50 protein-coding genes, 1 tRNA gene and 4 pseudogenes (1 of these 55 running past the window's edge) are annotated in these 57,527 nt (G+C 55.8%); 32 read left to right on the plus strand and 23 right to left on the minus strand.

What is annotated here, in order from left to right:
• The 13 genes and pseudogenes from HP15_RS05515 to HP15_RS05575 all read left to right on the plus strand — a co-directional run.
• On the plus strand, positions 1–329 hold the 3' portion of the coding sequence (locus HP15_RS05515; RefSeq protein WP_014576572.1) for a Rieske 2Fe-2S domain-containing protein. The gene continues 916 nt to the left of window position 1, outside the view; the window shows 329 of its 1,245 coding nt (coding positions 917–1,245); its start codon lies off the left edge, out of view; the stop codon is at positions 327–329.
• An 18-nt stretch (positions 330–347) separates the two neighbouring features.
• Positions 348–841, plus strand: a pseudogene (locus HP15_RS05520) (aromatic-ring-hydroxylating dioxygenase subunit beta).
• An 82-nt stretch (positions 842–923) separates the two neighbouring features.
• On the plus strand, positions 924–1,940 hold the full coding sequence (benC, locus tag HP15_RS05525) for a benzoate 1,2-dioxygenase electron transfer component BenC (RefSeq protein ID WP_014576573.1): 1,017 nt from the start codon (positions 924–926) through the stop codon (positions 1,938–1,940).
• A gap of 10 nt (positions 1,941–1,950) precedes the next feature.
• On the plus strand, positions 1,951–2,736 hold the full coding sequence (locus HP15_RS05530) for a 1,6-dihydroxycyclohexa-2,4-diene-1-carboxylate dehydrogenase (RefSeq protein ID WP_014576574.1): 786 nt from the start codon (positions 1,951–1,953) through the stop codon (positions 2,734–2,736).
• A 301-nt stretch (positions 2,737–3,037) separates the two neighbouring features.
• Positions 3,038–3,355: a 2Fe-2S iron-sulfur cluster-binding protein gene (locus HP15_RS05535; RefSeq protein WP_227499709.1), complete on the plus strand. Its 318-nt coding sequence runs from the start codon at positions 3,038–3,040 to the stop codon at positions 3,353–3,355.
• A 5-nt stretch (positions 3,356–3,360) separates the two neighbouring features.
• The gene (locus HP15_RS05540; protein ID WP_041645116.1) at positions 3,361–4,284 is read left to right on the plus strand and encodes a catechol 2,3-dioxygenase; all 924 of its coding nucleotides are present in this window, start codon (positions 3,361–3,363) and stop codon (positions 4,282–4,284) included.
• A 32-nt stretch (positions 4,285–4,316) separates the two neighbouring features.
• Positions 4,317–5,777, plus strand: coding sequence for a 2-hydroxymuconic semialdehyde dehydrogenase (locus HP15_RS05545; protein ID WP_041646153.1), 1,461 nt, complete (start codon positions 4,317–4,319; stop codon positions 5,775–5,777).
• Positions 5,778–5,784: 7 nt separating this feature from the next.
• Positions 5,785–6,645, plus strand: coding sequence for an alpha/beta fold hydrolase (locus tag HP15_RS05550; RefSeq protein ID WP_014576578.1), 861 nt, complete (start codon positions 5,785–5,787; stop codon positions 6,643–6,645).
• On the plus strand, positions 6,645–7,430 hold the full coding sequence (gene dmpE, locus HP15_RS05555; protein ID WP_014576579.1) for a 2-oxopent-4-enoate hydratase: 786 nt from the start codon (positions 6,645–6,647) through the stop codon (positions 7,428–7,430). The genes HP15_RS05550 and dmpE overlap by 1 nt, the downstream gene beginning before the upstream one ends.
• A gap of 26 nt (positions 7,431–7,456) precedes the next feature.
• Positions 7,457–8,392: an acetaldehyde dehydrogenase (acetylating) gene (locus tag HP15_RS05560; protein WP_014576580.1), complete on the plus strand. Its 936-nt coding sequence runs from the start codon at positions 7,457–7,459 to the stop codon at positions 8,390–8,392.
• A 13-nt stretch (positions 8,393–8,405) separates the two neighbouring features.
• The gene (gene dmpG, locus HP15_RS05565; protein WP_014576581.1) at positions 8,406–9,443 is read left to right on the plus strand and encodes a 4-hydroxy-2-oxovalerate aldolase; all 1,038 of its coding nucleotides are present in this window, start codon (positions 8,406–8,408) and stop codon (positions 9,441–9,443) included.
• Complete coding sequence (gene dmpH / locus HP15_RS05570) at positions 9,440–10,234, plus strand: 2-oxo-3-hexenedioate decarboxylase (protein WP_014576582.1); 795 nt, start codon at positions 9,440–9,442, stop codon at positions 10,232–10,234. Before dmpG ends, dmpH begins: the two co-directional genes overlap by 4 nt.
• Before the next feature lie 9 nt (positions 10,235–10,243).
• Complete coding sequence (locus HP15_RS05575) at positions 10,244–10,435, plus strand: 2-hydroxymuconate tautomerase (RefSeq protein ID WP_014576583.1); 192 nt, start codon at positions 10,244–10,246, stop codon at positions 10,433–10,435.
• Positions 10,436–10,943: 508 nt separating this feature from the next.
• Here the strand turns inward: HP15_RS05575 and HP15_RS05580 are convergent.
• From HP15_RS05580 to HP15_RS05600, 5 genes are read right to left on the minus strand one after another with little or no spacing between them, the layout of a single operon-like run.
• Positions 10,944–13,982 carry an efflux RND transporter permease subunit gene (locus HP15_RS05580; protein WP_014576584.1) on the minus strand — a complete coding sequence of 1,013 codons (3,039 nt, stop codon included), beginning with the start codon at positions 13,980–13,982 and terminating at the stop codon, positions 10,944–10,946.
• Positions 13,979–15,031 (minus strand): efflux RND transporter periplasmic adaptor subunit, encoded by a 1,053-nt coding sequence (locus HP15_RS05585; RefSeq protein ID WP_041645117.1) that lies wholly within the window; start codon positions 15,029–15,031, stop codon positions 13,979–13,981. Before HP15_RS05585 ends, HP15_RS05580 begins: the two co-directional genes overlap by 4 nt.
• Before the next feature lie 37 nt (positions 15,032–15,068).
• A complete protein-coding gene (locus tag HP15_RS05590; RefSeq protein WP_041645118.1) occupies positions 15,069–15,971 on the minus strand; it encodes an alpha/beta fold hydrolase in 903 nt (300 codons plus the stop codon).
• A complete protein-coding gene (locus tag HP15_RS05595; RefSeq protein WP_014576587.1) occupies positions 15,946–16,452 on the minus strand; it encodes a PaaI family thioesterase in 507 nt (168 codons plus the stop codon). Before HP15_RS05595 ends, HP15_RS05590 begins: the two co-directional genes overlap by 26 nt.
• Positions 16,449–16,934: a PaaI family thioesterase gene (locus HP15_RS05600; protein WP_041645119.1), complete on the minus strand. Its 486-nt coding sequence runs from the start codon at positions 16,932–16,934 to the stop codon at positions 16,449–16,451. Before HP15_RS05600 ends, HP15_RS05595 begins: the two co-directional genes overlap by 4 nt.
• A 257-nt stretch (positions 16,935–17,191) precedes the next feature.
• On the opposite strand from HP15_RS05600, the gene HP15_RS05605 reads away from it, so the two are divergent.
• On the plus strand, positions 17,192–17,806 hold the full coding sequence (locus tag HP15_RS05605; RefSeq protein ID WP_014576589.1) for a TetR/AcrR family transcriptional regulator: 615 nt from the start codon (positions 17,192–17,194) through the stop codon (positions 17,804–17,806).
• Positions 17,807–17,821: 15 nt separating this feature from the next.
• Here the strand turns inward: HP15_RS05605 and HP15_RS05610 are convergent, their stop codons facing one another.
• The 3 genes and pseudogenes from HP15_RS05610 to yghU all read right to left on the minus strand — a co-directional run.
• Entirely contained in the window at positions 17,822–18,820 is a 999-nt protein-coding gene (locus HP15_RS05610) for a lipid A deacylase LpxR family protein (RefSeq protein WP_227499710.1), read from the minus strand.
• Positions 18,821–19,083: 263 nt separating this feature from the next.
• Positions 19,084–19,182, minus strand: a pseudogene (locus HP15_RS22570) (IS5/IS1182 family transposase); the annotation flags it as partial.
• 28 nt (positions 19,183–19,210) lie between these two features.
• Positions 19,211–20,001 (minus strand): annotated as a pseudogene (gene yghU, locus HP15_RS05615) (glutathione-dependent disulfide-bond oxidoreductase); the annotation flags it as partial.
• Between the two features lie 381 nt (positions 20,002–20,382).
• On the opposite strand from yghU, the pseudogene HP15_RS22220 reads away from it, so the two are divergent.
• Positions 20,383–20,484 (plus strand): annotated as a pseudogene (locus HP15_RS22220) (IS1595 family transposase); the annotation flags it as partial.
• 78 nt (positions 20,485–20,562) lie between these two features.
• Here the strand turns inward: HP15_RS22220 and HP15_RS05620 are convergent.
• Positions 20,563–21,291: a histidine phosphatase family protein gene (locus HP15_RS05620; RefSeq protein WP_041645120.1), complete on the minus strand. Its 729-nt coding sequence runs from the start codon at positions 21,289–21,291 to the stop codon at positions 20,563–20,565.
• A 292-nt stretch (positions 21,292–21,583) separates the two neighbouring features.
• Positions 21,584–21,796, minus strand: a complete 213-nt coding sequence (locus tag HP15_RS05625; protein WP_041645121.1) for an AlpA family transcriptional regulator — start codon at positions 21,794–21,796, stop codon at positions 21,584–21,586.
• 165 nt (positions 21,797–21,961) lie between these two features.
• On the opposite strand from HP15_RS05625, the gene HP15_RS05630 reads away from it, so the two are divergent.
• The gene (locus tag HP15_RS05630) at positions 21,962–22,426 is read left to right on the plus strand and encodes a hypothetical protein (protein WP_041645122.1); all 465 of its coding nucleotides are present in this window, start codon (positions 21,962–21,964) and stop codon (positions 22,424–22,426) included.
• Between the two features lie 122 nt (positions 22,427–22,548).
• On the opposite strand, the gene HP15_RS05635 is transcribed toward HP15_RS05630, so the two are convergent.
• A tRNA-Pro gene (locus HP15_RS05635) sits at positions 22,549–22,625 on the minus strand.
• 114 nt (positions 22,626–22,739) lie between these two features.
• A complete protein-coding gene (locus HP15_RS05640) occupies positions 22,740–24,383 on the minus strand; it encodes an FMN-binding glutamate synthase family protein (RefSeq protein WP_041645123.1) in 1,644 nt (547 codons plus the stop codon).
• Between the two features lie 260 nt (positions 24,384–24,643).
• Between HP15_RS05640 and HP15_RS05645 the strand changes: the two genes are divergently transcribed.
• Positions 24,644–26,236 carry a BCCT family transporter gene (locus HP15_RS05645; protein WP_014576596.1) on the plus strand — a complete coding sequence of 531 codons (1,593 nt, stop codon included), beginning with the start codon at positions 24,644–24,646 and terminating at the stop codon, positions 26,234–26,236.
• A 60-nt stretch (positions 26,237–26,296) separates the two neighbouring features.
• Here HP15_RS05645 and HP15_RS05650 read toward each other — a convergent pair whose 3' ends face one another.
• From HP15_RS05650 to HP15_RS05665, 4 genes are all read right to left on the minus strand, one after another.
• The gene (locus HP15_RS05650; RefSeq protein WP_041645124.1) at positions 26,297–27,244 is read right to left on the minus strand and encodes an alpha-L-glutamate ligase-like protein; all 948 of its coding nucleotides are present in this window, start codon (positions 27,242–27,244) and stop codon (positions 26,297–26,299) included.
• A gap of 1 nt (position 27,245) precedes the next feature.
• A complete protein-coding gene (locus HP15_RS05655) occupies positions 27,246–28,763 on the minus strand; it encodes an inactive transglutaminase family protein (RefSeq protein ID WP_014576598.1) in 1,518 nt (505 codons plus the stop codon).
• Positions 28,760–29,458 (minus strand): ATP-dependent zinc protease family protein, encoded by a 699-nt coding sequence (locus tag HP15_RS05660; protein WP_014576599.1) that lies wholly within the window; start codon positions 29,456–29,458, stop codon positions 28,760–28,762. The genes HP15_RS05655 and HP15_RS05660 overlap by 4 nt, the downstream gene beginning before the upstream one ends.
• Before the next feature lie 245 nt (positions 29,459–29,703).
• On the minus strand, positions 29,704–30,093 hold the full coding sequence (locus tag HP15_RS05665) for a hypothetical protein (protein WP_014576600.1): 390 nt from the start codon (positions 30,091–30,093) through the stop codon (positions 29,704–29,706).
• 286 nt (positions 30,094–30,379) lie between these two features.
• Between HP15_RS05665 and rmuC the strand changes: the two genes are divergently transcribed.
• The gene (gene rmuC / locus HP15_RS05670; RefSeq protein WP_014576601.1) at positions 30,380–31,855 is read left to right on the plus strand and encodes a DNA recombination protein RmuC; all 1,476 of its coding nucleotides are present in this window, start codon (positions 30,380–30,382) and stop codon (positions 31,853–31,855) included.
• Positions 31,856–31,860: 5 nt separating this feature from the next.
• The gene (locus HP15_RS05675) at positions 31,861–32,715 is read left to right on the plus strand and encodes a hypothetical protein (protein WP_014576602.1); all 855 of its coding nucleotides are present in this window, start codon (positions 31,861–31,863) and stop codon (positions 32,713–32,715) included.
• Between the two features lies 1 nt (position 32,716).
• Here the strand turns inward: HP15_RS05675 and HP15_RS05680 are convergent, their stop codons facing one another.
• Positions 32,717–33,736 (minus strand): AraC family transcriptional regulator, encoded by a 1,020-nt coding sequence (locus HP15_RS05680; protein WP_041645126.1) that lies wholly within the window; start codon positions 33,734–33,736, stop codon positions 32,717–32,719.
• Positions 33,737–33,931: 195 nt separating this feature from the next.
• On the opposite strand from HP15_RS05680, the gene HP15_RS05685 reads away from it, so the two are divergent.
• Together HP15_RS05685 and HP15_RS05690 are read left to right on the plus strand one after the other, a co-directional pair.
• The gene (locus tag HP15_RS05685; protein WP_041646155.1) at positions 33,932–35,053 is read left to right on the plus strand and encodes a CaiB/BaiF CoA transferase family protein; all 1,122 of its coding nucleotides are present in this window, start codon (positions 33,932–33,934) and stop codon (positions 35,051–35,053) included.
• A 117-nt stretch (positions 35,054–35,170) separates the two neighbouring features.
• Positions 35,171–37,843, plus strand: a complete 2,673-nt coding sequence (locus HP15_RS05690; RefSeq protein WP_041645127.1) for a penicillin acylase family protein — start codon at positions 35,171–35,173, stop codon at positions 37,841–37,843.
• Between the two features lie 351 nt (positions 37,844–38,194).
• Here HP15_RS05690 and HP15_RS05695 read toward each other — a convergent pair whose 3' ends face one another.
• Together HP15_RS05695 and HP15_RS05700 are read right to left on the minus strand one after the other, a co-directional pair.
• A complete protein-coding gene (locus HP15_RS05695) occupies positions 38,195–41,059 on the minus strand; it encodes an MECDP-synthase (RefSeq protein WP_014576606.1) in 2,865 nt (954 codons plus the stop codon).
• 306 nt (positions 41,060–41,365) lie between these two features.
• Positions 41,366–42,139 carry an enoyl-CoA hydratase gene (locus tag HP15_RS05700; RefSeq protein WP_014576607.1) on the minus strand — a complete coding sequence of 258 codons (774 nt, stop codon included), beginning with the start codon at positions 42,137–42,139 and terminating at the stop codon, positions 41,366–41,368.
• A 183-nt stretch (positions 42,140–42,322) separates the two neighbouring features.
• Here HP15_RS05700 and HP15_RS05705 point away from each other — a divergent pair, with 183 nt between their 5' ends.
• On the plus strand, positions 42,323–43,837 hold the full coding sequence (locus HP15_RS05705; protein WP_014576609.1) for a fumarate hydratase: 1,515 nt from the start codon (positions 42,323–42,325) through the stop codon (positions 43,835–43,837).
• Positions 43,838–43,916: 79 nt separating this feature from the next.
• On the opposite strand, the gene HP15_RS05710 is transcribed toward HP15_RS05705, so the two are convergent.
• A complete protein-coding gene (locus HP15_RS05710) occupies positions 43,917–45,371 on the minus strand; it encodes a protein adenylyltransferase SelO (protein WP_014576610.1) in 1,455 nt (484 codons plus the stop codon).
• A 75-nt stretch (positions 45,372–45,446) separates the two neighbouring features.
• Here HP15_RS05710 and HP15_RS05715 point away from each other — a divergent pair, with 75 nt between their 5' ends.
• The 5 genes from HP15_RS05715 (at position 45,447) to HP15_RS05735 (ending at position 51,259) form a co-directional block, all read left to right on the plus strand.
• Positions 45,447–46,385, plus strand: a complete 939-nt coding sequence (locus tag HP15_RS05715) for a hypothetical protein (RefSeq protein WP_041645128.1) — start codon at positions 45,447–45,449, stop codon at positions 46,383–46,385.
• A 12-nt stretch (positions 46,386–46,397) separates the two neighbouring features.
• Positions 46,398–47,213, plus strand: coding sequence for an HAD-IIB family hydrolase (locus HP15_RS05720; RefSeq protein ID WP_041645129.1), 816 nt, complete (start codon positions 46,398–46,400; stop codon positions 47,211–47,213).
• Between the two features lie 36 nt (positions 47,214–47,249).
• Entirely contained in the window at positions 47,250–48,473 is a 1,224-nt protein-coding gene (locus tag HP15_RS05725) for a glycosyltransferase family protein (RefSeq protein ID WP_014576613.1), read from the plus strand.
• Complete coding sequence (locus HP15_RS05730; RefSeq protein WP_014576614.1) at positions 48,470–50,209, plus strand: sugar phosphorylase; 1,740 nt, start codon at positions 48,470–48,472, stop codon at positions 50,207–50,209. Before HP15_RS05725 ends, HP15_RS05730 begins: the two co-directional genes overlap by 4 nt.
• Before the next feature lie 84 nt (positions 50,210–50,293).
• Positions 50,294–51,259, plus strand: a complete 966-nt coding sequence (locus HP15_RS05735) for an NAD(P)H-quinone oxidoreductase (RefSeq protein ID WP_373274853.1) — start codon at positions 50,294–50,296, stop codon at positions 51,257–51,259.
• A gap of 34 nt (positions 51,260–51,293) precedes the next feature.
• Here HP15_RS05735 and HP15_RS05740 read toward each other — a convergent pair whose 3' ends face one another.
• Positions 51,294–52,319: an NADP-dependent oxidoreductase gene (locus HP15_RS05740; RefSeq protein ID WP_014576616.1), complete on the minus strand. Its 1,026-nt coding sequence runs from the start codon at positions 52,317–52,319 to the stop codon at positions 51,294–51,296.
• Between the two features lie 169 nt (positions 52,320–52,488).
• Here HP15_RS05740 and HP15_RS05745 point away from each other — a divergent pair, with 169 nt between their 5' ends.
• Both HP15_RS05745 and HP15_RS05750 read left to right on the plus strand, forming a co-directional pair.
• A complete protein-coding gene (locus tag HP15_RS05745) occupies positions 52,489–52,902 on the plus strand; it encodes a TA system antitoxin ParD family protein (protein WP_014576617.1) in 414 nt (137 codons plus the stop codon).
• Positions 52,886–53,464, plus strand: coding sequence for an AAA family ATPase (locus HP15_RS05750; protein ID WP_041645130.1), 579 nt, complete (start codon positions 52,886–52,888; stop codon positions 53,462–53,464). The genes HP15_RS05745 and HP15_RS05750 overlap by 17 nt, the downstream gene beginning before the upstream one ends.
• A 7-nt stretch (positions 53,465–53,471) precedes the next feature.
• On the opposite strand, the gene HP15_RS05755 is transcribed toward HP15_RS05750, so the two are convergent.
• The gene (locus HP15_RS05755) at positions 53,472–54,368 is read right to left on the minus strand and encodes a DUF1853 family protein (protein WP_014576619.1); all 897 of its coding nucleotides are present in this window, start codon (positions 54,366–54,368) and stop codon (positions 53,472–53,474) included.
• Positions 54,369–54,432: 64 nt separating this feature from the next.
• Between HP15_RS05755 and HP15_RS05760 the strand changes: the two genes are divergently transcribed.
• From HP15_RS05760 to HP15_RS05770, 3 genes are all read left to right on the plus strand, one after another.
• Positions 54,433–54,873 carry a VOC family protein gene (locus HP15_RS05760; protein ID WP_041645131.1) on the plus strand — a complete coding sequence of 147 codons (441 nt, stop codon included), beginning with the start codon at positions 54,433–54,435 and terminating at the stop codon, positions 54,871–54,873.
• A 101-nt stretch (positions 54,874–54,974) separates the two neighbouring features.
• Positions 54,975–56,399 carry a hypothetical protein gene (locus tag HP15_RS05765; protein ID WP_014576621.1) on the plus strand — a complete coding sequence of 475 codons (1,425 nt, stop codon included), beginning with the start codon at positions 54,975–54,977 and terminating at the stop codon, positions 56,397–56,399.
• Positions 56,371–56,745, plus strand: a complete 375-nt coding sequence (locus tag HP15_RS05770; protein ID WP_014576622.1) for a hypothetical protein — start codon at positions 56,371–56,373, stop codon at positions 56,743–56,745. The genes HP15_RS05765 and HP15_RS05770 overlap by 29 nt, the downstream gene beginning before the upstream one ends.
• Before the next feature lie 43 nt (positions 56,746–56,788).
• Here the strand turns inward: HP15_RS05770 and HP15_RS22990 are convergent, their stop codons facing one another.
• The gene (locus tag HP15_RS22990; protein WP_041645132.1) at positions 56,789–57,322 is read right to left on the minus strand and encodes a cold-shock protein; all 534 of its coding nucleotides are present in this window, start codon (positions 57,320–57,322) and stop codon (positions 56,789–56,791) included.
• Positions 57,323–57,527 lie beyond the last annotated feature (205 nt).

Here is a 57,527-nt window from a genome sequence, read left to right on the forward strand (position 1 = left end):
AAAGTGGGGAAGCGCGTAATCGTCGTATTCGGCAATATGAAGACTTCTTTAATGCGACGGGCATGGCAACTCCTGACGATTTAGAGCAATTTAATTCTTCTCAGATTAGTTTTCATGCCTCAAAAGCTCCTTGGAACGATCTTAGTAGAGGAGCTAAGCATTGGATTGATGGGCAAGATAAAGAAGCGGAAAGTATTGATATATTTCCGCTTCTAAGCGGAGTGAAAAGTGAAGATGAAGGACTGTTCGTGATGCAGCATGAATGTTGGGCTAATGCTTTATTGAGGGGTATGTCAGACGAGGAAGATAAGGTTATATGCAAAGAATAATTTTTTTGGAGATTTTATATGTGCTTTGACTATGGAAAAATTTGTAAGTTTTTATATTCTGAGGCCCGATGCTTAGATGATAAGGATTTTGAGAGCTGGCTTCAATTTTATGATAAAAATGTCGAGTTCTGGATGCCTGCTTGGGATGATGACGGAGATATTACAAAAATCCTAGAAACGAAATATCGCTAATCTATTACGATAACCGTTCTGGTCTTGAAGATCGAATCTTTAGGGTTCAAACAGAACGTTCCGGCGCAAGCAGTGTGCCGGATCCAAGGACCCTGCATTCGATTAGCAATATCGAAATAATTGATGGCAATTCTGAAGTATGTAGTATTCGCTATAACTGGATTACTAAAAGCTTTAGATATAATAAAGTAAACACGTTTTTCGGAGTTACTTTTGTTGATTTAGTAAGTGCGGGAAACGAAGGATTTTTGATTACTAGAAAAAAAGTAATATTGAAAAACGACTACATTGATCAAGTATTAGATGTTTATCATATTTGAGTGATGAGGCAACTCTGCCCCCCCCCGGAGTTTCTCGAAGCAATCTACTGCTGTTGATTATTTTATGTGAAGGTAGCGCAGAATGTATAAGGTAGCTCTCAATTTTGAGGATGGAATCACTCGTTTTATTACAACTTCACCAATGGAGACGGTGGCAAACGCTGCTTATCGTTCGGGAATTAATATCCCGCTTGATTGCCGTGATGGTGCTTGCGGAACCTGTAAGTGCCACTGTGAGTCAGGCACCTATGAAATGGAGGGCTTCATTGAAGATGCGCTCTCTGATGAGGAGGTCAGACTGGGGTATGTGTTGACATGTCAGATGATTCCGGAATCGGATTGCGTTGTTACTGTACCAGCGTCGAGTGAGGTGTGCTTGAAAGGGGGGGCGTCAGACATTTTTGCTGAACTGAGTGAAGTCAAACAGCTGTCACGCACAGCGTTGTCGTTTGTCGTTTCTGGAGAAGGAGTTCGTGCAATGCAGTTCTTGCCGGGCCAGTACGCCAAGATACAGGTGCCTGGAACTGATGAGTTCCGAGCATACTCCTTCAGTTCGATGGTCAACCACGCTAACGGGTTAGTGTCGTTCCTAATGCGCGTTGTGCCCGAAGGGTTGATGAGTGGCTACATGACACATAAAAGCAGCGTGGGCGATTCTATTGCTCTGAGAGGCCCTTTTGGTAGTTTTTACCTGCGTGAGGTAAAACGACCGGTGTTGATGCTAGCCGGGGGGACGGGGCTGGCGCCCTTTTTGGCGATGCTGGAAAAAATTCAGCTAGAAGGTAGCGACTATCCTATCCATATGGTTTACGGCGTTACACACGAAGTCGATCTTGTTGCGCTGGATCAGCTTGAAGCTTTCGCTGAAGCAATCGGCAACTTCACGTTTAGTGCTTGTGTGGCCTCCTCAGAGTGCGGTAGCTGGCCCCAGAAAGGTTACGTTACGCACCATATCGAACCCGAACATCTTAATGATGGAAACGTAGATATCTATTTGTGTGGCCCGCCGCCAATGGTCGACGCGGTAAGCAGTTTTATACAGGAAAAGGGTATTCAACCAGTGAGTTTCTACTATGAAAAATTTACAGCCAATAAGTAAGGAAAGTTAAATGAGATTTGATCGTTTTGAGAACTGTGTTGCTGTCGTTACTGGCGCTGCCCAGGGTATCGGTCGCTCAGTTGCTTTGCAGATGGCTGCGGAAAAAGCCAGCCTGCTGCTAGTGGATCGCTCTGAGATCGTCAAAGAAGTCGCCGAGGAGGCATTGGTAGCCGGTGCGGCAACTGTGCAGACCATTGTTGTGGATCTGGAGCAGTACGCAGGAGCCTGTCAAGCAGTCGATGCGGCGGTCAGTCATTTTGGCCGTATCGACATTTTGGTCAATAACGTCGGCGGTACGATATGGGTTCAACCTTACGAGGTCTACAACGAAGAACAGATTGAGGCAGAAATTCGTCGTTCCTTGTTTCCGACCCTCTGGTGTTCACACGCAGTTTTGACGCAGATGCAGAAACAGGAAAGCGGAGTGATTGTAAATGTGTCCTCCCTTGCAACCCGAAGCACTAACCGTGTGCCCTATGCTGCCGCCAAAGGGGGCGTAAATGCTATGACTGTGTGTATGGCGTTTGAAAATGCTAAATATGGCATCCGTATCAATGCAGTTGCACCGGGGGGGACTGATATTGGAGAGCGGAGGATTCCGCGTAATAGTAAGCCCATGAGCCAATTGGAGAAAGAGTGGTATCAGTCCATCGTTGATGAGGCTACGGAACTGAGCTTTATGAAGCGATACAGCGCGCCGGAAGAGCAGGCTAATGCGATACTTTTTCTCGCTTCTGATGAGGCTTCTTATATTACTGGTACGGTTTTGTCGGTTGGTGGCGGATACCAAGGGTAATTTTTTTACACTGGAACATGCACCTTCAATATTCGATCGCCGTGATTTGGGATTTAGTGGTCATGAGCGATTCGGAGCTCTATTTCACGAACACGATAACGGTAACGGTAACTTTCAATATTTTGCGACCCGTACCCAGCTGGGCAATGATTGCGATGCTGCGGCCCTGCAACAAGGGCTAGCGCTAAAACGTAACATCTGTATAGATAATTTTCTGAGAGCGACAGACTGCGGAAAACATCCGGCGTTCAGCTTTGTCTAAGACAGATTGATTGGGAGAGTGGGCATGGTCAGAGTCCAAGTGTCTAATCGTACAACAGGAGACCACTTCAAATGCCAGGCTGGCCAGAGCGTACTTAAGGCCATGGAGCAGCAGGGCGTAAAGTGTGTTCCCGTGGGTTGCCGGGGCGGTGGTTGCGGATTCTGCAAGATCCGGGTGGTCGAGGGTGAATACGAGTGCGGAAAGATGAGCCGCGCACACGCACCGCCCGAAGCCATTGAACAGGGGGAGGTCCTGGCCTGCCGGATCTATCCGGTCACCGATCTGACTATTGAGTGCCTGGAGCCATCCGCGCCGGGCGAAACGAGCGAGCAAACAACAACAAGAGCGTTGAGGTAACTGTTATGAAAAAAGGTGTAATACGTCCCGGTCACGTCCAGCTCCGAGTTCTCGATATGGACGAAGCCCTTCAACACTACACCGACCTTCTGGGTCTGATCGAAACCGATCGCGATGATCAGGGCAGGGTCTATCTGAAGGCTTGGTCCGAAGTAGACAAATTCTCCGTGGTACTGCGCGAAGCTGACGAGCCAGGCTGTGATTTTATGGCCTTCAAGGTGCTGGACGAAGATACCCTGAACCAGCTGGAGAAGGACCTGGTAACCTTTGGCGTTGAAGTAGAACAGGTGCCGGCGGAAGAGCTTAAGGATTGTGGCCGCCGAGTTCGCTTCACCGTTCCCTCCGGGCATGCTTTCGAGCTTTTTGCCGACAAGAAGTACACCGGCAAGTGGGGCCTGTCCAGTGTCAACCCGGAAGCTTGGCCTCGTGGTCTGCGAGGTATGAAAGCCGTTCGCTTTGACCACTGCCTGTTTTACGGTCCTGAGCTGGCAGCGGTCTACGACATCTTTGTCAATGTCCTCGGTTTCGACCTGGCCGAGCAAGTGTTGGATCCGCAAGGCACCAGAGTGTCGCAGTTCCTGACGGTCTCCATGAAGGAGCACGATATTGCCTTCATTCACCATGAAGAGCCAGGGAAATTTCACCACGCGTCTTTCCACCTGGAAACCTGGGAAGACGTGCTGCGGGCCGCGGACCTGATCACCATGACCGATACCTCCATTGATATCGGCCCGACCCGTCATGGCCTCACCCACGGCAAAACCATCTATTTCTTCGATCCGTCCGGTAACCGCAACGAAGTGTTTTGTGGAGGGGATTACTTCTATCCGGATCACAAACCGGTTACCTGGACGACGGACGAGCTCGGCAAAGCGATCTTCTACCACGACCGTACGCTGAACGAGCGCTTCATGGCGGTTCTGACGTAATCATCGAATTGATGAAACCGGGCAAAGCAGCAATGAAAGAAATCAAGCACCACATTAACGGGCAGTACGTGAGCTCTTGCAGTAGTCGGCTGTTCGACAACGTCAATCCCGCAAACGGCAAAATAATCAGCAAGGTGCACGAAGCCGGTCGGGAAGAGGTGGACGCCGCAGTGAAGGCCGCAAGAGCCGCACTGCGGGGCCCCTGGGGCAAGATGACCTTGGACGAACGCACCAGCATCCTGCACAAGGTGGCCGATGGCATCAATGCCCGGTTTGACGAGTTCCTGGAGGGGGAATGCCTCGATACTGGCAAGCCGAAGTCCATGGCGAGCCATATCGACATTCCCCGGGGGGCCGCCAACTTCAAAGTGTTCGCGGACATGATCAAGAACGTGCCCACCGAATCCTTTGAAATGCCGACCCCGGATGGTACCGGTGCCCTGAACTATGCCGTCCGTCGCCCCAAAGGCGTGATTGGTGTTATCAGTCCATGGAATCTGCCACTGCTGCTGATGACCTGGAAAGTTGGCCCCGCCCTGGCGTGTGGTAACACCGTGGTGGTCAAGCCTTCCGAAGAAACGCCCACTACCACCACCCTGTTAGGCGAGGTGATGAAAGAAGCGGGTGTACCGGACGGCGTGTTCAATGTGGTTCACGGTTTCGGCGGAGATTCGGCCGGTGCCTTCCTGACCGAGCATCCCCAGGTGGATGGCATTACCTTTACCGGCGAAATCGGCACCGGCGAAGTCATCATGAAAGCCGCTGCAAAGGGCATCCGGGATATCTCCCTGGAGTTGGGTGGCAAGAACGCCGGCGTAGTGTTCGCCGACTGCGACATAGATAAGGCCATTGAGGGCACCATGCGCTCAGCCTTCGCCAATTGTGGTCAGGTTTGTCTGGGCACTGAGCGGGTTTACGTTGAACGTTCCATCTTCGATGAGTTCGTAGGCCGACTGAAAGAGGCTGCGGAGGGCATGAAGATTGGCCCTCCGGATGACGCCGAGGCGGATATGGGCCCGCTGGTCAGCCTTAATCACCGGGAGAAAGTCTTGTCTTATTATCAGAAAGCTGTGGATGACGGCGCTACGGTGGTTACCGGTGGTGGTGTACCGGAGATGCCGGAAGCTCTGGCTGGTGGTGCCTGGGTTCAGCCCACCATCTGGACCGGTTTGCCGGAAGATTCGGCGGTGATTACCGATGAAATCTTCGGCCCCTGTTGCCATATCCGTCCCTTCGATACCGAAGAGGAAGCTATCGAACTGGCCAACAGCCTGCCTTACGGGCTGGCCTCCGCGATCTGGAGTGAAAACATCACTCGCGCACATCGGGTCGCGGGTCAGATTGAAGCTGGAATTATCTGGGTCAATAGCTGGTTCCTGCGGGATCTTAGGACCCCCTTTGGTGGCAGTAAGCAGTCCGGTATTGGCCGCGAGGGCGGTGTGCACTCCCTAGAGTTCTACACCGAGATGAAAAACATTTGCGTGAAATTGTGAGCTGACCATGACTGTACCTGAAAAGAGCCCGGAAATCGGGCGTGAGATAACCGCCGCCGGCTACCGCACCAACGTCCATGATCATGGCGAGGGAGGTGTTCCGGTCATGATGATTCATGGCTCCGGCCCCGGCGTGACCGCTTGGGCGAACTGGCGCCTGGTGATTCCGGAGCTTGCCAAAAACCGTCGAGTGGTAGCCCCGGATATGCTGGGCTTCGGCTACAGCGAGCGTCCGGAGGACCAGATCTACAACCGTGAGAGATGGGTGAAGCACGCGATTGGCGTGATGGATGAACTTGGGTTGGAACAGGTGGATCTGGTTGGCAATTCCTTTGGGGGTGGGCTGGCGCTGGCGCTGGCGATTGAGCATCCAAAGCGTATTCGTCGTCTGGTGCTGATGGGTTCAGCGGGAGTCCGTTTTCCTATCACCGAAGGGCTGGATGAAGTCTGGGGTTACGAGCCTTCGCTCGACAACATGCGACGCCTGATGGATGTGTTTGCTTTTAACAAAGGCTTGCTTACCGACGAACTGGCGGAAATGCGCTATGAAGCCAGTATTCGTCCGGGGTTCCAGGAATCCTTTGCGGCCATGTTTCCGGCCCCGCGCCAGCGCTGGGTCGATAATCTGGCCAGTAACGAAGACGACATCCGGGCGCTGACCCACGAGACCCTGATCATACACGGCCGTGAAGACGAAGTGATTCCACTGGAAGCGTCCTTGAGGCTGGCAGAACTCATTGACCGGGCTCAGCTTCATGTGTTCGGCCGTTGTGGCCACTGGACGCAGATCGAACATGCCGATCGGTTCGCGCGGCTAGTGAACGACTTCCTGACCGAAGCCGATCAGGCCGCTGTCGGAGGTAATTAATGGAACAGTCAAAAATTCAGGCGCTTGGCGACGAGCTGTACCAGGCCATGTTGAGCCGGGAGGCGGTCGAACCGCTGACCGGCCGTGGTGAGGACATCAGCATTGACGATGCCTACCACATTTCCCTGCGCATGCTCGAACGCCGTCTCGCGGACGGTGCATCGATCATCGGCAAGAAGATCGGTGTGACCAGCAAGGCCGTCCAGAACATGCTGAATGTACATCAACCGGACTTCGGGTACCTGACCGACGACATGGTGTTCAACAGCGGCGAAACCGTGCGGATCAGCGACAGATTGATTGCGCCGCGAGCCGAAGGCGAAATTGCCTTTATTCTGAAGAAAGATCTGAGCGGGCCGGGCGTCACTAATGCCGATGTACTGGCAGCGACAGAATGCGTGATGCCGTGTTTCGAGATTGTCGACTCCCGCATCCAGGACTGGAAGATCGCGATTCAGGACACCATTGCAGACAACGCCTCTTGCGGCCTGTTCGTACTGGGTGACCAAGCGGTGTCTCCGCGCAAGGTGGACCTGGTGACCTGCGGCATGGTGGTGGAGAAGAACGGCAGCGTGCTGAGCGCTGGCGCCGGCGCTGCTGCACTGGGCTCCCCGGTGAACTGCGTGACCTGGCTGGCCAATACCCTGGGCGAATTCGGCATCACCCTGAAGGCCGGCGAAGTCATCCTGTCCGGCTCCCTGGTACCACTGGAGCCGGTCAAGGCCGGCGACTACATGCGGGTGGATATCGGCGGCATCGGCAGCGCCTCGGTGCGCTTTGCCTGATTGATAAGAACAATGAGGAAAAGGCTATGAGCAAGAAAATCAAGGCAGCGATCATCGGCTCGGGCAACATCGGCACCGACCTGATGATCAAGATCCTGCGCAACGGCAAGAACATTGAAATGGGAGCCATGGTCGGTATCGATCCGGAGTCGGACGGCCTTGCCCGTGCCGCCCGGATGGGCGTGGCCACGACCCATGAAGGCGTGGACGGCCTGGTGAAGATGCCGGAGTTTGCCGACATCGACATTGTGTTCGATGCCACCTCTGCGAGGGCTCATAGGCACAACGAAGTGTTCCTGCGGGGCCATAAAGAGACCATCAAGATCATCGACATGACCCCGGCGGCCATCGGTCCCTACTGCGTGCCGGTGGTCAATCTGGAGCGGAACCTGGCCGAAGGTAACGTCAACATGGTCACCTGCGGCGGTCAGGCCACCATTCCCATGGTGGCGGCGGTGTCCCGGGTAGCCAAGGCTCACTACGCCGAGATTGTGGCCTCCATCTCCAGCAAGTCGGCCGGCCCCGGCACCCGTGCCAACATCGACGAATTTACCGAAACAACCTCCCGGGCTATCGAAGTAGTCGGCGGCGCGCAGAAGGGTAAGGCCATCATCATTCTGAATCCGGCCGAGCCACCGCTACTGATGCGGGATACCGTCTACGTACTTTCGGATGCCGCCGACAAGGCCGAAGTGGAAGCCTCCGTGGAAGAGATGGTCAAGGCCGTCAACAGCTACGTGCCGGGCTACCGCCTCAAGCAGAAAGTGCAGTTCGACGACATCCCCGAAGACCAGCCCATGAACGTCCCGGGCCTGGGTCGCTTCAGCGGCCTGAAGACTTCCATCTTCCTGGAGGTCGAGGGCGCCGCCCATTACCTGCCGGCCTACGCCGGAAACCTGGACATCATGACCTCCGCGGCACTCGGCACCGCCGAGCGCATCGCCGAATCGCTGGTCAACTGAGGAGGAACGAACCATGACTTTTAATCCCGGCAAGAAACTCTACATCTCCGACGTGACGCTGCGGGATGGCAGCCACGCGATCCGACATCAGTACTCCATCAAGAACGTGCAGGACATTGCCCGTGCATTGGACAAGGCCAAGGTCGACTCCATTGAAGTGGCCCACGGCGACGGACTGCAGGGCTCCAGCTTCAATTACGGATTCGGCGCCCACACCGACCTGGAGTGGATCGAAGCGGTGTCCGAAGTCATTGAACACGCCAAAATCGCCACCCTGCTGTTGCCCGGCATCGGCACCGTCCACGACCTGGACAACGCGTACAACGCCGGCGCCCGGATTGTTCGGGTGGCCACCCACTGCACCGAAGCGGATGTGTCCAGGCAGCACATCGAACACGCCCGCAAACTGGGCATGGACACCGTGGGCTTCCTGATGATGAGCCACATGCAGACCCCACAGGGCCTGGCAGAGCAGGCCAAGCTGATGGAAGACTACGGCGCTACGTGCCTCTACGTGGTCGACTCCGGCGGCGCCATGAACATGAACGACATTCGCGACCGCTTCCGGGCGCTCAAGGATGTGCTCAAGCCGGAGACCCAAACGGGAATGCACGCTCACCACAACCTCGCCCTGGGCGTGGCCAATTCCATTGTTGCCGTCGAGGAAGGCTGCGACCGGATTGATGCCTCATTGGCCGGCATGGGGGCTGGTGCCGGCAACGCGCCGCTGGAAGTGTGTATTGCGGCCTTTGACAAGATGGGCTGGGAGCATGGCACGGACGTGTACGCCCTGATGGATGCGGCCGATGACATTGTGCGCCCTCTGCAGGACCGCCCGGTGCGGGTGGACCGGGAAACCCTGGCCCTGGGTTATGCCGGGGTTTACTCCAGCTTCCTGCGCCATTCGGAAGTGGCGGCGCAGAAGTACGGTCTGAAGGCTGTGGATATTTTGGTTGAGTTGGGCAAGCGCCGCATGGTTGGCGGCCAGGAAGACATGATCGTGGATGTGGCGCTGGATCTGCTGGCGGCACAGAAGGAGCAAAACGCATGAGCAAGACATTGAGCCAAGAGCAGGTTCTGGCCCTGGCCGAGCACGTGGAAAATGCCGAACTTCAGGCCCACGATATCACCAAGGTCACCAACGACTTCCCTGACATGACCTTTGAGGATGCCTACGACGTACAGTGGGAAATCCGCCGCCGTAAGGAAGCCCGGGGCAACAAGATCGTGGGCATGAAAATGGGCCTGACCTCCTGGGCCAAGATGGCCCAGATGGGCGTTGAAACGCCCATCTATGGCTTCTTGGCTGATTATTTCAGCGTACCCGATGGCGGGGTGGTCAACACCAAAGAACTGATCCATCCGAAAATCGAAGCCGAGATTGCCTTTGTCACCAAGGCTCCACTCAAAGGCCCCGGCTGTCACATCGGCCAGGTTCTGGCTGCAACGGATTTCGTCATCCCCGCCGTGGAAGTCATCGACTCGCGCTATGAGAACTTCAAATTTGATCTGGTAAGTGTGGTAGCGGACAACGCCTCGTCCACCCGCTTCATCACCGGTGGTCAGATGGCCGACGTTGCCGATGTCGACCTGAAAACTCTAGGTGTGGTCGTCGAGAAGAACGGCGAAGTCGTTGATGTCGGAGCCGGCGCTGCTGTTCTCGGCCACCCGGCCTCTAGCGTGGCGATGTTGGCCAACCTGCTGGCAGAGCGTGGCGAACACATTCCGGCCGGAACTTTCATCATGACCGGCGGCATTACCGCGGCGATTACCGTTGAGCCCGGTGACAACATCACGGTTCGTTACCAGGGCCTGGGTACCGTGTCCGCCCGGTTCGAATAAGGGGGTTCCATGCCAGTTGCGCAAATCAATATCCTTGAGGGTCGCTCGGATGAGCAGAAGGAAATGCTGATCCGGGAGGTAACCGATGCGATTTCACGGTCGTTGGGAGCGCCGGTGGAAAGTATCCGGATCATTATTACCGAAATGCCCAAGCAGCATTTTGGAATTGGCGGCCAGTCGGCGAAGATGCTTGGGCGCTGAGCTGCAGTTTCTGAATAGGCCTACTTCGGAGGAAGTGTTTGGGAGACTCTGAGTAAGTTGCCCAACGTCAACAATAATAGGGATGGCGCCACCCTCATAGGACTCGCCGCGTTCAGAGATTGATGCTTCAGATATTGCCACTGATTCAGAGCGACGAGTCAAACTTCGCGCAAGAATTCTGAGTTGTAAATGTGCGTCTCCGCACACCCTTTGCCCCGCTCTGCGGGGTTTTTTTGGCTCGCCCGGCACGGCGCACCGCTGGAGCTAAAAGTAGCTCCCGCGAGTTCGCAAGAGCGGAGGAAGTGAGGCGCAACTGAGAAAGTACGACTGACGTGGGGAGGAAGCGCGTGGAGCAGAAACCGTGAGTCGATGAACAAGAATCGGATGCGAGGCACTGCCAAGAAGGGCGGGTGAGCAAGAGTTTACCGGCAACAGGTTATGTGCGGTACTGTGCTGCGCTGCGCCGACCTTTTTGACCTTGCGAAAATTGACACTATTCCGACTTTCCTCAGTTTTCTTTCTTTAAGCGAAACCAAAGGGCATAAAGCGCCGGGACAAACAGCAGCGTAATCAGAGTGCCGACTGCTATGCCTCCTATGAGCACATAGGCCAACGGCCCCCAGAACAGGTCAAAAGTCAGAGGTACAAACGCCAGAACCGCCGCCAGGGCAGTGAGGATTACGGGTCGGGCACGCTGAACTGCCGCTTCGACAACGGCTTCCCGGGCAGCCATCCCTGTTTTGAAGTTGTCCTGCACCTGCTGCGCCAGGATCATGGTATTTCTCATCAGGATTCCGCCCAGGCCAATCAGCCCCAGCAGTGCAGTAAAGCCAAAGGGTTGGTTAAACAACAGCAAAGCCAACACGGCGCCGATCAGACCCAGAGGCGCAGTGGCCAGAACGGTCAATGTCCCGATAAATGAACGCATCTGAAGCATGATGAAGATCAACATCAAAGCCAACATCACCGGCTGTAATGTCTGGATGGACGCGTTGGCTTTGGCTGATTGCTCCACTGTACCGCCGATTTCAATACGATAACCCTGCGGTAACTGCTCACGCAGTTCTGTCATGGCACTCCAGATCTCCTTGGTGACATCCGGTGGCTGGGCATCTTCTACATCAGCCTGGACGGCCAGGAAGGGGTCACGGTTGTGACGCTTTATAACGGGGTCCTCATAACGAACCTGCCACTTGCCGAGTTGCTGAACGGAAAGTTTGCGGCCCTCGCGGGTTTTGATTTCAAGATCTCCAGGCATGATCATTTCCCTGCGGCCATTACGCGCTATCAGTTGAACGCTCCTTATGCCCTGGCGTAGCTCGGTGACGGCCACTCCGCGAAGTTGGAACTGGAGTTGCCGGGCAACCTCTGCCGGGGTCAGGCCCATCCAACCCAGATTTTCCGGATCCATATCAAGGTAGAGAGTAGGCACACGCTCATCCCATTCGAGATGCGGCATGACGATATTCGGATGCCCGGTCATTAGAGTCCGGATCTGGTGCGCGATCTCTCGGAGTTGATCGGATTCCGGACCCAACACACGAAAACTGACAGGCCAGACCACCGGGGGACCATACAGCAAACGTGTTACACGCACTCGTGCCTCCGGAAATTCACCTGCCGCGATTCTGGCTTCCAGCGCCGAGATGATGCGATCGCGTCCTTCAACGTCCTGCCCAATGGCAATCAACTTGGCAAATGCCGGATCCGGCTGCTCGGGGTTTGCCGATACGAAGAATCGGGGTGCACCGGCACCGATGTATGCAGAAAGGCTTTTCACCTCTGGCATGTCCATCAGGATTGCTTCGAGGCGTCTGACACTTTGATCCGTGGTGGCGATAGCGCTCCCCTGCGGAGCAAAAACGCTGATCAAAACTTCGGGGCGATCAGAGCTGGGAAAAAATTGCTTCTGCACCTGAGTTGCCATACCGAAAGCACTGATCGCCAGCAAACCCAGTGTGATAAAAACGACGGTTCTCCGGTACTGTACACACGCTGTAATCACTCCCCGCAAGCGCTGGTAAAAAGAGCTTTGGTAAAGGTCCTGACCAGCGTGTCCGGTGTAATCGGGCAAGAGCTTTACCCCCAGATAAGGTGTAAAGGTCACCGCCACCAACCACGAAATTAACAACGAAAAAGCCAGTACCCAAAAGATGTTGCCGGTATATTCCCCCACACCCGACTGGGCAAATCCGATGGGGACAAATCCGGCCACCGTTACCAGTGTTCCGAACAGCATGGGTGCTGCTGTTACGCTCCAGGCATGACTGGCTGCCTGTACCCGGTCCCAACCCCTCTCCATTTTCACAATCATCATTTCAATGGCGATGATCGCATCGTCCACTAACAGGCCCAGTGCGATAATCAACGCACCCAGGGTGATTCGGTCCAGGTTCATGCCCGCCATTTTCATCAATAAAAAGGTCAGGCCCAGAGTAATGGGAATCGCAATGCCCACCACCAAACCTGCACGCAGGCCGATCGCGAGTATGCTGACTCCCATCACAACGGCCAGCGCTACCACAAACTTGACTTGAAAAAGATCAACCGCCTGAGTGATGGCTTCAGCCTGATCGGTCAGGGTCCGTATTGACATTCCCAGGGGGAGTCTGCCCTGTTCAGCTCTTACAAACTCGCGCAGCCGCTCACCAAACTCCAGGCCATTTTCGCCAGCACGCATGACGACGCCCAGGAGGATCGCATCCTCACCGTTAGAGCGGACGATGTAGCTCAAAGGATCTTCATAACCCAAACTCACCTCGGCCAGATCGGACACGGTGATAAGCTGGTCGCCGATACGCAAAGGTACTGAGGTGAGGCGCTCAATGTCAGATAGATCAATGTTGCTGCGAACATAAACCCGCGGGCCGGCAAGATCAACAAAGCCAAGAGGCTGAAGACGATTGTTGGCCTCTATCGCCTGAAAAACTGCTTCTGCCGACAAACCGAGGTTGTTGAGCCGGTCCTGATCAAATTCGAGATAAACCTGCTCAGGCCGCTCCGCCAAGAGCTGTGCTTTTTGCAAGCCGGGCAGCCGTTGCAAGCGATTCCGTATCGATTCTGCCTCGCGGGTCAGTTCACGCATTGGCATTCCGGGTGCCGTCAGCGCCAGCAGGGAGAAATACACATCCGAGAAATTATCGTTAACGATGGGGCCGATCACACCCCGGGGCAGGTTGGGTCTCTCATCGGACATGCGTTTGCGGACTTGATAGAAGAGGTCCGGCACTTTTTCACTCGGGGTAGAATCCTGGAATCGGATAAGCATGGTGGCTTGGCCGGGCCGAATGGTTGTTTCAATGGTATCGGTATACGCCACCTCCTGGATTCGCTTTTCAAGACGATCTACGACCTGACGCTGCAGCACCTCGGGGGTTGCTCCTGGCCAGATTACAGAGACCACCATCGCCCGGACGGTGAACGCAGGGTCCTCCGCCCGACCAAGGGACGAGAACGCATAGAATCCGGCAATAACGGACACCAAAAGAAAAAAGAGAGTGACCGAACGCTCGCGCACTGCCAGCGCGGAAAGATTCGGTAAGCTCATTGAGTCAGCTCCCGCACCGCCATGCCACGCGTCAGCAGGTGTGTCCCCAATGCGACGATGGACGTTCCCGCATTGATCTCGACCTTGATCTCCGCATACTCCTTACCCAAATCAATAACCTCGACCGCAAGGGGATTCACCGTGCCGTCGGAGACCAACCAGACCTGCGGCGTTTGACCTCTCTCATCCAAGGCACCCAGCGGTACGCGATGGCTGGACTCGGTTTGCTTCTGTGCTAACCGGACACTCACCACCGAACCCAAGGTTAAAGACGAGGGGTAGGGCCCCTCCAGGCTGTACCGAGCTCGCCAGCTTCTGCTTCTGGGGTCGGCCGCCCCGGCAATCTCCCTCAGATTCATAGCGATCTGTTTGCCATTGGCTAACGGTAGATAACCGCGCCTAGGCGGGTTAATGCCCTCTGGCAAGAAAACCTCTACTTCCAGCAATTGATCTGCGGCCAGAACGGCAAGGGTTTGTCCGATACCCACAACCTGGCCGGGTTCGACGCTGACCTCAGTAATCACGCCTGCATTGGAGGCTTTTAGTTCCGCATACCCCAGAGCATTCTGAGCCTGCTTGTTGCGTGAAGAGGCCGTTTCCAACTGACTGCGCGCCTCACGCTCTGCTAATTCAAGGCGTTGCAGGGTTTGTTCGCTGACAAACTGACGCTCCACGAGCTGCTGCTGGCGCTGGAGCTCATTGGTGGCAATTGCCAGGGCCGCTTCAGCACGCTTCAGATCCGCGGCGGCTCCCACCGCCGTTGCTGCAAGGTCTCGTGTATCGAGCTTGAACAATAAGTCGCCTTTTTCCACGCGCTGACCGGGATCGATGAAGCGCTGTTGAACCCGACCGGCGATCTGAAAGGCCTGAGGAACTTCGTGGCGGCCTCGCAAGGTTCCTGAAAATCTCTGCGCTGTTGGGCCAGCCTCCTTTAGTTCCACTGTTTTCACCCAAGGGATATGGGCGGGGGCCTCTGGGGGCGGTTCCGAAGACTGCTGACAACCAGACAAAATAAGGAGCGAGATCAACAGTGTCAGAATACAGCGCATGGCAGGTGTCCCAATTGGCAAAATCCAGGTGTGGGTATCAGTTCTCGCGGTAGCCGGACCAAGCAAGTTGCAGGATGGCATCGCGAACGATTTTTGTTTGCTCCATGGGCAGAAAATGAGTCGTACCTTCAAGAACCCTCACGTCAGCCGAAGGCAGCAGGGTCTGCAGGCGTTTTCGCGCCGCCGGCGAGAAGGTTGACCCGCGTTCCGCAGCTAGCGCGATAACCGGGCACTGCAACTGACGAATACCAGGCCAGGGGTTGTGTTCGGTATGGGCAAAGGTGGTGCTTTCCCACTCCGGCGCACACGCCAGCCGAACTTGATTGCCCTGTGGCAGAAAGGCGTGTTGGACGTAAGCTTCCAGCCACGCTTCGGGCCAGGCTTTGAAGCCACCGCGGCCACGATAGTTGTCCAGCGCAGCAGCGTGCGAGTCGAATACCCTGCGCCGACGTGCCGCTCCGGCAGCCAGTGACAAACGATGTGACTGGCGTAACAGCTTGGCCAGCCAAAGCTTCAGGCCCTGTCCCGGATCCATGATCACGGGCTCAGCCAGAATCAGACCCAGCACTTTGTCTGGCCGTCGGGCAGCGGCCATTATGCTGGTGGTCGCACCGATGGAATGTCCGGCAAGCCAGACCGGCTCGTCCAGGCTTTCCAGCAGAGCGGCCATGTCGCGATAGTAGGTTTCCCAGCCCCGGAATGTCGAAACGTTTGCCGCACCGGCGCTGGCCCCATGCCCGCGCATGTCCCAGGCCAGGACATTGAAATTCGTGGCAAGTTCGTCAAGGAGGGGGTGATACAAGCGGCCATGGTAACCCGTTGCATGCGCCCAGTGCAGCGTGGGGCGCGCTTGAGATTGCGGCCAGCGCCACAGTGCGATCTCCGCGCCATCCGGCGACTGGAACTCGTCGCGTTCAGGTTTGTTGTGCTGGTTGTTCATGAAGATCTTCTTGTTTGACGGCGATTGTCGGGAGCAACAACTGGACCTGACCGCTGGCGATCGGTTTGCTCTTATCGCTCTGCCAGCAGATCACCCGGACCAGGCTGGTCCGCCTGCCTTGCCGAACAATGTCGGCGCTGGCGAAAGTCGATCGGGCCTTCGCGGAGCGAAGGTAGTTAACGTGGCTATCCAGAATGCGTGGGCAACGTTTGCCTGTATCCTGGCTTTGCGCAGCAACCCGCGCGGTGAGTTCGATCAGGGCGCCGAGCACGCCGCCGTGGAGGGCGGGTAGCATAAAGTTGCCAATCAGCGCCTCACGACAGGGCATATGAACCAATAGACCTGCATCGCCGCGTTGAACCTCAAGCCCAAGATGCCGTGCGTAGGGAGTGCGCTCCAGCAGGGCCTGCCAGTCGGCATATTCTTTCCCGCTTTCGGTAGGGCCTGAGATGGGTTGTGCCGAATCGCTGATCGTGCTCATGCACCCTCCCTTCCTCGTCCACCTGCATGGAATTTCTGGCCCTGGGTGTTACGCATGAAGGTGGCGTTTGCCGTCGCTAACAGCTCACGATTGCCCTCACTGAAGATGTCGCAATGGATGAACGCGACCTCGTCCGTTAAATGACGACAGGTGGCCACCGCTAACAGGGCACTTTCGCCGCTGGCAGGGCGCAAGTAATCCATGCGTAAATCCAGCGTGGCGATGGGTGACAACTCCCGGGCCTCTGCAAATACCGCCAGTCCGCTTGCCGAGTCTGCCAGCGAGTAGAGCACGCTGGTGCAGATTTCTTCCGTATTATCTTCGGCGAACATCCACGGCTGTGTGGTCACGCTCATGCAGACCTGGTTTCCGTTCACAGACACAACCTGCATACCCAGATCCCTGCCGTGGGGAACTTGTTCGGTGAACTGCCACGCCGTCGTCACAGCGTCCCTGTGCTGAACTCTGTTCGACTCCGTCATCAGATCTGCGCACCCCGGTTAGCATTTAGCATAGAGGCGGTAATGCTGGGAAACAGCTGATTTTTATAGGTCATTGTCATGTCATTTTTTCCGAATAACATTGTTTTTGGATTTTGGTTGGTTAACCAACCAAAAGTCAAGAATCTGCTAATGCAAATGGCACGCTACCTGTGAAATGGCGTACGATCAGTGCAACGAGTCAGATGGTGGCCGCTCTGATGAATAACAAACTGGCTTGCTGAGGAGATGTTTAAGCCATGGTTGACAGACAGGTTACTCCTGCAAGCAAACTAGGCGATCACGCCGATGTATTGTCTAACGCAGCCCGGCTTTTTCGTGAGAAAGGGTTCGAGAAGACCTCGCTCAAGGAGATTGCCGAGGCCTGCAATATGCTACCCGGGAGTCTGTATTATCGTTACAGCGCCAAGGAAACGCTGCTTGTCGAGCTGATGCGCCGGGGAGTCGACCTGGTTACCGCAGAGGTCGGGTCGGCTTACGCCAGCTCGGATGACCCGGTGGAGCGATTGCGCCTTTGTATCAACGCGCATCTGCGGGCGCTGTTGGTTGATTCGGACGCGGTTTACGTGCTGTTGTTTGAATGGCGAGCGCTTGGCCCGGAGGCTCGCGAGGACATCATCGAACTGCGTGATCAGTACGAGTCCCTGTGGGCCGGTATCCTTGAAACAATGATTGAACAGGGCGTGATCCGGAAGAACGTTGACGGCCGTTTGCTCCGCCTGATCGGCCTTGGGGCGCTCAACTGGGTTGCAACCTGGTTCGACCCGAACGGGACCCAATCCCTTGATGCCATCGGTGACCTAATCTGGCAGATCGCCATAGACGGTGTGATCAGTAAAGATGTTCAAGTTTAGCGGTTAGATCAGGGACTACAAAGCCCAACTGAAAGAAAGCGTACCAAAGCTGAAATTCTTCTGGTTACGCTGTTTTTCCCCCGTTTTGGCTCGAAAAACCAACGCCATTTGAAGGTTGTCCCATTGTCTGGTCGCGCCGAGTCCAATCTGGCCGAGAAGGGGGCTCTCACTGAACCGGTAAGGTCCGGAATTGTTTTCCAGATAGGAATAGGCAATGTACTCAACCCCCAGCCCTACGAAGACTGACCAGGCGGTCCTTGAGTCGCTGAAAGATCCCGGCAATGCGATGGTAGAGGAACTGCCGGCATAATCCGGAATGAAATTGTCCGACAGGTTGCGGCCGATTCGCCAGACGGCGCCAGCCGACGCAGACGTTTGAAAACTGGAAAGTATCCCGGACCCAACGGCTGAAAACTGTTGTTCAAGGTCGTCGGGCTGCCCGAACTGCCACAGTTTGCGTCCATGTTCCGCCGTCAGACCACCAACGACATCGGTCCCAAGTTGATTATCCCAGCCCTTGGGGGGCTCGCTCCCGGTGATTTTGTGCACCAACTTCTGGCTGGCTTTAGCCCCGCTTTCGGGGCCAACGACGCCGATTTGGGCACCAAACCCTGTTATCCTGTCGGCGTCCCAGCTCCAGAGCGTGGCGCCCACTGAGAGGTAACCAGCGTAAGGAATATCATTGAATTGAGGCTCTGTTCGGCTGAGATCCTCTGGAGTTACCATCAACTGTCGCAGGCTGAAACTCAATGCATGGTCACGGCTGTTTGAGCCAATTCCCGGAAGAAAAGAGAGATGGTCCCGGGCGGCAACTGCCAGGCGGGCAGAGCCGGTGTCGGAGGTTTCGGCTGATGATGTCAAATACGACAGGCCTACCCCGTTGGTGTAGCCGCGATCGCTACCGGTAAACAGATCATTATCCCAGGCGATGTTGAAAATATCGGCTGTGGTGGAAAGCGGTAGAAACATAAGGGTGAAGCCAAAAGGGGCAAACGAAGCGCGGTCATACACCATTGAAGCTCCAAAAGGTAGGTTGCAAACTGATGTTAGCAGGTTTTCGCTAAGGAACGTCTGAATAACCGCAGATTTTTGCTGATATGGTTTTGAAGCAGCAAAAACCAGGAATTTCAGACGCTATTACCCCGTTATTAGTGTGTTTTTGCCCGTTTACCGCCAGTTTGGCGGAAAACAGGCGCACTGGCCCCACGCCAGCATGTATTTTCGCCAATCAGCAGGTTGCTGAACGCGGCCAGTAAATGCAGCCGGTTATTGTTCTATGCAAGGCCGCGATAGCAGCTCTTGCTATAACCGAAGACCTGCTTGATGTACCGGAACGGATGCTCCACTTTGGTGCGCACACTGGCTTTGATTTTCTCGGCTTTCAGCCTGTCTGCATCCAGCTTCTTCCGGGTGCCAGGCCCGGTTGTCCATGCGTCCGCGTTGCACCGCCGGTCGCTCAGCAATCTCATGGGTCCAGCGCAGCACATTGGTATAGGTGTGGGTTTCCAGGAATTCCGCCGCCTCGTAGATTTTGTTGGCGACCAGGGCACCGTACCAGGGCCAGATGGCCATGTCGGCAATGGTGTATTCGTTTCCGGCAATGAAGCGGTTATCGGCAAGGCGACGATCGAGCACATCTAGCTGACGTTTCACTTCCATGGCGAAACGGTTGATGGGGTACTCGTATTTCTCAGGCGCGTAGGCATAAAAATGACCAAAGCCACCCCCTAGCATGAGTGCGCTGCCCATCTGCCAGAAGAGCCAGGAGAGACACTCGGCGCGTTCGGCGGTGTCCGTGGGGATAAAGGCATTAAATTTTTCCGCCAGATAAAGCAGGATGGCGCCGGATTCGAACACCCGGATGGACGGTGACACACTCTGGTCCAGAAGCGCGGGAATCTTGGAGTTGGGTTTGATCTTCACAAAGCCGCTGCCGAACTGCTCGCCTTCAATAGTGCGGATTAGGTAAGCATCGTATTCCGCTCCCCCCCAAAGCTTTTCGACAGTAGCTCCTCCAGCATGATCGTAACTTTGACCCCATTGGGCGTAGCCAGGGAGTATAGTTGCAATGGGTGCTTTCCGACAGGCAGCTCTTGATCATGGGTGGGTCCGGGGATTGGCCGGTTTATGTTGGCAAACTTGCCACCGCTCGCCGCATCCCATTTCCAGACTCTTGGTGGGGTATCATTGCTCATAGAACTGCTCTCACTCTGTTGAAGGAAGTTTTACGGATGAATCCGTACCGGCGTAACTCCCGGGTACCAGACCGGCCATCGCGCCCGGCTCACCAACCAGGCCCTGCATGACTCCCTCTCTGTTACGCTCAGGCTGGTTCCGCGTCGCCGACGGCTCAACTCGGGTCCCGGCCAGCTTCATGGTAATCGGTTAGCCAACTCACGTGAGCCTTCATCAAGGCGGCATCATGGATGGTCACCGCCGGCCCTGGACAAGCAACGCCAGACTGTTCCAGTTGGGCACTGCCCGACCGGTCTCCGCCTTGGTGGGGCACCGCCCCGGGAATACATTGACATCCGGTCCCCGAAGAATAGCCAGTACCTGCGCACCCTCACCAATGCTATCTCGCTGAGTTCGAATACCGCTTTACTCGGCGCTACGATCTAAACGCCATGCTTCCGCGGTTCCTGACAGTGGCAGCCCGTACACCGCCTATGTTCTAAAGGCCGCTAAAGAAAGATGCCTGACTCTTATGCGTAATCAGGATAGTATTTATTGGAATTCGTTCTTACTGACCTATATTAGATTCGCATCTGCAACATAGACTGAGCTATCCGTTCCATAACCGTTAGTCGTTCTCCCGATTTCATGGGGTTGTACGGGGTGTAATTGAGAAGGCGCAGATAGGCTGTGATCGGATGACTTCCCTGTGAACGGTCTATATCAACGATATTGATACATGCAGAGTCTTGTTCGGGGAATGGCAGGGATGACAAATCACCGTTTACCAGCCACGAAATCAAAACCCTGTTAACTGCATCGTGACTAACAATCACGGCGTTCTGCCAATTCGGCTCCGCAAGCAGCGTCTGAAACCATTCGAGAGCCCGCGCACTGAAGTCCTCCCAGCGCTCGCCTCCCAAAAAACTGGCGTCTTTATTCTGAGACCACTGATAAGCGCCAGAAACTTCAGCTTCGATTGCTTTTCGAGGCATCAAGCTGAGCCGCCCCGCCCGCACTTCCTGAAGCGCCGGGGTCGAATCGATGGGACCAGACACTGACCCATCAGAAAGAATCATCTCGAGTGTCTGATCGGCCCTGGGATAATCTGAGCTAATGGCCTTGTCAAAGGTCACTCCTTGAAGGAGGTTACCAATAGCCGCCACCTGAGCTTCCCCATCAACAGATAAGCGTACGGATCTCAGATCCAAGGGGCGCCCCGTATCATCAAAATAGTTCACGTGGCCATGACGAACGAGGTACAAATGGCGACGATCTCCTCCATCTGGCTTGCTCGGATTCACTGACATCAGTCTTGTCCTCCCATGACGCGGGCAACTTTTGGCTTACTAATCACTAGACATGATGTTTTGACCTGCCCTCCTCAATGTGGCTCTGTTCAGGGATTGTTTGCCGATTCCCAACAATAACCCACGATCGTTGAGGGCGGGCAGGTCAAACATTATGTCTAGAATGCCGGTAACTTTACTGCGGGAAGGTAGGTCGTACAAAAAGTGTGTATTACGGTAGCTCAACATTAGCCGAGGGGCTCATTTTGGGTCTACACACGGCTACTACCGTCCAGAGAATTCTCAGTAATATTTAAAGTCCCCACCCCCTAGATGGCCCATGCCGCATATCACGCTCGACCTGCTTTTCCTGCAACCACTCATGTATCTCGGAGTCGATCCAGCCTACCGATGTGCCACCTAGCGGTATGGGTCTGGGGAACCTGCCCAAATCGGCGTACTTGTAAATCGTTGATCTTGCCAGGCCGGTTTTCTCGATTACCTCTGCGAGTCTCAGCACTTTCATAACACCACTCCTATTTTCATTCATAATATTTGCCGGAAATCAGCCGCGTGCCAGCGCCTGGAATTCGGTGTTGGTACGATTGCCATTATTCGCCACAACTCGTGCAGGGCCATGCGACTTTCTGTTGGTAATGTTTTTAGAACACAACAAGAAAGGAGTGCTGTTATGGGATTGGTTTCGTGTCTTCAGGATCAGCAAAAGCGGTTTGAATCGGACTGCCACATTCTTCAGCGGGATATACGGTCAGGGAGCGTGGATGGTGAATCCGCAAAAAAGGACGCTCTACGCCTGCTCGGCGATGCCCAGGTGTGTTGGGCTAAGATGCTGAAATATCTGGATGAATTAACCATGTCAGATTTTGGCATCGGGGAGAGTCCGCAGGAGCTTCGTGAGCAATGCTCTGAATTGAAGGGTGTCCTGGCTAGGGCAGAGCATGAATCTTTGAGTGTGAGCGATCTGGCGGGGTTGTTATTTCTTCACAATCAGGTGTTGCAGGAGCAGTTGAAGCAAGAGCGCATTCGCCGCAGGCAATTAGAGCGGGATTTTGAGAAGATGGGCGGTGAAGACTTCGGCCGATTGGTGGAGCCGTTCCTGACAAAAGGGATGTTTGCAAAGCACGCAAAACGGTGACCGAGTGGTGACGAGATTTCCAAGGGTTTGAGAAACGGTGACCAAACGGTGACAAGAAAGGCTGTTTTCCAGAAACAACAAAGCCCAGCTGTTTCGAGGTCGGGCTAAGTATTTGATCTAATTGGTCGGGACGGTAGGATTTGAACCTACGACCCCTTGCACCCCATGCAAGTGCGCTACCAAGCTGCGCTACGCCCCGATTCGCTCTTTGCCACATCGAAACTTGAGAGTATTCTCAGTGGCTTAGCGGGAGCGAAGTCTACACGAGCCCATGGAAAAAATAAACATCCGACGGCGATTTTGATCGCAATTTTTAGCGTAGCTTGGTCTCCCGAAGTTTGAGGATGAATTCCGGTGGTTCGAAGGTATCCGCCCGGGCTGATTCCCAGTACTTATCGAACACAGTCAGGTCTGTTTTTCCCTCCAGCAGGGCCCCCGGTTCTAGGAACGGGAAAAGGTCCATGTAAGAGTGAACTTCGGTTTTAGACACCCGCCGGACAACGTGTTCCGGACCAAGCTCGGATGGATGCTTGAGCCCGGAAGCCTCAAGCAGGTTTTGCAGCGCGTCCAGAGTATTCTTATGGTAGTTGTACACCCGCCGGCTCTTGAGCTCTACGTCGAGCTTGTTGCCGCGCCTGGGGTCCTGGGTGGCCACGCCGCTCGGACAGCGCCCTGTGTGGCAGCTGAGCGCCTGTATGCAGCCCAGGGAGAACATGTAGCCACGGGCCGCGTTGCACCAGTCCGCACCAAGGGCCAGGGTTCGGGCTATGTTGAAGGCCGAGGTGATCTTGCCCGCTGCGCCAATGGCGATGTCTTCCCGCAAATGGGTGCCGACCAGTGTGTTGTGAACCAGCAGAAGTGCCTCAGTCATGGGCATGCCAAGGCGGTTGATAAACTCCAGTGGAGCGGCTCCTGTGCCGCCTTCACCTCCGTCGACGACGATGAAATCAGGTTTTCGACCGGTTTCCAGCATGGCTTTGACGATGGCGAACCACTCCCAGGGGTGGCCAATGGCAAGCTTGAAGCCGACGGGCTTGCCGCCAGACAGTTCACGCAGACGGTCAATGAACTCAAGCATCTCGATGGGGGTTGAGAACGCCGAATGACTGGCGGGAGAAACGCAATCCTCACCCACCGAAACGCCCCGGGCTTCGGCGATCTCGGGAGTCACCTTGGCACCCGGCAAAATTCCGCCGTGGCCCGGTTTCGCACCCTGAGATAGTTTGAGTTCTATCATTTTGACCTGTTCAATCGTGGCGTTCTGCCGAAACATATCTTCGTTGAACGAACCGTCTTTGTGGCGACAGCCGAAGTACCCTGAGCCGATCTCCCAGACCAGATCGCCACCTGGCTGTCGGTGGTATCGGGAGATGGAGCCTTCTCCGGTGTCATGATAGAAACCGCCCATTCTGGCCCCGGTATTCAGGCTCAGGATGGCGTTGGCGGAAAGCGAGCCAAAGCTCATTGCGGAAATATTGAACACACTGGCGTTGTAGGGTTTATCACAGTTCCTGCCGATCAGAATCCGGAAGTCACTGCTGTCGAGGCGGGTGGGAGCGAGTGAATGGTTCATCCACTCGAATCCCTCGTCATACATTCCGAGTTGGGAGCCAAAAGGGCGTTTGTCGAGGACATTCTTGGCTCGCTGATAGACGATCGTGCGCTGCTCCCGAGAGAAGGGGCGCTCCTCGGTGTCTGACTGGATAAAATACTGGCGGATTTCTGGCCCGACGGATTCGAGCAGGTACCGGAAGTTGGCCAGGATCGGGTAATTCCGGCTGACCGTGTGCCGTCTTTGCAGCAGGTCGTAGGTGCCAAGGGCTGCGAAGGCACCAAAGATCAGCGGAAACGCCAAACTTACGTCTGCGAACATGACCAGTCCAAAAGAGACGAAAAAGCCGATGATACTGAGCGCGTAGGCCGAATAGCGAAGCGGAAAGGTCTTGGTTTTTTCCATGGAATCCTCTGGTTGTCTCACGAAACCGGCTCGACCGGCTCACCGGATAAAGAAGAGTTTAGTCCTACGAAGCGGAGTTCTGCCGCGATTGGTCCGGACTTTGGCTGGTCCGTTGTCGATCATGGTCTATGATAAATATCAAGGCGGCGGTAATAATTGTAGTTTTGATGTTTTGAACTCAAAACATTATGATAACGCTCTTGTAATGTTTGAACTCCGATTCTGAATAAACGACTTACCAACTCAGGAGGCGCCATAACGTGGGCGAGGTAGTTAAAGACGAATATTCGACGGACTACGTGGCCGGCCAGGACAATATCACACCGTTCGGGCTGGATCTCCACGCACCGGTATTTCCGATTACGGCGATACTGGTTTTTGCGTTCGTGATAGGAACCCTGATGTTCCCAGGGGAAGCGAAGGAGCTTCTCGATGGAACAAAGTGGGACATTATCGCGACGTTTGACTGGTTTTTCCTGATCAGTGCCAATATTTTCGTGGTTGTGTGCCTGGCGTTGATCTTCCTGCCAATGGGCAAGATCCGTATAGGCGGCCAGGATTGCAAACCTGAGTTCTCTACAATTTCGTGGTTCTGCATGCTTTTCGCGGCTGGCATGGGTATTGGTCTCATGTTCTGGGCCGTTGCCGAGCCGGTGGCTTACTACACAGGATGGTATGAGACACCACTGAACGTAGAGGCGGGTACGAATGAAGCCCGCAATCTTGCGATGGGCGCGACTATGTACCACTGGGGTCTGCACCCCTGGGGCATCTATGCAATCGTAGCGCTCTCCCTGGCATTTTTTGCGTTTAACAAAAACATGCCGCTGACCATCCGCTCTGCTTTCTTCCCTCTGCTGAGAGATAAAGTGTGGGGCTGGCCTGGCCACATTATCGACGTTCTGGCGGTTGTAGCCACCATCTTTGGTCTTGCGACCTCCCTCGGTTTTGGTGCCCAGCAGGCAGCTTCCGGCCTCAATTACCTGTTTGGCATCGGCGCTGGAATCAATGTCCAGATGGCGATCATTGTCGGGGTTACAGCACTGGCGCTGATCTCAGTGCTCAGGGGCCTCGACGGTGGGGTGAAGGTCCTGAGTAACATCAACATGGGCGTTGCCGCCGTCTTGCTGTTGTTCGTTATCTTTGCCGGCCCAACTATGACCATTCTGGAGACCCTGTGGGTTACCTCTTCCAACTATGTTGGTAACGCTGTGCAGCTCAGTAACCCGTTTGGTCGTGAAGACGAAGCCTGGTTCCAGGGCTGGACTGTGTTCTACTGGGCCTGGTGGATTTCCTGGTCACCGTTCGTAGGTATGTTTATTGCCCGTGTTTCCAAGGGACGTACTGTTCGTGAATTTGTGACTGCAGTGCTGATTGTTCCGACCGTTATCACGGTTGTCTGGATGAGTGCTTTCGGTGGCGCTGCTATCGAACAGATCCAGCAGGGTGTTGGTGAGCTGGCAGAGAACGGCTTGACTGAAGTGTCTCTTGCAACCTTCCAGATGTTTGCAAATCTGCCGTTGACCGGGATCCTGTCATTCGTGGGCATTATTCTGGTGCTGGTGTTCTTCGTAACATCTTCGGATTCCGGCTCGCTGGTTATCGACAGCATCACAGCCGGCGGCAAGACCGACGCTCCGACCGCTCAGCGTGTGTTCTGGGTAGTTGCTGAGGGTGCCATTGCTGCGGCCTTGATCTTTGGGGGCGGTGAAGATGCACTTGGCGCGATTCAGGCGACAGCAATCAGTGCTGGCCTGCCCTTTACGGTGGTTCTGCTGATCATGACGTGGGGGCTTCTGAAAGGCCTCAGTCACGAGCGGCAACTCCTGATTGCCAGGGGCGAGCTCACCTAAGAGCGCTGTGAAAATAAAAAGCCGGGGCCTTGGCCCCGGTTTTTTTATGTCTGGAAGCACTCAGAAACTGGCGAACGTGTCCATGGCGAAACGGGAACGCTCCAGTGGTGTGAAGTGCGGGCGTTTCAGCGCTTCGATGGCTCGCAGGCGGGGCAGCAGCCCCCGACCGTTTGCCATCTGAATGGCGAGTCCGGGGCGTGCGTTCAGCTCCAGTAGTAACGGCCCTTCGTTGGCGTCGACCACCAGATCAACCCCCATGTAGCCGAGTCCGGTAGCTTCGTAGCAACGAGAGGCCATTTCCAGCATCTCGTCCCAGGCTTCAATCTGGATGTTTTCCAGAGCAAGACCGGTATCCGGGTGAAGTGTAATGGGACGGTTGAACTGAACTGCGTTCAGACTTCGACCAGACCCGATATCAAGACCGACGCCGACGGCTCCCTGATGCAGGTTGGCTTTACCGTCCGATGCGGTTGTCGCCAGTCTCAGCATGGCCATCACCGGGTAACCCTGAAACACCACAATACGGATGTCGGGCACACCCTGATGCGAATACTTTGCCAGTGAAGGAGCGGATTCCACCAGGTTCTCGACAATCGCAACGTCCGGAGTGCCTGCAAGAGAGTAGAGACCGGCCAGAATATTGGTCAGGTGACGCTCAAGGAATGAAGAATCGACACGGGAACCGGAAGCCTTGATGTAATCATCACCATCGCGCCCGGTAATCACCGTAATGCCTTTGCCGCCAGACCCCTTCGCCGGTTTTATCGCAAAGCCCTCAAGGTCTTCAGCCATCTCCCGGAAGTGGGATATTTCATGCTGTTGGCGGACAATCTGAAGCAGCTTGGGCGTTTTTACCCCGTATTCGGCAACCACCAGCTTGGTCTTCAGCTTGTTGTCCACCAGAGGGTACGACGAGCGCTCATTGTACCGGGAAATGTAGTCGACATTTCTCCGGTTCATATTGAGCATCCCGAGCCTCTTGAGAGATCGCGGTGAAATCCAATCCATATCAGTCGTACGCCTTCATTGGCGTGAACCGTCGTAGCTCGCTGAGCTTGTAGCCGGTGTATTGGCCCATCAACAGGATCAGCCCGAGGATCACGAGGTGCAGCTCCGGGAAGTTGAAGGTCAGATGGCCAGCCAGAGGCGCGCTCATCAGCAGATAGGCGCAGATGGCCACGAACAGGCTGCCGGCACCCTGAACCATGACCTCGTGGGCGCCTTCTTCCTCCCAGAGGATGGACATGCGCTCGATCGTCCAGGCAATAATAACCATCGGGAAGAAAGTGACCGTCATGCCAGTGTTGAATCCCATCTGGTAACCGATAATGCTCAAGCCCGCGGTGATGAAAATAACCAGAATGATCAGGGCGGATATTCGAGATACCAGCAACAGGTTGAGACTGGACAGATAACCGCGCATGAGCAGACCTATGGCGACAACCGACAGGAAAGCAATCAGCCCGGGCACCAGAGTTGTCTGGACGAAGGCCACGGCGATGAGCACGGGCATGAAAGTGCCAGAGGTACGGATGCCGATGACGATCCGCATGAAGGCCACCATGAGTGCACCGAGTGGCAGCAACAGCAGCATCCGGAACATGCTTTGTTCTTCAATGGGCAGCTCATAGAAGCTCAGGAAACCGAGGCCGTTGGAGGCGGATTCCATGGTCGCCAGTTGCAGGGCCGGGACAGTTTGCCGGAGCATGGAGAAGCTCACTTCGGAGTTTTCCCCGCCCACGACATCCAGCAAAGAAGCAGAGCCCTGGCGCCAGAGCAACAGATCGTCAGGTACGCCCTGTTCAGCGGTTTTCGGGTTGAAGGTGAGCCACTGTTTGCCATTGTAGATTTGCAGGTAGGGCATCAGCTGTTGCCGCCTGCGCGCATCCTCAAGCCTGAGGCCGTCGGCTATCCTGGCAGCGATACCGCTATGGTTGAGCATATCGACCAGAAGGTCCAGGTAGTTCTCTTCCGAGACCAGCAGGGTGGTGTTCTGGGTGCGGGTGTCGGGCTGCATCAGCCGGATAAGCTCTCGGGTCATGCTTTCTGGAGTACTCGAACGGGCCCTGGCCTGGTCCAGTATTTCCTGAACGGCTGTGGCTTCGGGTTCCTCCCAAAAGGTCCTCGGTGTTTTCGGTTCCCGCACGGGAATTTCCGGTTGAGCGTTAGCGTCCGGAATAAACTGGGCTTTGAAGTACAGTGTCTGCGGTCCGGAGACTTCCCGCTTGCTCCATTCCGCCCGGCGGCTTCCCGAGCTGTAGATGATAGAGAAGCCGTAGCCAGGTGATGCAGCCTGCTCGGTAAGGATACGGAATCCCGGGGGTTGCTCGGGTATGTTGAGGCTGGCAAGCACTGATCCGTCGCCGGCGTCAAAATCGATTCGGGCCTCGACCATCCAGACAGGACGCTGCTCGCCTGTCAGCCAGGGGATGCCAAGCTCAATGTGTCTCCAGACAGCAAGCGAAATGCCCGCTGCGATGAGGAGAAAAACGGCAATATAAAACGGCAGGCGCGAGCGGGTGGTCACGATTCGTTCCCGTTGCTTTTGCGGATGGATTCAGGCAATTCGGTGGCGTACTCCTTGCCGACATCGACCAGCATTACGTCACGCAGAATATTGCGGCCGATCAGGACTTCGTAGGTCAGGTTTGTTCTGTCGGCAAGTGTGAACTCGGCTACCTGCCGATGGTCGCCAATAAAGAACTGGAGTTCGACAACAACACGGCGCTCAGCCTCGTCCGCGCTGGCCTGGATAACCCGGACACGACGGGAGATTTCTTTCTCCAGTGTCACGAACTTGTCGGCGCCGGGAACGGGTACATCAAACCGCACCCAGTTGCTGCCATCCCGCTCAAACCGGGTGATGTTGCGTGCGTCGATGGAGGAAGTTTCGGCGCCGCTGTCGATTCGAGCTTTGTAGATCAAGCCGGGGCCCGCGAGGTAGAAATTCTCTACCTCACCGACAATGACTTTCCCCTTGAGGCGATCAGCGCGGCCTTTTGAGTTGTCTGTTGCGGGGCACTGCTTCTGGACCTGAACGGGCGGACATTCGGGCTTTTCTACCTGGGTGGCGATCGCGTCCAGTATGGTTTGAGTCGATGAGCGGGTCTGGGCAACGGCTTGCTCGTGTCGAGTCGCTGCATTCTCTTCCATGGTAACGAGAGTCGCACGCTGGCTCTTGACGGATCCCTGAAGCTCATTGAGGTCTGTTTTGGGAACCATGAAATAACGGTCTGCCGAACATCCCGTCAGTGTGAGGATGCCTGCGAGTGCGATGAAGGAAGGTTTAGGCAGTCCAGCCCGAAAACATTTCAAACCCATGAATAACCCCTGAGCTGGCAGCCTGTCATACCCGAGTGGGAACGGTGATGACTGTCTGTGCATGTGAAACCGGATAAGAACGGAATGGAAGTATACAACATCCAACCTGTGTGGTTGATTTACAGATGGTTAAGGGGCAGTAGTGTTTACCGTGACAGGAAATGTCCTTCACCGAGCACGGTTTCAGCACGCAGGTATTCCTGAATCACGGGGGAGCAATTGAGGTAGAAAAGCAGCAGTTCGCGCTGCACATCCTGATCCTGAATTCGGGCGGCAAAACTGATCAGCTCCCGGATGTTCTCGTCGCTTTCGGCACTGCTGGAAGGCATCCCGAAACTCTTTCCGTACCGGGTTTTAAGCAGGCTGGTGAGGCGCTCGAGGTGAAACTCGCCAGTGTGGGTAATGTGCGGCAGGATTCTGAATGCTTCCTTGTTGCCGGATGCGCCTGTCCCGAACAATCCGGATTGGCTGTCCTGACTGGAGCCGTCATCGTGGAGAAACTCCGCCCCCAGCTTTCGCCACAATTCTTTCAGCATGATCTGTTATCCATTTCTGATCCCGTCCGTGCCCGTCATACGGTTACCAAAGGGTAATAACCACTTGGCGGGTGAACATTTTACCCTTTTAGACGATATTACGTTGGGCGTCCAGAGCTAGATGCCCGGGCTTCGAATTATTGCCAAACAGTCGTGGTCCTTACTGGCAGCACCAGTCAACTTGACGGTGCGCCGGGCAAAAGGTTCCCTGCGTGGGTTAGACTGTGTTCAAGCAGAATCGTACCGATCATTCATCTGAAAAGAGTTTTAATGGGAGTATTGCCAGGTGCCTGAAGCCATCATGGAACAGATGTTGTCCCGTCCTGATCTGATGGCGGCGCTGATGGTTGTTTTGATTCTTCTGGTCGTTCTGAAAGGGCTTCGGGGCAGGAATGGTCGACTTGAGCAGGACGTCGAACATTGGAGGCAGCATGCCGCAAGCCTCGAGAACCGACTGGCCGGGCTTGAGTCGGAGCTGGAGAGCCGGAAAGAGCGCTTTGCGCAGGTGGAAAGCGAACGTCAGACCCTGAGGGCAAAGGCGGAAGAGCTGTCCGAAGCGCTGGGTGAGGCCCGCATGTCGCTCCGGGAGCAGGAAGTGACAATTGATAAGGAGCGCCGGTCAGCCAGTGAGAAGCTGGAGCTGCTTGAGCGTAACCGTGACGCCCTGAAGCAGGAGTTTGAAAACCTTGCCAACAAGATTTTCGAGCAGAAGAGCGAGCGTTTCAGCCAGCAGACACGAACCAGCCTGGATACCCTGCTTAATCCGTTCAGGGATCAGCTGCAGGACTTTCGAAAGCGCGTCGAGGACGTGTACACCAATGAAACCCGGGACCGTCAGGCCCTGCGCAGTGAGATCAAATCACTACAGGACCTGAACCGACAGATCACTGAAGAAGCCGCCAATCTGACCCGCGCACTGAAGGGTGACAAGAAAATCCAGGGCAACTGGGGTGAGCTGATTCTCGAGCGTGTACTGGAAAAGTCCGGCCTTCGTAAGGGCGTTGAATACGACACCCAGGGCAGTTATCGGGACAGCGATAATCAGCTGTATCGGCCGGATGTCATCGTGCATCTGCCAGACAACCGTAACCTGATCATTGATTCCAAGGTGTCGTTGGTGGCTTATCAGCAGTGGGTCACGGAAGACGAGGATTCCGTGGTCAGGGAAGAGGCTTTGAAACAGCATGTTGAGGCCGTTCGAAATCACATCCGTACGTTGAGTGAAAAAGACTACAGCCAACTGCATGGCCTTCATTCGCCGGATTTCGTGCTTTTGTTCATGCCAATCGAGCCTGCCTTTGTGGCGGCGTTTCAACAGGACGAGAACCTTTTCGCAGAAGCCTTTGAGCGAAAGATTATTGTGGTAACTCCAACAACCTTGTTGGCAACATTGAGAACAATCGAAAACATCTGGCGTTATGAGCGTCAGAGCCAGAATGCCCGACGAATCGCCGAGCGGGCAGGCGCGGTTTATGACAAACTCAGGGTGTTCGTGGAAGCGATGGAACGCCTTGGCACCCAGTTGCATACCGCCCAGGGAACCTACGACTCGGCCATGAACACCCTGACCCGCGGGCGGGGTAACCTGATCTCGCAGGCCAATCGCTTTGTTGAGCTGGGTGTTCGGGTCAAGAAAGAATTGCCCAAGGGGATCATGGATCAGGCGGAAGTGGACGATTCCGACGAATTCCTTCATTCCGGGGACGACGACCGGCCTGATTCTGAGGAGCAGGCGATTGGTGCAGATAACGAGCAGGAGTAGATGCCATGGCAGTATTATTTGGAACAGGTCGCTGTTTTGTCCTGGGGGCCGCCCTGGCTTCGGTGCTCCTGGCGGGGCAGGCGCTGGCGCTGGCGCCCGAACATGAAACCCGCAGGCTGATGCTGGCTACGGAAGAGGCCGTTGTTGCAGAGAACTGGGGGGAGGCTGCGGAATACCTCAACCGGTTGCAGCAACTGGAGGGGGAAAAGCCGGAAGACTACTATTTTTATCGGGGCCGCGTGATGCTCCAGTCCTCCCATCTGAACGAGGCCCAGTCGGCCCTTGAGACCTATGTAAGCCGTGCCGGTGCGGAGGGTGCCCACTATCAGGAGTCCCTTCAGCTGATCACCTCTATCGAGAAGACCAGGCGACAGAACGCTGTCGCACCACAGGCTGCTGGCGAAAGCGAACCGGTTGCAATTATTGAACCAGCGGGTGAGGGCCGGGTTGAGTCACTGCGCAAGCTCTATCTGGCGGATTCAGACCGTGAAGCCTTGACCCTTCATATCAACAGCCTTCTTGAACTCGCAGGCTGGCGCCGTGATCAGGCAGTGGTGCGGCTGGACCGGCCGGCAGATGTGGAATATCGCCTGGGAACCCAGGGAGACGAGATTCAGGTGCAGGAAATCAGGCGAGCCGAAGATGGCCGTATACTGAGGAGCACCGAGCCGATGTCGGTGTTTGGCATTAACCCCCAGGTTGAGTGGCGTTGTGAAGCCGCTGTTTCGACCTGCTGGGTTTACGATCCAAGGGATGGCTCCCGCCTGCTTCAACTGGCCGCGAACCGTGAGCGGGTTCAGGAGATTGCTGAGACGCTGGGGCAGTTGATCCGGACACTTCAGCTACCGTCCGGATCCTGATTCAATCAGGGAGGTTGCCTCGTTCGCCCTCCCGGTATGCGCCGGGCGTCACCCCCGTCCACTTCTTGAAAGCCCTGTGGAAGGTTGAGGGCTCGGTGAAGCCAACCTTGGCCGCGATGTCGTTGATGGGCAGGTCCTGCCGGCTCAGGTAGTAAATCGCCATATCCCGCCGTAGCAGGTCCTTGATTTCCTGAAACGAGGTGTTTTCCTGCTTCAGCCGGCGACGCAGCGTTTGCGGGCTGGTATGCAGCTCTGCGGCAATCCATTCGAAATCCGGTAACGGCTTTGAGAAATCTCGCCCGATCAGCGCACGAATCCGCCCCGTAAAGGTGTTGCTCTCGTCAGGCCGGGACAGCAGGTCTGCGGGCGACGTCTTCAGGAATTGCCGCATCTCCGGCTTGTCGCGGATAACTGGCGCAGACAAGAAGCGTTTGTCGAAGGTGAGGGCAATCCTGTCGGATTCGAATGCCAGGGGGCAGTGGAAAATGTGCCGATATTCGTCGCCGTGGGGCGGCCGGGGGTAATCGAATTCGGCCTTTTCCAGTTCTATGGGTTGCCCGATGAGCCAGCTGCCCAAGCGATGCCAGATTACGAGGATGCTTTCCCTCAAGAAGAAACTGGGATCGTTAATTTCGCCTTCCATCCGCGCCACCAGTCGGGCTTTGTCCTCGCCGATTTCGAGCTCCATCGACACCATGGGCTCGAAGAGCCGGGAAAACTGGAAGGCTTGCCGGTACACCGATTCCAAGTTGGGGCAGTCAATCACCAGCGCACACATGGTTGCGAAGGTGCCTGTCCGGGCCCGCCGGGGCCCAAGCCCCATGAACTCGTCCCCCATCCGGTTCCAGAGTACCTGCATAAGATGGCTGAACTGGTCGCTGCTGACCCGGGCCATCTCGATACGCAGGAGATCGGGCGAGATTCCTGCCTCCCGGAGCATTTCCCGGGTATCAAAACCAAGTCTTTCAGCACCCCCCAGCGCAGCCTGAACAAAGTGCTTTGAAACCGTCAGATCGGACATCACGCTCGCCATTCCATAAAAACGAAACCCATCATAAAACCCCGGCAGAACAATGCAACCGAAGCCGTCCGGACAGGCTGGTAGAAACGGCCAATCGGAATGACGGAACCGGCAGTTGGCCCCGTTGGCAAAACCGGGCAGCATGAAGGAAACGAATGCTATTCGGACAACTCTCACAATAAAAAGGAGATCATCATGGCGGGTCCTCTGACTTCGCTGAAAGTTCTGGACTTCAGTACCTTGTTGCCCGGTCCCTACGCCACCATGCTGCTGGCCGACATGGGGGCAGATGTATTGCGTGTGGAAGCACCGGACCGGGTGGATCTGACACGGGTGATGCCGCCCCATGATGCGGGGGTGAGCACGGCTCATGGTTTTCTGAATCGAGGCAAGAAGTCGCTCGGTCTCAACCTCAAAGAGCCGGGGAGCCGGGAAAAAGTCCTGGAGCTGGTCAAAGACCACGACATTGTTATCGAGCAGTTTCGCCCGGGAGTGATGGACCGGCTAGGCATTGGCTACGAGGCCCTCAAGGCAGTAAATCCTCGTCTCATCTATTGCTCCATTACCGGTTACGGCCAGACCGGCCCCTACAAGGACCGCGCGGGCCATGACATCAATTATCTCTCCCTGGCGGGCGTCAGCAGCCACTGCGGCCGAGCCGACAGCGGGCCGCCACCAATGGGTATACAGATTGCAGATGTCGCTGGTGGTTCTCACCATGCCGTGATGGGCATCCTGGCTGCGGTAATTCACCGGCAACAAACCGGAGAAGGGCAGTTTGTTGATATCAGCATGACAGATGCCGCGTTCGCGCTGAACGCCATGGCTGGGGCGGCCTGCCTCGCCGGAGGCCAGGAACAGAAGCCGGAACGCGCGTTGCTGAACGGCGGCTCCTTTTACGACTACTACCAGACGCGCGACGGTCGCTGGCTTTCAGTTGGCAGTCTCGAGCCGCAGTTCGCTTCCCGCTTGTTCCACACCCTCGGGATCTCTGAGGTAACCAGCCTCGCCATGAGCCAGAATCCTGAGCATCAGCAACACCTTAAAGCGGTTCTGAAAGAAAAGATTGCAGAGAAACCCCTGGCGGAGTGGCAGGAGATTTTTGCCGACGAGGATGCCTGCGTGGAGCCGGTTCTGACCATTTCGGAGGCCGCCGAGCACCCACAGCTGAAGGCCAGGGACATGGTGATTGGTGTTGATAGAGGGGATGGCACTCAACAACCGCAGATCGGATTCCCGATCAAGTTCGAGAAAACGCCATCGGAAACGTCCCGGATCGGGAAAATGCTCGGAGCTGATAACGATCGGTTTCTTTAGAAGAAAATAACGTGAATAAGTGTTCAGTTTTGTCTGGCTGAAAAGGAGGGCTCTGCTAGTTTTATAAATGTCACCGGAAACGGTGGAACCGTAGTGAACAAATACAAGGAATACACTATGAAGCTCAGGAAAACCCCGAGTGGCAAACATGCCCTCAGTCTAACTGTCGCGCTGCTTGGCAGTACTTTGCTGGCAGGTTGTTTTGATAGCGATAACGACTCTTCCGGCCCCTCACAGGCTGAGGTGGATCCTAACCTTTTTCCGTCTGATGGTCAGCTAGAGGCGACCATCCGTCGAACTACGGGCGGCGTGCCTCATATCGTCGCTGACGACCTGAAATCTGCGGCTTTCGGACATGGCTATGCGCAGGCGCAGGACAATGTTTGTATGCTGGCTGAGGCGGTTGTGAAGGCCCGAAGCGAGAGAGCGAAGTACTTTGGGCCTGGACCGGATGCGGGATTTGGTGTCGGTATCAATATAGTCAATGACTTTAGTTACAAGGCTCAGCAGATATACGCCGGCGCAGAGGCCGAGTTCCCCACGCTGAGCCCTGAGAGTCGAGCGCTGATTGAAGGCTTTACAGAGGGGTACAACCGGTACGTCAACGAAACCGATGCCTCTCAGTTCCCTGTAGAATGTGCGGATCAGGATTGGGTTAAACCGATAACGCCGGTGGATTTGCTGGCTCATTATCGCATTGTTGGTCAGTACGCCAGCGGTGCGCTGTTTGCCACAGGGGCGGTTTTCCTCGCAGTTCCTCCGGGAGAGACTCCGGCACCGACACCGGTAAGTTCGGTGACCAATGTTGATGAGGTTAATCAGCTTCTCAAGAACGTTGTGGCAACTGCAGAGGCTGGCGCGAAATCACAGACCAATTTCGCGGATATGGGCCTTGCCAGTAACGCGTGGGGTATTGGTAGCGAGTTGACCGAGCAGGGCCGTGGCGCTCTCTTGGCAAACCCGCACTTTCCATACACAGGCCATCGCCGGCTTTATGAAGTCCAGATGACTGTTCCAGGTTACCTGAACGTCCACGGCGCTGGACTGCTTGGTACGGCGATTCCTCTGATCAATTTTAATGAGAATCTTGCCTGGTCTCACACAGTAACAACCAGCCGTCGTTTTACCTGGTATGAGCTGGTACTCAAGGACGACGGAGAGTTTCTCACTTATGTGAAAGACGGAGTGGAAAAGCCGATCACCTCTGAGACCTATCAGATTGAGGTCGATATGGGGATGGCTCAACCTGTGGTTCTGGAGAGAACGTTCTACTTCTCCGAGTACGGCCCGATGATCGCCGCGAACGCTGTCAGTAATCAGCTGCCATCCTGGGGTGACAACGGTGCGTTGAATACCTCCTCAATGGTGGCTCACACCTATCGTGATGCCAATGCCAACACTGGTGGTCTTCTGGACACCTGGTTGGGTATGAGTCGAGCCAGTAATCTTGAGGAGTTCCAGGGTGTCTTCCAGAACTGTGGTTCCACCCTCTGGACCAATACCACCTATGCGGATGATCAGGGCAATGCGTTCTACATCGACAGCAGCTCGGTACCGAACCTTTCCGAGAAAGCCATTGCGCTCGTGAATTTCAGAAGGGCAGGCAGTGCAGCATACGCTGGCCTCTTTGACCAGGGCGTTACGTTGCTCGACGGCAGACTCTCCCAGGAGGACTGGGTGGAGACCGCTTGTGGTCCTTTGGTGCCTTATGACCAGAAGCCAAAACTGGTTAGATCGGATTGGGTACAGAACTCCAACAGCAGCTACTGGTCAACCAATCCGGACGAGTTCCTGACAGGCTTCTCACCTCTGTTTGGTGATGAAAAAGCCCCTATCAATGCTCGGACGCGTCTGGGCATCAAGATGCTTCAGAATCTGATGGATCCTGGCTTTCCGGATGCGCCGCTTCCAGCCGGACAGGACGGAAAGTTCAGTGCAGAAGAGTTGATCGGCGTAATCTGGAACAACCGGGCCTGGTATGCAGAACAGTTCCTGCCGGAGCTTTTGCAGCGTTGTGATGCGATTGGTAGTACGGCAGTTAATGGCGTCGATCTGTCTTCCTGGTGCCAATCTCTGAGCACTTGGGATGGCCTGTACAATCGGGACAGCGTGGGCGCTCATATTTTCCGGGTGTTCATGGCGAATTATCGTAATGATCTGGATTCAGATCTGACAACGCCGTTTAGCCCGGCTGACCCTGTAGGCACACCGGCGGATCCTTCCGACGAGAATGCAGGTACAGCGAGCGACACGATGCTTCTGGCGCTTGCTGATGGTGTGAGTGCTTTGCAGTCTCAGGGAATTTTGCCGACTGATGCATTGGGCGACCTGCAATATTACCGCGCTTCCGGTGGTGTGGTTCCCGGTTCCGGTGGGACTCCCGTTTTCCAGACCCAGCCAATTCCCTGGCACGGCGGTGACGGCAGCATTGACGGGGCTTTCAATGCGATCGGTGTGGTGACAGATCCGTTCCTGGAGGATACCCGGTTCCCGCGGATTGCACCTTCAACCATCGATAACACAGCAGGGCTATCAGACGGCTCTGATGGCATCGACGGTTGGCTGATGGCCAGGGGTACTAGCTGGCACTTCGGGTTGGAATTTACGGACAATGGCCCGGAGGCTTATGGCCTCGTGAGTTATTCCCAGTCTACAGATGCCATGTCACCATTCTTCAGTGATCAGAGCGAGCAGTATTCCAACAAGGACTACCGCCAGTTGTTCTTTACTGAGGAAGATATTCAGGCAAACCTGTTGCCGCAGGGTGAGACTGTTATTTCTTCAGATTAAGACTTAAACCAGAATGAAAACGCCGCGCTCTGACGAGTGCGGCGTTTTTTGTTGCTCTTAGTCATGCCGTTGAGTTCAATTAAGAGCGCGATCTAACCACTTGTAAAGCGAGCAAGTCCCTGCTTTCTAGCCACCTTTCCTCCGCTACACGCCTGTTCCTCTGGCTATCTGGGCGCCGTCAAACATCTTCAGAATTTATGGTTGTCCCAACAATGTCTGCGGCTGCATTGCTGCAAGAGCTCTGGGGGGGTGGAGGCTCTTCGATGTGTTGATGGTTCGTCTCTGACCCATGTGGGGGCTCGCCAAAAAAAAGCCCCGGCGATGCCGGGGCTTGTAGGCAGAAGCTAGTCCTTACGGAGCAGCCTGTTCGTCCTGATCGAGTGCGTTCGCCAGAGTAGGACTGGTTCCGAGAGCATCAATGTTGCTCGGTGTTGCCGGCACGGACAGACCGCTTAAGGCCCGGGCGGTCTGGGTCACCATCACGCTGAAGGCGGCGCTGGTGTCTGCCGCACCTCCGCACGCTTCATTCGGAACGATTGGTGCGACAAAGGTTCCGTGATTGGCAGTTGTGCAAGGGTTGCTGCCATCGAAGAACACAGCCACTGGGGTGGGTGATCCTGAGGTGTCGCCCGCCTGCAGCAGGTTCAGGTCATTACCATCAGCGAGGTTGCTGCCTCCAGCGCCCAGATCAAGGAGTGCCATCAGAGGCTCAGTGCCTGTCAGCGGTGCAGAGAACGCCGGGCTGAGCGGATTGACGTTGGCTTCGTTGGGAACCGTGGTGTCGCCAACAACTTCTGTGACCAGAAGGTTGCTGGTAGAAGCACCAAGACCTTTCGCAAAGTTCACCGGATCGCCGGCATCTGAGATTGACTGGAAGACGTAGAAGAAGCTCTCGAAATCAGAGGTTCCCTGGGTGACACCGGCGTTAGCCAGCCCACCAAGAACTTGGCCGGAGAAGGCCGGAGAGTTCTCGATCAGGCGAGTAACTTGGCCGCTGGTGTTGTGCAACACGACCGAGTTAAGCGTCGGGAATGTGAAGTTCGAAAGAGGAACTCCGGCCTGCGCATACGTGCCGTTGAGAGTGGCGTTCAAGGTCGCGTCGTTTGCCAGAGAGGCAAAGACAGTTCCGGAGATGCCTCCAAGAGAGTGGCCAATAAAGTTCACCGGTACACCAGCCAGGTCGCCCGGTGCGAAGTCCTTATTGATATCAAAGGTCTGAATTGATGCCGCAACGTTAAGCAGATCGACAACGCCCTGACGCAGGTTGTCGCGACTGTTCATCATATTGAGCGGGTTGATAAACAGACTACCTGATGAGATATCGGCCAACGGCGCCTGAACCGGCTGTAGGGAGGCATTAGCGGTGTATCCGAAATGACGCTCACCAATGTAGTCAGCCGAAATCAGTGCGTTGAGCTGGGCAATGACTGCTGCTTGGTTTGGGTCATTGGGATCAAGAAGGTTGATAGCAGCTTCTACATCTGTGGTAAGTGCGTCCGCATCAAGAGCAGATAGTCCTGCTACAGTGCCCGTTGAAGCACCTGCGAGGCCGTGAAGTGGCTGGTCGATCGCCACGACAGTCTGACATGCGCTTTGTGCCAGAAGGATAGCGGGCAGCATGGAAACACTGCGATCTACCGTGATGCCGTGTTGGAAAATGGTTACTCCTTCGGGTTTCCCAGCTCCATTGGTTCCCGCGCATGCGGCCGGCTGAGCTGGGCTGCCATCGAGAACCGGGCTGAACACCACCACAGGGACAGTCGTGGTTGCATTCTGCTCTGGGAACGGGAAATACCCATTCACGTTCAGCGTGCCGTCAATGTCGCGAAGGAATGAGAAAACGGTCTGGCCGGGTGCCAGGTTCTCATTCAGATCCTCTTCCAGGCTTGTGCTTCCGCTCCAACTGCCAGTCACAATGCCAGCTCCGGTTTCACCCGGAAGTGACTGGAAGTACGGCAGAGCGATGGCACCTTCAGAAACCTGCACCTGCTGTGCAGCCTGCGCGATAGCATTGGTTGGGTCTGCTGCCAATGCCTGGATAGTAGCTAGATCAGTCGCCGGTTCAGCTGCGTTAAAGAAGGAGGGTCTGGGAACCGGCAAATGAAGCGTATCACCAATTTCTGCACCGATTGCTGCTTGCAGGTCACTTGGCTCTGTAAGAGGGCCGACAGTAGCTAGAGCGGTTATTGCTGCCAGCTCTTGGGCATCCAGGTCGCTTGGATCTATGTCGCCCGCTTGCAGGTCCGCAGCAAGCTGTGCAATTTCACCGAGTTTGGTGGTCAACTGAGAGAAATTGAGCGTCGGATAATTGTCTCTGACGGCTTTCAACTGAGCTGTAAAGCCGATTTTCTGACCCAACGCGTTTCCAAATGCGGCCGGCGCCATCATAGCGCGCAACACGTCGGTATCAGAATTGGTGGTAAAGGTATAGGCAAGTGCCGACTCTGGGGTGTCCTGAGGAATCGCCTGAGCGAGGAAACCGTTCGCCAGGGCGTCTGAGGCCTGCAGGATCGATTTCACGTTAGCTAGGGCTGGGTTGCCCAGTACACCATCGGCAAGATTTACGTCTTGAACAGACCGCTCAATTGGCTGTCCGTCAGCGCCAACGATGTTATTAGTTGCAATCACCAGATACTTCTGGCCCTCGGCGAGAGGCTCAAGAGGTACGATTCGAATTGCGTTATCGCTGCCGCCGTCAACGCTCACCACATCAGCGCGGAAGTTGGGAATTGCAGCAAGATCAAACGGGTTTGACTGGATAATGCCGGATGGATTGGTATTCGGCAGAGCCTCAGGAACGCCCTCTACGGCGTCTGCCACATTGACTGGCAGCAGGAATACTGTGGCGCCGGCCTGAACGGATACAGGATTCAGGGATCCGTCAAACTTCAGTGTGAACGCGCCGGAGGTAGAGAAACCGGAAAGATCGTTAACCGCATCATCGGCCGGAGAAGTGCCGCCAGAGAGACCTGTAAAGTCATAGTTGGCGCTCTGGGTGGCACCCAGCAACAGGATTAGGTCAGAGTTGATTGGGAACTTTGGCTCTGCGGCGATCGGGTTCGGATCGTAAATTGGGCGGACGATTGATTTATCAATCGTCGTATCTTCAATTAAATATTCCGGATTAGCATTCGCCCCCGTCTCGCCGCTATCAAAGCAGCCTGTAAGTCCAACGGAAGACGCCACGGCAAGACTTATTAGAGTTTTCTTGAACATGGGTGGAACCTTTTCCTGTTGTTGTGTCGTTATGTTCGGCAGCTGACGGGGCCGGTCTGATCCGGTAAGCCCGTTGTCAGTGGCCTGTTCTGCTTAAACTGTTGTCTGAAATTGTAGCCAGCGCTGTAAGCCAATTTCTGTATCTCTGACTATAGCGACAGTATGGCAAGTGTTGATCAGCCAAAAGTGTGATTCTTCTGGATTGAATCCTCCCCGCACAGTTGGAGTTCGGCCTTTGAGAAAAATAGTTGCCGGATAACGGTTTGTCGAGGTCCGGCAACAGGGAAATTGAGGCGCAGTCGAGGTTTACTCGAAGCGCGAGAAATCCGGTGCGCGTTTTTCCATGAAGGCCCGGAAGGCTTCGGCGGCTTCCGGGGATTTCAGACGCTCTGCAAACAGCTGTCCCTCCTCCAGCATGGTTTCCCGGAGTGCTTCAATGGTTGGCTTGTTTAGAAGCGCTTTGGTGGCTCGAATCGCCGCCGGGGCTTTTTCAGTGAGCCTCTGGCAGGCTTCAAAGGCATTGGCATCGGTCTGCTCAGGTTCGCAAACCCGGTTGATCAGGCCAAGCCGAAGAGCTTCTTCCGCGGAGAAGGCACCACCAAGCATCAGCAGCTCCGCGGAGCGCACCCGCCCAATCCAGGAGGGAAGTAGCAGGCTGGAGCCACCTTCAGGGCACAGGCCGAGGCTGGCAAAGGGCATCTGGAATGCCGTGTTGTTGCCGGCGAATACCAGATCGCAGTGCAGCAACATGGTGGTTCCAATGCCGACTGCCGCGCCATTGACCGACGCCACCACGGGTTTGGTTGCACTGGCCAGTAACAAAAGAAAGCGGCCTACGGGCGTTTGTTCGAAATCACCGGGCAAGCCGGCGGCAAATTCGCCCAGGTCGTTGCCGGCGGTGAAACACTCGCTGCTGCCGGTAAAGAGTACGCACCGGATGTTGGCATCATCCCTGGCTTGTTCCAGAGCATCGCCCATGGCGGTGTACATGGCGTGGGTGAGGGCGTTCTTGCGCTCTGGCCGGTTCAGCCGAACGATGAGAATCCGGGCTTTGATTTCGGTGAGGACGAGGTCAGTCACGGTGGCTCCTGGGGTGTTATTCTAGTTTGGTTAGGATGGTACCTTTTTCCTGTGCCGTTTTTCACGGCTTTTTATGACTGCTTCGCCATCTGTCGAATCACTCGCCAAAGCGATTTTCTGGTAAACTTTCGCATCCCGATTTTTGATGACACGACATAACGATATCAAGCTGATGAGGCGCCTATGACCACCGTAATCCGCCAGGACGATCTGATTGAAAGCGTAGCGGACGCGCTGCAGTTCATTTCCTACTACCATCCGAAAGATTTCATTGATGGTGTGTATGAGGCTTACCAAAAGGAAGAGTCCCAGGCGGCGAAGGACGCCATGGCCCAGATCCTGATCAACTCGCGCATGTGTGCGGAAGGTCATCGGCCCTTGTGTCAGGACACTGGTATTGTGACGGTATTCGTCAACATTGGTATGAACGTTCAGTGGGACTGCGAGCTACCCCTGGATGATGTGATCAACGAAGGGGTACGTCGCGCCTACACCCATCCGGACAACGTGCTGCGCGCTTCTATTCTGGATGACCCGGACGGCAAGCGTAAGAATACCGGTGATAACACGCCGGCTATCATCCACTACAAGATGGTTCCGGGCGATACGGTTGAAGTGCACGTGGCTGCCAAAGGTGGTGGTTCAGAGGCCAAGTCCAAGTTCGCGATGCTGAACCCGTCCGATTCGGTTGTAGATTGGGTTCTTAAAATGGTTCCGCAGATGGGGGCTGGCTGGTGCCCGCCTGGCATGCTGGGCATTGGTATTGGCGGTACCGCCGAAAAGGCGATGGAAATGGCCAAGGAATCCCTGCTGGATCCGATTGATATCCACGACCTGAAAGCGCGCGGTGCGTCGAACAGAGCCGAGGAACTGCGTCTTGAGCTGTTCGACAAGGTGAATGATCTGGGTATCGGTGCCCAAGGGCTGGGTGGCCTGACCACCGTTTTGGACGTTAAGGTCAAGGATTACCCAACGCACGCTGCCAATAAGCCGGTGGCCATCATCCCGAACTGTGCTGCGACTCGCCACGCGCATTTCACTCTGGATGGCACCGGACCGTCCTTGCAGACGCCGCCGCGCCTGGAAGACTGGCCGGAAATCACCTGGGAAGTGGGCGACAACGTGCGTCGCGTGAACCTCGATACGGTGACCCCGGAAGACGTAAAGGATTGGCAGCCGGGCGAAACTGTCCTGCTCTCCGGCAAGATGCTGACTGGCCGGGATGCTGCCCACAAGAAGATGGTCGACATGATCGAGAAAGGCGAGGAACTGCCGGTCGACCTGAAAGGTCGGTTCATTTATTACGTTGGCCCGGTTGATCCGGTGCGCGAAGAGGTCGTTGGTCCTGCAGGCCCGACGACTGCGACCCGAATGGACAAGTTTACCCACACCATGCTCGAAAAGACCGGCCTTACCGGAATGATCGGTAAAGCCGAGCGCGGTCAGGTGGCCATCGACGCCATCAAGGAATTCGGTGCGGTCTACCTGATGGCCGTGGGCGGGTCCGCTTACCTGGTCTCCAAGGCCATCAAGAATGCGGAAGTGGTTGCCTTCCCGGAACTGGGTATGGAAGCCATTTACGAGTTCGAGGTCGAAGACATGCCGGTCACAGTCGCCGTTGATTCACGCGGCTCGTCTGTGCACCAGACAGGTCCTGCGGAGTGGCACGAGAAGATCATTGCTGCCAAGGCGGTCTGATCTCGGTAGGTTGCCGAAAAAACAAAAGGGCCGGACGAGTATATCGTCCGGCCCTTTTTCGTTGGCTGGCGCAGCTACCTCAGCTTGAACAGCTGATATTCAGGTGCTTGCCCCAATCCGGCGGCAATGCAGCATAAGCCTCATTTTCAGGTTGCTCGTCATAGGGGCGCTCGAGAACTTTCAATAGTGCTTTCATCGGTTCGTAATCCCCGTTTTGCGCCTCCTGTATGACCTGCTGGGCCAGATAGTTCCTCAGCACATACTTTGGATTCACGCGGCGCATGGCGTATTCCCGCTCATCATGAGCGCGGCTTTCGTTCAGGAGTCTCTCCTCATAACGCTCCAGCCACTGGTCTGCCACGCTTCGATCTACAAACAGATCCCGCACCGGCCCAGGGCCATGGCTGTGCAGATTCGAGAGCGCCCGGAAGAAGGCCGTGTAGTCGACATGGTGCTCGTGCATCATGCTGAAGGTATCCATGATCAGGCTCAGGTCCGCTTCATCTTCGATGGCGAGGCCGAGCTTGTCTCGCATGTTCTGGAGGAAGCGTTCGTTGTAGGCCACCTCATAGCGGCGAAGCCCCCGGCGCACGTCGTCCTCCTCCATTACCGGGAGCAGGGCTGTGGCCAGGTAGCGGCAATTCTCGAACCCGACTTGTGGTTGACGGTTGTAGGCGTAGCGCCCGCCCTGGTCGGTATGGTTGCTTATATAGCCGGCATCGAAATCATCAAGGAATGCGAAAGGGCCATAATCAAAGGTGTCGCCGATGATGGACATGTTGTCGCTGTTCATCACGCCATGGCAGAAGCCGACTGCCTGCCAGTCCGCAATCGTTCTTGCGGTGCGTTCCACCACTTCCTCGAACCAGCGGGCGTATCGATCGTCATCCGGCAGGTTGATCAGATGAGGGGAGTGCAGCGAGATCACATGCTCAAGCAGAGTCTTTACGCTTTCAGGTCCTTCGTGGTGAGCGGCGAACTCGAAGTGTCCGAAGCGAATATGGCTTTGAGCTACGCGCACCAGTGTAGCCGCCGTCTCGATGGATTCCCTGCGCACCGGGTCTTTGGCGCTCACCATGAATAGGGCCCGGGTGGTAGGGATACCCAGTCCGTGCATGGCTTCACTGCACAGGTATTCGCGAATGGTGGAGCGAAGCACGGCGCGGCCATCCCCGAAGCGGGAATAAGGAGTCATGCCGGCGCCTTTGAGGTGCCAGTCCCAGCGTCGTCCATCGGGGCCAACGGTTTCCCACAGTAGCAGTCCACGGCCGTCGCCCAGATCGGGATTGTAGGCGCCGAACTGGTGGCCGGTGTATTTCATGGCCACAGGCTCCATGCCCTCAAGTAACTCTGATCCTGCACCCACGCCGGTCCACTCCGATTCGGAATCGGCGCGAAAGCCCATCTGTTCCGCGAGCTTGTGGTTGAAGCACACCATCTTTGCGTCTTTTAGTGGTGAGGGCTGAACCCGGGTGTAAAAACTGTCCGGGAGCTCCAGGTAGCGATGCTCTATTCGAAAATCGTTGCCACTCATAAAACGCCTATACTCCCATTGGTATGAATTCTGCTGCCGTCTCTCTTAAGTCATCCATTGAACTGGAAACCCAACGTGTCTGATCGCTCGCTAGAACAAACCATCAGTGCCCTGATTCAGCAGGAAGGCCTGCCCGATGCCTACGCCGAAACGGTAGAAAAGACCATTCTGCCGCTCGCAGACCGAATCTGTGCGCTCCATGATACGGAAAAGCAACCCATTGTGGTTGGAATTCACGGAGCCCAGGGTACGGGCAAGTCTACGTTGACACTCTTTTTACGGGAAATTCTGCTGCGCCACCGCAACCGGTCTGCGGCCAATTTTTCCCTGGATGATATTTACCTTACCAGAGGTGAACGCCAGGACCTCGCCGAACGGGTGCACCCGTTGTTTATAACCCGTGGCGTGCCGGGAACACACGACGTTGCGCTCGGGCAACAGGTCTTGAACCGCTTGCGCAGTGCAGTGCCTGAAGATGCCACCCCGATTCCTGCATTCGACAAGTCGCGGGACGACCGGGTTCCCCGGGATCAGTGGCCTGTCTTCGGGGGAAGTGCGGAGGTCATTCTTCTTGAGGGGTGGTGCCTTGATGCGCGACCGGAGCAAGACAGTGCGCTTGCCCAGCCGATGAATCCTCTGGAGGAGAACGAGGACCCGGACGGCGTCTGGCGCAGCTATGTTAATGATCAGTTGAAAGGGGAATACCGGAAATTTTTTGATGAAATCGATTTTCTGATCATGTTGAAGGCTCCCTCCATGGCGTGTGTTCTTGAGTGGCGTCGACTCCAGGAACAAAAGCTGGCAAATAAAATCCGCAATGCACCAGAAAGTGGCGGGCCCCATGATGGTGCACAGGAGTTGCGCATTATGACCGACGAAGAAGTCGGCCGCTTCGTGATGCACTATGAACGGGTTACCCGTGCCTGCCTCGCAGAAATGCCTGGGCGAGCTGATGTTCTGATCAACGTGGCCGAGGACCATGGCCTCGGCCTTCCGCAGTTTCGCGAGGCCTAACGGAGACCGGCCATGGCCAGACCCCATTTGATCCTCTTCTCAGATCTCGATGGCACCCTGCTGGACCACGACGACTACCGCTGGCAGGCGGCGGGCCCCGCCCTGGCCAAGTTGAAGGCAGCCAATATTCCCCTGGTGCTTAACTCCAGCAAAACCATGCCGGAGATCCGGGCTTTGAGGGAAGAACTTGGAAATAACGATCCGTTCATTGTCGAAAACGGTGCAGCCGTGGTTGTTCCTCCCCACGCCCTGGGCAATGCGGAAGAAGAAGTGGTGAATTTTGGTGCAACCCGGGAACGTGTCCTTGAGGTGCTGGGCGCGCAACGGAAGAAGGGCGCGCGATTCAGGGGCTTTGCCGACATGTCTACCGATGAACTTGCAGCGCAGACCGGCCTGGATCCGGCAGCGGCCGGGCGGGCCAAAGAGCGGCTGGGAACCGAACCATTGATCTGGCAGGGCTCTGAGCAGGAGCTGGCGGAGTTTGAAGCGGCTCTGAGTGCCGAGGATCTCCGCCTGGTAGCGGGCGGACGTTTTCTCCATGCCATGGGTATATTTGATAAAGCCGATGGGGCCCGGTTCTTGCTAAACAAATACAAAGAGCAATACCGGGAGCAGTATGGCGATGGGCCAGTGTTGGCCATTGCCCTGGGTGATAGCCCCAACGATCAGCAGATGCTGGAATCGGCGGATATACCGGTGGTGATCCGGGGCGTAAAAAGCGAAGAGGTTCAGTTGCCCTCGGCGAAACACGCCATTCGCTCCCTCAAGCCCGGCCCCGAGGGCTGGAATGAGTGCGTGCTCAATCTCCTGTTTGAGTACGGGTACTGACCCGTTCGAGTGTGGGTATAAAAAAGGAGAGCCGCCATGGGCGACTTTTACCAGAATGGCATTATCACAACCCTTCATAACCTGGTTCGGCGTCCGGTAGAGGAACTCGAAGCGGAGCTGATGAGTTTTCGCAAGACCCGGCCCATGTCCCTGGTGTTGCCCTCCCTGTACTCGGAGCTGGAAGGGCCGGCCCTGAAAAATATCGTGCATGAGCTGGGCAAGGTGCCTTATCTGGACCAGGTGGTCATTGGCCTGGACCGAGCCAACGAGGAACAATACCGCCACGCCCTGGAGTACTTCTCCGAGCTGCCACAGAACTTCAAGGTGCTCTGGAACGACGGGCCTCGACTCAGGAACATTGACCTGAAGCTTCGGGAGCAGAACCTGGCACCAACGGAAATGGGTAAAGGGCGAAACGTCTGGTATTGCTTTGGCTATGTGTTGGCCTCGGGTGTCAGCAAATCCGTTGCCTTGCACGACTGCGACATCCTTACGTATTCCCGGGATCTTGTGGCCCGCCTGATCTACCCTGTGGCTAACCCCGGCTTCAACTACATGTTCTGCAAAGGCTACTACGCCCGTGTAGCGGACGGAAAAATGAACGGAAGGGTCAGTCGCCTGTTGGTAACACCGTTGATCCGATCCCTGAAGAAGGTCTGCGGCCCCAACGATTTCCTGGATTACCTGGACAGTTACCGGTACCCACTGGCCGGGGAATTTTCGTTTCGCACGGATGTGATCAATGACCTGCGTATTCCCAGCGACTGGGGACTGGAAATCGGTGTGCTCTCGGAGATGAAGCGCAACTACGCCACAAACCGCCTGTGCCAGGTGGATATTGCCGATGTCTACGACCACAAGCACCAGGAGCTTTCGCCAGAGGATGCCAGCAAGGGACTGTCCAAAATGAGCATGGATATTGCCAAGGCCCTGTTCCGAAAGCTGGCCACCAACGGTGAGATTTTCTCCAATGAGAAATTCAGGACGATCAAGGCCACGTATTTCCGCATTGCCCTGGATTTCGTGGAGACCTACCAGAACGACGCCATTATCAACGGCCTGACGTTTGATCGACACAAGGAAGAAAAGGCGGTGGAGCTGTTCGCCCAGAACGTGATGCGGGCGGGCGCCTATTTCCTCGATAACCCGATGGACACACCTTTTATTCCCAGCTGGAACCGGGTCACAAGCGCGATTCCCGACATCAAGGAGCAGTTGCTGGAGGCCGTTGAGCTGGATAATGAGGAATTCCGGCCATGACCCAGGCTCTGAAAGCGAAGCTGGTTTCCATGCTGGATGTCGTCTATCCAGAGCTGGACTGTGACTTTCTGGCCGAACAGTTGCTGACCACTATGGGTCTGGAGCCCAACCAGGCCCCGCCGCCTGCGCACCAGAATAACTGGGATGAATCGGATGTGGTGCTGATTACCTATGCCGATACGGTTCAGCGGGCGGAAGAAAAACCACTGCAGACATTGCATCGGTTCCTCGCGGATTGCCTGTCAGATTCAATTTCTTCGGTGCACATTCTGCCGTTTTTCCCCTACAGCTCCGACGACGGTTTCTCGGTCATGGATTATCTGGCCGTCAACGAGTCCCACGGAAACTGGGAGGATATCGAGGGCATCGCCCGGGATTACAAGCTGATGGCGGACCTGGTGATCAACCATATGTCGGCCCGCAGCCGCTGGTTCGAGAATTTCCGCAAACGGGTAGACCCGGGCAAGGATTATTTCTTCGAGGGCAATCCAAGGGATGATCTGAGTGCCGTTGTGCGGCCCCGTACCTCACCGCTCCTTAACCCGGTCCAGACCGATGATGGCGAGCGATATGTCTGGTGTACGTTCAGTGAGGATCAGGTTGACCTGAATTTTGCCAACCCGAAGGTGCTCATCGAGTTTGCTGCTATCATCCGGCGCTATCTGGAGCGTGGCATTATCATCTTCCGGCTCGATGCCGTCGCCTTTCTCTGGAAAGAGCCGGGCACGCCCTGCATCCATCTGCAGCAAACCCATGAGCTGATCAAGATCCTGCGCCTTCTGATCGAGCACCACAGCCCGGATGCGGTGGTGATTACCGAGACCAACGTACCCAACCGCGAAAATCTCACCTATTTCGGCAACGCCAACGAAGCCCATGTAATCTATAACTTTTCCCTGCCGCCCCTGCTGATCAATACCCTGGTTACCGGTGACTGCAAGCACCTGAAAACCTGGCTGATGAGCATGCCGCCCGCGCAGATGGGCACCACCTATCTGAATTTTATTGCGTCCCACGATGGTGTGGGTATGCGGCCAACGGATGGTCTGCTGACGGAGGAAGAGAAGCAGCGGCTGATCAACACCATGGACTCGTTCGGCGGCAAGGTCTCGTACCGGCGCACGCCGGATGGCCGCGACCAGCCCTATGAAATCAACATCGCCCTGTACGATGCGCTGCAGGGCACGGCGGAGTCGGGTCGGGATCACTGGCAGTTGCAGCGCTTCGTCTGCGCCCACACCGTAATGCTGGCGCTGGAGGGGATTCCGGCCTTCTACATTCACAGTCTGCTGGCGACTGAGAACGATCTGGAGCGGGTGGAGCACACCGGTCGGCTTCGATCCATTAACCGCAGCCAGTGGCAACTGGATACTCTGGAGCAGAAGCTCGCAGATCCCCTGAGCCACCACAGCAAGGCGTTCCAGGAGCTGAAACGGCTGATTGCCATCCGGCGTAAACAGCCAGCGTTTCACCCGAACGCCACCCAGTTCACCCTGCATCTTGGCCTGCAGCTGTTTGGTTTCTGGCGCCAGAGTATGCGCCGGGACCAGTCCATCTTCTGCATTCACAACATCAGTAACGAGGTACAGCAGGTAGCGCTGAGCGACATCAATCTCATCGGCACCGATCATTGGCTGGATCTGATTTCCGGTATGACTATTGATGATCTGTCTGGCTCGATCACCCTGAAACCTTATCAGAGTGTGTGGCTGTCCAACCTGGAAGTTACCGGCTGATCCTGTCTTTGCGCCATTTGTGCAATGCTCGGAAAACTTGGGGTATCCTGTGCCCATATGAGCAAGGCCGAGACGTCATACATGATCAAAGCAATCAAGGTAACCGGGGGCAATCTAAGCTGGGAGCCCTGGGAAGGACCGGGTGAACCGCCCGCAGACCACGTCGAAATCGAGGTTGTCTGGACAGCCATCAATCGTGCGGATCTCATGCAGCGCGCTGGCGTCTATCCCCCGCCTCCGGGAGCATCCGATATTCTCGGGCTGGAGGTCAGTGGTCGCATCGCTTCGGTCGGATCCGGCGTTACCCACCTCAAACCCGGTGATGAAGTCTGCGCCCTGCTGACCGGCGGCGGTTATGCGACTCGTGTGGTGGTACCCGCGGTGCAGGTTTTGCCCGTTCCCAAAGGGGTGTCGCTGGAGACAGCTGCGGCCATTCCCGAGGTTTTTGCTACCGCCTGGTTGAATCTGTATCACGAAGCAGCCTTGAAACCGGGCGAGCGTGTGCTCCTGCATGCGGGTGCCAGCGGCCTTGGCACTGCGGTAATTCAGCTCGCAACGGCGTTTGGCAATCCGGTCTTTGCGACCGCCGGTGATAAGGCCAAACTGGAGGTTTGTCGCAATCTGGGAGCCAGTGGCGTCTGGAACCGGAACGAAGGCTCCTTCGTTGATGCTGTTACAGCGTGGGGTGGCGTGGATATGGTTCTGGATCCGGTCGGTGGCAATTATATTGCCGAAGATCAGCGGGTTCTGAACGTCGATGGCCGGATTGTGCTCATCGGACTCATGGGTGGCCGTATGGCCGAAGTGGATCTGGGCATCATGCTGATCAAACGCCAGCGCCTGATCGGTTCCACCCTCCGTTCACGCACGGTCGAGGATAAGGGCCAGGTGATGCAGGCGCTCTACAGGCACGTCTGGCCACTGCTCGCAGCCGGCCAGATTGAACCTCTGATCGATAGCACCTGGCCGATAGAAGAGGTGGAAGAGGCGATGGCCTATGTGGCCGAGAACAGGAACACCGGCAAGGTGCTCCTGAAAATCTCGGATTGATTTACACAGACCACACGCGTCTCAGGTATTGCAGTCAGTCTGCGATGTGAACCAGCTGTTTGCCGAAGTTCTGGCCTTTGAGCATGCCTTTAAAGGCATCAACGGCGTTGTCCAGCCCTTCGGCAACGGTTTCGCGGTATTTAAGTTCTCCGGAAGCAACCCTTGAGGCCAGGATGTCCGTGATTTCCTGATGCTGGTCCTGCCATTCGGTCACGAGGAAAAAACGATGCTCCGGCGCCGGATCAAGCGCCCCGAGCACGTGGAAGGGAGTTTCCACGCTGGCCATATCTTTTGCATTGTAGGCAGAGACAAAACCGCAGATGGGCACCCGGGCCCCCTCATTCAACAATGGGGCAACGGCGCGCGTAACGGCTCCACCCACGTTTTCAAAGTAGATGTCGATGCCGTCGGGGCAGGCCGCTTTGAGATCCGCTTCCAGGTTCCCCGCCTTGTAGTCAACGCAGGCGTCGAAGCCCAGCTCATTGACCACGAAATTGCACTTCTCAGGCCCACCGGCAACGCCAACCACCCGGCAACCCTCTGTTTTTGCGGTTTGGCCAACCACAGTGCCGACAGGGCCGGAGGCTGCCGAGACAACCACGGTTTCGCCGGCTTTCGGTTTGCCGACGTACATAAGGCCGCAATAACCGGTGCGCCCTGGCATGCCTGCAACGCCAAGGTAGGTTTGCAGGGGCACATTGTCCCGATGTTGAATTTTGTAGACCATCGGCGCGTCCGCCGGGAAGGTGACGTATTCCTGCCAGCCGGAGTAGCAGGTAACCAGGTCGCCGACTTTAAGGTCGTCCGAGCGGGACTCAACAACACGTGCAACACTCTCGCCGACGATAGGCTCATCGATGCCAATGGGGTCCATGTAACCCTTGGCATCGTTCATGCGTGGACGCATGTAGGGGTCCAGTGAAAGCCAGAGCACTTGAGCAACAACTTCTCCCTCGTTAGGGGAACGGACAGGACGCTCTTCCAAAACGAGATCGCCTTGTTGGATTTCGCCCTGTGGGCGTTGTTTGAGCACGACGGCTCGGTTCTTGTATTCGCTCACTTGTTCTCTCCGGTTGCATAATGAAACCAGATTAGGGTGCAGCAGAATGATGGGCGGGTCAACTGTTTAGCTGGTGCCTGCTTGTTTGCAACGTTTTGATCCAGTTGTAGCGAAACGCAACAAGTGCCATAATTTTAAGTGTGAATAGATATCTTCCCTGGAGGTAACCATGACTACCGCCGTCCGTCTCGACGATTCACTCGTTCGTCACGCCGCCGCCGAGGGCGCGGTTAATCGGCGCTCGACACCCAAGCAGATTGAGTATTGGGCCGAAATCGGGCGTGCTGTTGCCGGCGATGTGAGTGCCGAAGATCTGATTGCCATTGTGCAGGGTATACGCCAGGTTCGGGTCGAGCCGGTGGTGGCTGACTCTGTGTCCAGCGATGAGCTCTGGGCCGAGGTGGATCAGTCCAGGGAAAGCGGTGACCTGGGGCGCTCTATCGGCCGGGGGCGAACGGTTTACCAGGCCTCTGATGAGAAACCCGGCTACCTGGAAGCGATCTATCCGGACGGTAGCCGAGAACTCGGCCAGTTTCGCAACGGGCGTTTCGAGGCACTGAGTGACCGTGACAACGCAGCCTGAGCTCTGGCTGTTAGTTGGCGGTAATGGTGCGGGGAAAACAACGTTCTATGAGCGGTTCCTGGCTCGTCGCAAAATCCCGCTGGTGAATGCCGATAACATCGCCAAAAGTGTCTGGCCGGATGCTCCTGAAAAGCACAGTTACGAAGCGGCGCTTGTTGCCGAAAGGGAGCGGTTCCGACTGCTTGAGGAGCGTCAGACTTTCTGTTTTGAAACGGTCTTTTCCCATCCTTCCAAGGTGGATTTTGTTGGGGCTGCAAAGGCGGCAGGGTTCCGGATTCGGCTGTTCTATTTTCACCTGGAGTTTGCAGAACTCAACAAGGCGCGGGTTGCCTCGCGGGTCAAGTCCGGCGGCCATAGCGTCCCCGATGCCAAGATCCAGTCCCGGATTCCGCGAACTCTTGAGAATCTCCGTCAGTGCGTTGGTCTTGTCGACGAATTGCATCTTGTGGATAACTCCAGTCTCGATCACCCCTATGTGCGTGTTGCGGTTTGGGAAGAGGGGCGTTGGCGCTCTTTACAGGAAAGACTGCCCGACTGGGCAACAGACTTGATCGATGCCTGATTATTGATTACGGCCAGCTATCCGGCACAACAAATATCCGATCGGTCTCCTGCCATATCTCGCCGCTGTCGTTTTTTTCGAGTTTAGCGAATAGCATGGGAATGTTGTGCCGCTCAATGGTGTTCAGCGCGGTTGTCATGGCATCCGCTGCGGGTGGCTCGCTCTGGCGCCACGGCCCGATCCAGTGGGGTTTGTTCAACACCACCCAGCCGTGGATGTCCGACGACTCGATTTGTGAGAGGTAGCACCAGTGTCCGCGGAGGTGATTGGCAGGCACTGACTCGGGCGCTATTACCCGCGTCTCTCTCGGGTAAAACAGATAGCCCGGCATGAAGATGCGGGGCGTCACGGGTTCGTTGATTCCAGCTTCGGCGAGCAGTTCCCTGGCTTCGGGCAATCTGGTTCGCTGGCTTTGCAGGTTCAGCATGCGGTCTGCTTTCAGGTCCAGCCGATCTCTTGCGTTAGGGCCGTACCAGAGTGTTCTTCCGGCTTGCTCCGGAACCCCCAGATAATATTTGATCGCGATTTCATGGTGTTCGATGCGATCTTCCAAACGATTGTGCACCACGAAATCCAGCTCGCCAATGGTTCGACCGTTGGACTGGATTTGCCGGTTCTGCAGCAGAATGTCCCAGCCCAGAAGATCTTCAAGCAATACCCGGTAAAGCTGTTCAAAGTAAAATCCGAGCCGCTTTGGCGGCGTCTCGCTCAGCAGCGGAGGTGCCTTTTCCGGATTGCGATCCCACGCCCGGAGTTGCTCATCAACATTTTTGCTGAGGGAACGACTTGGCTCAAATGTCAGTGGGGACTGCAGCAACTGGGGCGCCTGGCATAGCCACGCAAGGTGCCTGACCGCCGGGGTGGTCAGCTCTGAAGTCGCGTAGTGGGCTGTTTTTGCATCCATATGGCCAGAATACCGTAAACTGTCCCCAAGGCACGATGATCCATACAGTTCTGAAGGAGGCTTCATGCAATATCTTCACACGATGATCCGGGTAAGCAACCTGGACGAGACCCTCCATTTCTTTTGCGACCTGCTGGGAATGGTCGAGATCAGTCGCAAAAGCAGCGACAAAGGTCGATTCACCCTGGTGTTTCTGGCTGCACCCGACGACGAGGCGCGGGCCCGTGAAGACAGGGCGCCGATGATCGAGCTCACCTACAACTGGGACCCTGAGGAATATACGGGCGGTCGGAATTTTGGCCATCTCGCCTACCGCGTCGATGACATTTATGCGCTGTGTGAGCACCTCAAAGCCAATGGTGTAACGATTAATCGTCCGCCCCGTGATGGACATATGGCTTTTATCCGCACCCCGGATAATATTTCTATCGAGCTGCTGCAGAAAGGCGATGCGCTGCCACCGAAAGAGCCCTGGGCCAGCATGGAAAACACCGGAACCTGGTAAGTGTTTGGGCGGGCCGCTGCGAAGCGTCGGAAATGCTATAATGGCCGCCCGCAATATGGCGTTCGCATCAGGACGATGCATTCAGAACATGGAGAAGTTTGATGGACGATTGGCAAGGATGCCTGGATCCCCAGTGCCAGACCGCATTATTACGAGCCCGGGAGAGCGTTGAGCGCAGGGGCGGCTCGGTGATTACCGCTGAAGACTACCTGCTTGCTCTTCTGGACTCCGCGCCTGCTATTGCCCGCTTTCTGCGCGGCTGCGGCGTGGATATGGATGAGCTTACCCGCACCATTCAGTGCGAACAACCGATCGTGACGGAAGTTGGTGGGGAGGGGCAATTATCTTCCCAGCTGATGTATTGGTTTGCGGCGGCCCGGGAAGCCAGCGATTCGCCATGGCTTGGTTGGTCGCACCTGCTGGAGGCGCTCGTTCGGCACGCGGACCGGTTGCAGCAAAAAGCCTATGTGGCGGTTTTTGAGCTTGTTACTCGCTGGCCGGATCCTTCCGATGAGCGGGAACCGGCGCCGATCGATCAATTCCAGAGAGCACCTGTGGTAGTGGCCGATTCGGCATGGGTTGAGCTGGCTGAAGATGTCGCGATCAGTCTCTCGGCGTCTTCGTCCGCCATGATCTGGGTGCGTGGCGAACGTGGGTCGGGCAAGACCGCCTGGCTGCAATCGTTGCTCCCAGCACTGGAGCAGGATTACGTCGAGTTGGATCTCAGGCGTGAAGCGGAGATTATGGCCAGTGATCTTCCGGTCCTGCCCCAGCGCACTTTGGAAAGTGCTCCAGGAGAGAGCGGCTCACGCTGGCCGGTGCTTGTGCTGGACAATGTCTCGCCTGCAGACCTGGTTGCGCTGATGGATCTCCCTGATGGGCTGGCGTCAGCGCTCGTGCTCCAGTGGGCGGGCCCAATACTTTTGCTGGGTCCTGACGAGCCCACAGAAAGCCGTTCAGCTGTCTCACTTCAGCATCGCCTGGGCCGGAGCCTCGACATCTTTGACATGCCTGTTACGAGCGTGGTCCAGCGTCAGGCCATTTTAACGGCACATCAGGCCGCCATCGAGAAGCAATGGAATATCCAGATTCCCCGCTCGGTGATCCGGTTTGTCGCCTCTCGCCAAAGCCGTTGCGTCAGCACGCCGGGGGGAATGCTTCAGTGGCTTGAGCGGGCGGCTGCAAGGCTAAATCTCTTTGCCCGCAGAGGTCCAGGCGATGCGGTCGCTCTTTCAGGACAGGCAGACACACTGAGGCGCCAGTCTCTGGTGGCGCTTGCACGCAAGGAGCCGCTCGAAGATATTGAAACGTCGTTGAGAGAGATACAGCTCCACCGGGTGGCAGCGGAAGTGGCCTGGCACGAACGACAAGCGGCCGGCACGTTGCGTCAGCTCTGTAATGAAGATTTGCGTCGGGAACTGGAGCGGCGGGTTGCAGCGGGACCCGGGCCGGTTCACTATGTGCTGCATTGTAATCAGCAGGATGGAGATTCAGCGGGTGCAGGATCTGGAAATATACATTCGTGATCTGGAGCCGGGGGCGGTTTCCGGGTGGCTTGAAAACCATGTGGACCAACTGGAACTGAATGACAGTGACGTAGCGAGCGTGATCAAGGGCTTCGCGCGCTATGAAGGTGACAGGGTTCGAATATCGCTTTATCCCGGCGCGTTCGGCAAGCGTTTTACCTCTCTGGTGATTGAGGGGCCTCGGGTACCCTGGAACAGTGATCTGGACTGCGCCCGAAGCGCATGGCGTGCCATGGATACCGAGATTCGCTGCAGTCCGGGAGACTGGAAAGAGGGCGAGCCGGTAGAGGATGAGAAATGGTGGCGTCTGGACCACCGGGGCGAGCAACAGGTCGTCTGGAACTGAAAGAGGCAGCCCTTGGGCTGCCTCTTTGTTTTCAGTGGGCGATTCAATCGCTCAGGATGGATACGTTGTCGGCCTGAAGGCCTTTGTCTGCCTCCACAACATTGAAGCGGACCAGTTGACCCTGTCGCAGGACCCGGCGCCCACGGCCACGAATCGCCCGGAAGTGAACAAATACCTCGTCACCGCTGTCACGCACGATAAAGCCGAAGCCTTTCTTGACGTTGAACCACTTTACGGTGCCTTCTTCATCACCCTCAGGGCTGCTTTCGTCATAGCCATCATCATCGTCATCATTGTGGTTCTGGCTGGGGGCACGGTTGCTCGGCCGGGTTGGGCTTTGCTGTTCGGCCGGTTTCTTGACTGAAAGCGCAATGGCCAGGAAGCCCGCAATGCCGAAAACGATCAGCGTAATAATGTAGGCTGCGATGCCACGAGTGCTACCGAGGGCCTCAATAAGCTGACCTGCAGCGATCAGGCGCAGAGGCTCTGGTGTAAAAGACAGCAACAGGGCAAGCACCAGCGGTGCGGGGATGGCGATCAGGAGAGAAAAAAGGATCGCTTTGGATGGATTACGCATTGACTGAAATTTCTCCATTCTTGTAACGCTAACGATAAAAACCGGATATCGGGTAAAATCGCACATCCGGCCGGTGAAAACCGACAGTACCCCGAAAAACGGGAGTGCTGGCGGGCAAAAGCGGCATGATACCAGATTATCCCGAGCGCTGACCAAGCAACGGAATAAGCAGTGTCATCGATCACATTCTAGAGAGAACTACCCA

It is taken from the genome of Marinobacter adhaerens HP15 (genome assembly GCF_000166295.1).
GTDB classification, from domain to species: Bacteria; Pseudomonadota; Gammaproteobacteria; order Pseudomonadales; family Oleiphilaceae; genus Marinobacter; species Marinobacter adhaerens.

Excerpts from the sequence above, each read along its gene's own strand:
- HP15_RS05595 (WP_014576587.1), bottom strand. The coding sequence starts at position 16,452 with ATGAGCACGATCAGCGATTCGGCACAACCCATCTCAGGCCCTACCGAA.
- HP15_RS05600 (WP_041645119.1), bottom strand. The coding sequence starts at position 16,934 with ATGACGGAGTCGAACAGAGTTCAGCACAGGGACGCTGTGACGACGGCG.
- HP15_RS05755 (WP_014576619.1), bottom strand. The coding sequence starts at position 54,368 with ATGGATGCAAAAACAGCCCACTACGCGACTTCAGAGCTGACCACCCCG.
- HP15_RS05610 (WP_227499710.1), bottom strand. The coding sequence starts at position 18,820 with ATGGTGTATGACCGCGCTTCGTTTGCCCCTTTTGGCTTCACCCTTATG.
- HP15_RS05625 (WP_041645121.1), bottom strand. The coding sequence starts at position 21,796 with ATGAAAGTGCTGAGACTCGCAGAGGTAATCGAGAAAACCGGCCTGGCA.
- HP15_RS05560 (WP_014576580.1), top strand. The coding sequence starts at position 7,457 with ATGAGCAAGAAAATCAAGGCAGCGATCATCGGCTCGGGCAACATCGGC.
- HP15_RS05620 (WP_041645120.1), bottom strand. The coding sequence starts at position 21,291 with ATGTCAGTGAATCCGAGCAAGCCAGATGGAGGAGATCGTCGCCATTTG.
- HP15_RS05705 (WP_014576609.1), top strand. The coding sequence starts at position 42,323 with ATGACCACCGTAATCCGCCAGGACGATCTGATTGAAAGCGTAGCGGAC.
- HP15_RS05725 (WP_014576613.1), top strand. The coding sequence starts at position 47,250 with ATGGGCGACTTTTACCAGAATGGCATTATCACAACCCTTCATAACCTG.
- HP15_RS22990 (WP_041645132.1), bottom strand. The coding sequence starts at position 57,322 with ATGCGTAATCCATCCAAAGCGATCCTTTTTTCTCTCCTGATCGCCATC.
- HP15_RS05745 (WP_014576617.1), top strand. The coding sequence starts at position 52,489 with ATGACTACCGCCGTCCGTCTCGACGATTCACTCGTTCGTCACGCCGCC.
- HP15_RS05550 (WP_014576578.1), top strand. The coding sequence starts at position 5,785 with ATGACTGTACCTGAAAAGAGCCCGGAAATCGGGCGTGAGATAACCGCC.
- HP15_RS05680 (WP_041645126.1), bottom strand. The coding sequence starts at position 33,736 with ATGTCCGATCTGACGGTTTCAAAGCACTTTGTTCAGGCTGCGCTGGGG.
- HP15_RS05590 (WP_041645118.1), bottom strand. The coding sequence starts at position 15,971 with ATGAACAACCAGCACAACAAACCTGAACGCGACGAGTTCCAGTCGCCG.
- HP15_RS05720 (WP_041645129.1), top strand. The coding sequence starts at position 46,398 with ATGGCCAGACCCCATTTGATCCTCTTCTCAGATCTCGATGGCACCCTG.
- HP15_RS05605 (WP_014576589.1), top strand. The coding sequence starts at position 17,192 with ATGGTTGACAGACAGGTTACTCCTGCAAGCAAACTAGGCGATCACGCC.
- dmpE (WP_014576579.1), top strand. The coding sequence starts at position 6,645 with ATGGAACAGTCAAAAATTCAGGCGCTTGGCGACGAGCTGTACCAGGCC.
- dmpG (WP_014576581.1), top strand. The coding sequence starts at position 8,406 with ATGACTTTTAATCCCGGCAAGAAACTCTACATCTCCGACGTGACGCTG.
- benC (WP_014576573.1), top strand. The coding sequence starts at position 924 with ATGTATAAGGTAGCTCTCAATTTTGAGGATGGAATCACTCGTTTTATT.
- HP15_RS05650 (WP_041645124.1), bottom strand. The coding sequence starts at position 27,244 with ATGGATTGGATTTCACCGCGATCTCTCAAGAGGCTCGGGATGCTCAAT.
- HP15_RS05665 (WP_014576600.1), bottom strand. The coding sequence starts at position 30,093 with ATGCTGAAAGAATTGTGGCGAAAGCTGGGGGCGGAGTTTCTCCACGAT.
- HP15_RS05685 (WP_041646155.1), top strand. The coding sequence starts at position 33,932 with ATGGCGGGTCCTCTGACTTCGCTGAAAGTTCTGGACTTCAGTACCTTG.
- HP15_RS05690 (WP_041645127.1), top strand. The coding sequence starts at position 35,171 with ATGAAGCTCAGGAAAACCCCGAGTGGCAAACATGCCCTCAGTCTAACT.
- dmpH (WP_014576582.1), top strand. The coding sequence starts at position 9,440 with ATGAGCAAGACATTGAGCCAAGAGCAGGTTCTGGCCCTGGCCGAGCAC.
- HP15_RS05760 (WP_041645131.1), top strand. The coding sequence starts at position 54,433 with ATGCAATATCTTCACACGATGATCCGGGTAAGCAACCTGGACGAGACC.
- HP15_RS05695 (WP_014576606.1), bottom strand. The coding sequence starts at position 41,059 with ATGTTCAAGAAAACTCTAATAAGTCTTGCCGTGGCGTCTTCCGTTGGA.
- HP15_RS05730 (WP_014576614.1), top strand. The coding sequence starts at position 48,470 with ATGACCCAGGCTCTGAAAGCGAAGCTGGTTTCCATGCTGGATGTCGTC.
- HP15_RS05545 (WP_041646153.1), top strand. The coding sequence starts at position 4,317 with ATGAAAGAAATCAAGCACCACATTAACGGGCAGTACGTGAGCTCTTGC.
- HP15_RS05660 (WP_014576599.1), bottom strand. The coding sequence starts at position 29,458 with ATGGTTCCCAAAACAGACCTCAATGAGCTTCAGGGATCCGTCAAGAGC.
- HP15_RS05630 (WP_041645122.1), top strand. The coding sequence starts at position 21,962 with ATGGGATTGGTTTCGTGTCTTCAGGATCAGCAAAAGCGGTTTGAATCG.
- HP15_RS05710 (WP_014576610.1), bottom strand. The coding sequence starts at position 45,371 with ATGAGTGGCAACGATTTTCGAATAGAGCATCGCTACCTGGAGCTCCCG.
- HP15_RS05765 (WP_014576621.1), top strand. The coding sequence starts at position 54,975 with ATGGACGATTGGCAAGGATGCCTGGATCCCCAGTGCCAGACCGCATTA.
- HP15_RS05675 (WP_014576602.1), top strand. The coding sequence starts at position 31,861 with ATGGCAGTATTATTTGGAACAGGTCGCTGTTTTGTCCTGGGGGCCGCC.
- HP15_RS05530 (WP_014576574.1), top strand. The coding sequence starts at position 1,951 with ATGAGATTTGATCGTTTTGAGAACTGTGTTGCTGTCGTTACTGGCGCT.
- HP15_RS05585 (WP_041645117.1), bottom strand. The coding sequence starts at position 15,031 with ATGCGCTGTATTCTGACACTGTTGATCTCGCTCCTTATTTTGTCTGGT.
- HP15_RS05575 (WP_014576583.1), top strand. The coding sequence starts at position 10,244 with ATGCCAGTTGCGCAAATCAATATCCTTGAGGGTCGCTCGGATGAGCAG.
- HP15_RS05580 (WP_014576584.1), bottom strand. The coding sequence starts at position 13,982 with ATGAGCTTACCGAATCTTTCCGCGCTGGCAGTGCGCGAGCGTTCGGTC.
- HP15_RS05640 (WP_041645123.1), bottom strand. The coding sequence starts at position 24,383 with ATGGAAAAAACCAAGACCTTTCCGCTTCGCTATTCGGCCTACGCGCTC.
- HP15_RS05540 (WP_041645116.1), top strand. The coding sequence starts at position 3,361 with ATGAAAAAAGGTGTAATACGTCCCGGTCACGTCCAGCTCCGAGTTCTC.